Below are 55,216 nucleotides of genomic sequence, written 5' to 3'. Positions count from 1 at the left end.
GCCGGGATCCGCGGTGATCGCCGAGGTCGCGCTGTCCAGCAGCCCGAAAAGCCGCGCCGGGTGCGCGAGCGACCCGCCGCCCCTCGCCGCGCCCGACAGCGCCCGCAGCAGGTCCCCGCGCGGGTCGCCGGGCCCGTCCCCCGAGCCGCCGCCGACCGCGTCGGCGATCCGGCCGAAGCGCGGCACGTCCACCACCAGGTGGTGGTCCACCCGTACACCGGACAGCTGCTCGAAGGCCCGGATGGAGCAGGCCGCGCCGCCGGCGCGGAAGGCCGCGGCGAAGGGCTCGTAGGCGGCCGGGGCCGTACCGCCGCCCGGCCGGTGGCAGCCGGGGACGCCGACCCGCAGGCCGCGCGGCACGCCGACCGCGGTGGCCCGCGTGCGGTCGGCCGACAGGTGCAGCAGGACGGCGGCGTCCGCCTCCGCGCCCGGCTCCTCTCCCGCCGCGCCATCCGCGCCATCCGCACCCATCACCAGGATGTTCCACGCCTGCGGCACCAGGGCGGGCGGCCGCTGGGCCGCGTAGCCGGCGAGCACCTGCTCGGCGGCCTTGTCGGTCGTGATGTTCGCGCTGAATTTGCGGTAGGAGGCGAGGCACAGCCCGGCGGTGAGCACCAGGAGGAGGCCGGCGCCGACGGCCGTCCAGCGCAGCACCGCGCGCATGCCGGATCTCCTCCCGCTCCTCGTCCCGCCCGACGTCCCGCCATGTCCCTTGCGGCCGTGTCCCTTGCGGCCGTCGATGCCGTCCTCATCCATGTGTGTCACGGCCGCCCGGGTTTCAATCGGATCGGCGTGGCATACATGGCGCATGTGCGGCATACATGGCGCATGTGCGGCGCGCGACACAGATCACCAGCGGTGCGGCTTTATGGCCTCCCCGATCCCGGGTAATCTCGTCCAGGACCGAAATAAGTTACCGCTTAGTAGACCCAGTCCCCGTTCACCGTGCGCAGGCCCGAGGAGCCCACATGCAACTCGCCGCGATCATCGTGTCGCTGGTCCTCACCGCGGTCGGCGTCGCGCTCATCGGCCTCGCCATCGCGCAGATCTACCGGTTCGTCCGCCTGGGCCAGTCCGTACCGGCCGGCAGCCGTACGAACGACCCCGCGGCGCGTACGACGACCCTCCTGCGGGAGTTCGTCGGCCACACCCGGATGAACAAGTGGGGCGTGGTCGGCGTCGCCCACTGGTTCGTCGCGGTCGGCTTCCTGACCCTGGTGCTGACCGTCGTCAACGCCTACGGCCAGCTGTTCAAGGCCGACTGGCTCCTGCCGTGGATCGGCGACTGGCTGCCCTACGAGCTGTACACCGAGTTCATCGCCACCTTCACCACGCTCGGCATCATCACGCTGATCGTCATCCGGCTGCTGAACCTGCCCTCCCGGGCCGGCCGCAAGTCCCGCTTCGCCGGCTCGACCGCATGGCAGGCGTACTTCGTGGAGTACGTCGTCCTGGTCATCGGCCTGGCGATCATGACGCTGCGCGGTCTCGAAGGCGCCCTGCACGGCGCCGACCACTACCAGGCCGCCTACTTCGCCTCGTACCCGCTGGTCGCCGCCTTCCGCGGGCTGAGCACCGAGACGCTCCAGAACACCGTCTACGCCACGGCCATGTTCAAGCTGGCCGTCACCATGATCTGGGCCATCGTGCTCGGCCTGAACACCACCATGAGCGTGGCCTGGCACCGCTTCCTGGCCTTCCCGAACATCTGGTTCAAGCGCAACGCGCACGGCCCGGTCGCGCTCGGCGCCCTCCAGCCGATGACCAGCAACGGTGTGCCGATCGACTTCGAGGACCCCGGGGAGGACGACGTCTTCGGCGTCTCCCAGGTCGAGCAGTTCTCCTGGAAGGGCATCCTCGACTTCTCCACCTGCACCGAGTGCGGCCGCTGCCAGTCGCAGTGCCCCGCGTGGAACACCGGCAAGCCGCTGTCCCCCAAGCTGCTGATCATGTCGCTGCGCGACCACGTCCACGCCAAGGCGCCCTACCTGCTGGCCGGCGGCGGCAAGAACGCCGAGGGCGAGGAGCAGGGCACCCCCGAGCAGCTGGCCGGCGTCCCCGCCGCCGCGCTCGCCGAGGCCGAGCGCCCGCTGATCGGCACCGCCGAGGAGAACGGCGTCATCGACCCCGACGTCCTGTGGTCCTGCACGACCTGCGGCGCCTGCGTCGAGCAGTGCCCGGTCGACATCGAGCACATCGACCACATCGTCGACATGCGCCGCTACCAGGTGATGATCGAGTCGTCCTTCCCGTCCGAGGCGGGCACGATGCTCAAGAACCTGGAGAAGAAGGGCAACCCCTGGGGCCTGCCCAAGAAGCAGCGGCTGGCCTGGGTCAAGGAGGTCGACTTCGAGGTCCCGGTCGTCGGCGAGGACATCGAGGACCTGACCGGCGTCGAGTACCTGTACTGGGTCGGCTGCGCCGGCTCGCTCGAGGACCGGGCCAAGAAGACCACCAAGGCCTTCGCGGAACTGCTGCACATCGCAGGCGTCGACTTCGCCATCATGGGCGGCGAGGAGAACTGCACCGGCGACTCGCCCCGCCGCCTGGGCAACGAATTCCTCTTCCAGCAGCTCGGCATGGAGAACGTCGCCATGCTCAACATGGCCTTCGGCGAGGAGCTCGACGACGACGGCAAGGTCGACCCCGCCACCCGCAAGCCGCGGGCCTCGAAGAAGATCGTCGCGACCTGCCCGCACTGCTTCAACACCATCGCCAACGAATACCCCCAGCTCGGCGGGGAGTACGAGGTCATCCACCACACCCAGCTGCTTCAGACCCTGGTCGACGAGGGCCGCCTGGTCCCCGTCACCCCGGTCGAGGGCCTGATCACCTACCACGACCCCTGCTACCTGGGCCGGCACAACAAGGTCTACACACCGCCGCGCGAGATCATCGCCAAGGTGCCGGGCCTGCGCAGCGAGGAGATGCACCGCCACAAGGAGCGGGGCTTCTGCTGCGGCGCCGGCGGCGCCCGGATGTGGATGGAGGAGCGGATCGGCAAGCGCATCAACAACGAGCGGGTCGACGAAGCCCTCTCCCTCGACCCGGACATCGTCTCCACCGCCTGCCCGTTCTGCCTGGTCATGCTCACCGACTCCGTCAACGGCAAGAAGAACGAGGGCAAGGCCAAGGAGTCGCTCCAGGTCGTGGACGTCGCCCAGTTGCTGCTCGACTCGGTCCGCACGCCGTCCGTGGCGGTCGCCGCCGACTCGGCCTCGGGCGCGGGCGCCGCGACCGGCTGACACACCTCACCGCCGGGTACCCGGAGCGCTACCGCGCGTGTCACAGGTTGGCAGCAAAGCAGCGCTCCGGACCGGCCGCCCGGCCCCGCGACGCGCGGCAGCGGGTACGTTCGAAGCGTGGCTGGATTCGAGAACCGACGAGGACAGGACCCGAACGCACCGGGCGGCTATCCCCCTCCCCCCGGACCAGGGCCGTACGCACCCGCAGGCGAGCCCGAGTACTTCGCCCCGCCCGGCTACGACGACGCGCCCGGCCACACCCGGGCGTTCACCATGGGCGAGCCCGCGCACTTCGCCGACCCCTCGGACCCGTACGGGCAGGGCGGCGACAACGTGGCCACCTACCGCGCCGGCCAGACCACCGCCCCGCCGGCCGGTCCCCGGCTGCACTGGAAGCAGCTGCTCAGCGGGATCGCGCTGCGCCCCGGCCGCACCTTCTGGCAGATGCGCGACCACACGATGTGGCGCCCCGCGCTGATCGTGACCTTCCTCTACGGCCTGGTCGCCGTCTTCGGCTTCGACGCGGCCCGCAAGGACGTCCTCGACGCCACCCTGTCCGCCAGCGTCCCCTGGGTGATCACCACGGCCGTCGCCGTCACCCTGGGCGGCCTGACCCTCAGCGCGGTCACCAACACCCTCGCCCGCCAGCTCGGCGGCGACGGCGCCTGGGCGCCGACCATCGGCCTCGCCCTGCTGATCACGTCCCTCACCGACGCCCCCCGGCTCTTCTTCGCCCTCTTCCTGGGCGGCGCCAACAGCTTCGTCCAACTGCTGGGCTGGCTGACCTGGCTGGCGTGCGGGGTCCTGATGACGTCGATGGTCGGCAAGTCCCACGACCTGCCGTGGCACAAGGCGCTGGGCGCGTCGTCGATACAGCTGGTGGCGCTGCTGATGCTGTTCAAGCTGCCGCTGATCTGAGCCGGGGCCGCGCCGGTCCCGGCCTGGCCGTCGGGGCCGCCCGGAGGTCTCGCGCCCGGGGGTCTTGCGCCGGGGGGTCTTGCGCCCGGGGTCCCGCCCGGAGGCCTCGTGCCCGGAGGTCTTCCGCCTGAGGGGCAGGTCACCGGCGACCACGCAAGGAACGTACAAGACGCCGTCCCCGCGGGCCGCGCACGCTTGGCACATGACCACAGCTTTCGATACGAAGATCGCCGTGCTGCTGCGGGAGGACCTGGAGCCCTGGCAACGCCTGAACGTGACGGCCTTCCTGGTGAGCGGCCTGGGCACCCAGCTGCCCGAACTCATCGGCGAGCCCTACCAGGACGCCGACGGCACCCAGTACCTGCCGATGTTCCGCCAGCCCGTGCTGGTCTTCGAGGGCTCCAAGGACGTCCTGACCGCCGCCCACGCCCGGGCGCTGTCCCGCATGCTGCCCAGCGCCGTCTTCACCGCCGACCTGTTCGCCACCGGCAACGACACCGACAACCGGGCCGCCGTCCGCGCCGTCCCGACCGCAGGCCTCGACCTGGTGGGCCTGGCGGTCCACGGCCCGCGCAACGCCGTCGACAAGACACTCAAGGGCGCGCGTATGCACCCCTGAACGGCCCGCCCGGGTCCCCGGGTCAGACCTGGTGCCCGGCTCAGACCTGGGTGCGGTGGAAGTTCAGATACGACCTGGAAGCGGTCGGCCCGCGCTGCCCCTGGTAGCGCGAGCCGTACTGCTGCGAGCCGTAGGGGAACTCCGCGGGCGACGTCAGCCGGAAGAGGCACAGCTGCCCGATCTTCATCCCGGGCCACAGCTTGATGGGCAGCGTCGCCACGTTCGACAGCTCCAGCGTCACATGCCCGGAGAACCCCGGGTCGATGAACCCGGCCGTCGAATGCGTGAGCAGCCCGAGCCGCCCGAGGCTGGACTTCCCCTCGAGCCGCGAGGCCACATCGTCCGGCAGCGTGATGACCTCGTACGTCGAGGCCAGCACGAACTCACCCGGGTGCAGGATGAAGGCGTCGCCGCCCTCCGGCTCCACCAGGCGGGTCAGGTCAGGCTGCTCCACCGCCGGATCGATGTGCGGATACCGGTGGTTCTCGAACACCCGGAAGAACCGGTCCAAGCGCACGTCGATGCTCGACGGCTGCACCATCGACGGCTCGAACGGATCGACACGCACACGCCCGTTGTCGATTTCGGTCCGGATGTCCTTGTCTGAGAGAAGCACAGACCGACCCTAACGCCTAGGCGGTACCCGCCTGCGCCCGCCCGTACGGGACCCCGCTCACTTCTCCCCGCCGCCCGCGCCCTCACCCACGGGCACGGCATGCCGCAACCGCGCACACCTGGGACACCTCACCAGCCGTGCGGGCCCCAACCGCTGCGCCCCCAACTGCTGCAACGGAAAAGACCCGGTGGTGAAAACGTGACCCTCCGCGCAACGAACGACAGTGCGCTCCATGAAGCCCCTTTCCCCAACTCCGCGTGGCCGACAAACCCACACATTAGGGGATCCCTCGCCGCACCCCCACGCAGCCACACCGCCCCCAGAACCTACCCCTCACGACCGTCCCCCCGCACCCACCCGCCGCGTACGGTAGAGTGTCCCCGAAGCACTCCTCGGAGAGCTTTTTTCGCGGATGTAGTTTAATGGTAGAACATGAGCTTCCCAAGCTCAGAGCGCGGGTTCGATTCCCGTCATCCGCTCCATTGATAAGCCCCAGATCGAAGACCTGGGGCTGGTTTGTTGTCTGGACCAATTCGAGGGCCGCGTGCCATATCCGTGCCATTGGGCGGCGAATTGCGGGGCGCGAATGCACCCGGTGACCGCGGTTGACCGCTGGACGCCGAGGCCCTCTCGAATGGCGAGACGCATTTCCGGTGAGCCGCGTCACACAAGGTCGCGGAAAAGATCCCTTTCCATCCCTCTATGTCACCCCAAGGTGAAGCCGGAGTCCCGGCAATCACCGACCTGACCACGCGCCGGCCCGACGCCAGACGGGCCGTGGCACTGCCGTGCCATAAGAGCGCGTAACACGATCTTCAGTGGTGGGCGGGCGGTGCGAGTTTGCGTGTGGGCCTTGCCCTCGGAGGTCGGCGTGTCTGCTTTTATCGTGTCCGCGACGATCAACGGGCCGCTAGGCGCAACTCTCCGTTGGGCATGTAGTCGAGCACGACGGCGTCGAGGCTGCTTCCGATCGCCGGGAAGTCTTCCGGGCGCGGATGGTCCAGGCCGTCGGTGAGGTTCACGAAGTCGATGAAGGCCGGGATCTCAGGTGCGGGCGCAACCAACTCAACTTCTACGCCGAAGCGTCCTCGGTGTCCCGTCACTCGGCAGCGAACTGTCTGGGAGGGGCGGAGTTCGTTGTGGAGCCATCGCTGCGCGCTTTCAGTCACAGGTGGTCAGCGTAGGACCGATCAGCTGACTGCGCACGCTGTCGACTGAGCCTTCTCCAGCAGATGAGTCCGCACGCGAGGGAGACGAATGCGTCGTGGAGTTCAGTGCGGCGTTCCCTGCGGACCGCGAGGCGTTTGAACTGGTGCAGCAGGGCGAAGGTCTGCTCGACGACGTAGCGGAGTTTGCCCAGACCCTGGATGTTCGGGGCGCCTTTGCGGGAGATGACGGGCAGGATCCGCCGCTTGCGTAGCTCTCGACGGTTGGGGTTGGAGTCGTATCCTTTGTCGCCGAGCAGCGAGTCGGGGCGGCGGCGTGGACGCCCGGGTTGCCCGGTGATGGGTGGGATGCCGTCGACCAGGGCGAGGGTCTGGGTGACGTCGTTGACGTTGGCTGCGGTGGTGATGACCTTGAGCGGCGTGCCGCGTCCGTCGCAGATCAGGTGGTGTTTCCTGCCCGTCTTGCGCCGATCGACCGGCGACGGACCGGTATCGGCTCCCCCTTTTTCGCGCGGATGTGGGAGCCGTCCACGCAGGCCCGGGACCAGTCGCGTGCGCCGGCCGCGTTCAGCTCGGCGAGCAGGATGCGGTGCAGCTGGTCGAAAACTCCGGCCTGCTGCCAGCGGCCCAGGCGCCGCCAGCAGGTCTGTCCGGAGCCGAATCCCAGCTCCGGCGGTAGCCGTTGCGAGGCTATGTCGTTGTGGAGCACGTACAGGATGCCCTGCAGACACAACCCAGGTGCGCCGCGGACAGCCAGGGCCAGACCTGCGCACGCGGACGTGAGTCGCGGGAGAGCGAGCGAGCCCTCTGACCAGCAGGCACGCCAGCAGAGCCACCAGAGGCCTATGGAGGGACCAGATCACGGCGTTGGGGAGGAACGGCGGGGCGGCCTCTGAGGCGGCGGGCTGGAGGCCGAAGTCGAACTCCTGGTGTGCCAGGATCTGCTGGTGTGACAAGCGACCCTCTTGCCGGCCTGGACGATGTGCCCTGGGCTCAACTTCACCATTCCTACGGCAGAGCCGACGACGTCCCCGGACACCTTCGGGCGATGCAGGCGGGGGATTGGGAGGGCCAGTACCCGCCGAGTGCGCAGCTCGCGAACCACATCGTGCACCAAGGCACGCGATCGCAGGCTGCGCTGTACACCATTCCGTTTCTCGTGCGGATGGCGCTCGACCCCAGACTGGTCAACAGGCACCGATTCGTCGCACTGCTGGTCGCCATCGCGATCGGGCTGGACAACAACTACTTGCCCAACGGCTACGACCCTCGGGAAGACCGCGACTATCTGGAAAGCATGCGAGGTGAAGCCGACGATTGGGCTCGGTGGATCGCCGAAGCCACGGACGACGAGCAGCGCAAGCAGCGTGAGAAGAGCTGCGAGCAGGTGCTCATCGACGCCGAAGCGGTTGTGGCCTCCTACGACGCTGTTCGGGAAGCACTCCCCGCACTCGCCGTCCTACTGACCGCGGACAGCCCTGAGCTGCGCGCCAAAACGGCGAACCTGTTCGCGTGGTTCCCCGAGTCCGCGTCGACGTCGATTCCGCTGCTGAAGGGGTTCGTCGCCAATGAAGCCTCACCCGGCGCCGCGGCGACGGGCGTGGTCGCCCTCGGGCTACTCGGCGATCCTGCGGCCGTCCCGTTCGTCGAAAGCTACCTGGACGACCCCGTCGTCGAGCTTCGCTGGGCCTCCGCCTTCGCGCTGACGCGGCTCGGCATAGCCGATCCGGCCGTCGTCGACGTGCTGATCCAGGTTGTCGCCCGGCCGCCGGAGAAGACCGAGACGATGTCGTTCCTGAGCGGTTCCTACGGCAGCCTCGCGGTGATGGCCCTGGCTGAGACGTCCGAGGCCACGACGCTGCGAGCGGTGGAGGCCATGCTCGTCGGTCTGGCCGGCTGCACGGGCATCGAAAGGTATCACGACAGGTATTACACGGCTCACAGGCTGTTCACGCTGGTCTTTCCGGGCGAGCCCGCCGAAGCGCCGCAGGCCTTCGGAGACCTGAGCGACGTGCAGCAGCGGGTCGTGCGGTTCATCGCCGACCAGGACGCCGATGGCTGGCCCACCGGTGGAATGGACGCTCTACGCCGGTGGAAGGTGCCGACCGGGCGCTCCGACCTGCGTGTATACGTCGGGAATGTCTAGGCCGGCTGACAGGCCGACATCCGATGTCGGGCTCCGTGAGGCCGAACCGGCTGACGGGCGTTTGGGGTGGTGGCAGAGTCGCCGCCCAACGAGACCTCCCCGTGAGTGCGGGGAGCAGCCGTACGGCGTGACGATCAGGAACGCCAGGCCGGGTCCATCCCCGCGGGTGCGGGGAGCAGGTCACCGGCTGGCGGCCCGTCCCCCAGTGGGAGGGTCCATCCCTGCGGGTGCGGGGGCAGGTCGCCCCGGTCGCCACGGCCTGGCCCGGCCAGAGTCCATCCCCGCGGGTGCGGGGAGCAGTCTGGCTGACCTGCGCGTTTCTCACAGAGCCGACTCATTTTGAATCAGCTTCCAAGAAAGCCGCAAAACGGGCATGGAGCTCGTGAAGAAGCCTCGCCACGTTCCCAACGAACGGACTACGGCCGCCACACGGGACGGCGGGCCGGAGACTGAGACCGGGCGGACGCAGCGCCTTGACCGCTACTCCGCACCACTCCCGCACCAGGTCCAGCGGTACGCCACGGCCAGACGCGGGTACGCGGACGTGAGCCGCCGGATAGCGCACGAGCCGCCTGAACAGCAGGTACGCCCGCCGAGCACCAGTGATTCCCAAGCTCAGAGCGCGGGTTCGATTCCCGTCATCCGCTCCAAAAAGTAAATGCCCCAGGCCGATTGCCTGGGGCATTTCGTCATCCAGAATTAGGCTCACTGCTTAAATGCGATCGCGAGCGCTCTGCTACGGGTTGAAATCCCAGGGATTGGTCACCATAGCGCCGGTGCGCTCCAGATGCTTGATATTGCGACTGGCAACGGTCCAGCCGTTGGCCAGCGCAGTGGCGGCGATCAGGGCGTCCGGCGGGTCGATGCTGGTGCCGGCGGCCTTCAGCGCCTTGTGGACAGCAAGGTAGGCCGCGGCCTCCCGTTCGCCGATCGGCGCGATGCGGTCCCGGTACTCCAGCCGAGCTGTGGCGAGGACTTGGGCATACCTGGCTTGCCGAGCCGGGTCCGGGGTGGCCTCCACGCCAGCTTCGATCTCGGCCACGGTGATGACACTCAGATAGCGATTGGGCCGCGCGGTCGAACGGAGCCAGGCCACGACACGAGGGTCGGGCCGAAGACGCGTCGTGAGTTCCGCGACGACGTTAGTGTCGAGCAGGTAGATCACCGATCGCCCGCCTGGTCGTCGTCGTAGGACCGTTCGCCGAACTCCAGCCCTTCGAAGGGCTGGGACAGCAGGAACTCCTCGAAGCCGTCAGTGGCCAGCCGCACCCATCGGCTCAGCATCTCCGGCAGCGCCTCAAGCTCAGTGTCCGCAAGCTCCGCGTCGAAGTGCCGGGCCTGGTCATCCGGGAGGGACTCCCGGATGTCGCGGATGGTCCGCAACGGATGCGCCGTCGCCGCAGACCTGGACGAGCGCGGAACGCCGCCAGGTGCAGTGGTCATCTTCTTCCCCCTTCGCCCCACGTAGGCTGCCGTCTCATACCAGGTTAAGGGCACCGGTCACCTCCACGGGCAAGGAGTCGGCGCCGAAGCCTCCCGAGCCGCGAGTCGCCGCACCGCTACCGCACCAGTAGCAGCGGTACGCCAAGGCCAACCAGAGTCAGCGCGGACCTGCCCTGCCCTCCCCGCGGGAACGGCGGCAGCCACGTGAGCTGGACGGACGCGAACCAGGTACCCGTGATTCCCAAGCTCAGAGCGCGGGTTCGATTCCCGTCATCCGCTCCATCGATTCTTTGACCGTTGGCCTTGACATGCGAGCACGCCGTGAACGTACGGTCGGCGACGCGCGGCATGGTGTTCCCGCCGATCTTCATGAGTTGCACCGGTTGTGCGCCGGCGTCCGCCTCCACGTCGATGCGGACTATCCGTTCTGGCTGACAGGTCCCTCTGGCGTCGTGCCCGCAGGGCCGCTCTTGCTGACACCGGAGGTCGCGGAGCAGGTGGCCGTCGAGGATCCGGAAGACCTCACGAATTCCTGCTACGTGATCGCACAGGAATCGCCGGATGCCACAGGCGGCCAGCTGGTGGTTGTCGATCTGCACCCGCAACGCGTAGGGCGCTGCTATCTCACGGCATGGGACAGCTTCGGCCTGGTGGGCGAGATGCCCATCGTCGCCCTGTCGATGGGTGGGCTCCTGGGCTGGTTGCTGCGCCTCGGCGGAGGCAATCCGATGGACAACCTGCCGGACCTGGGCGATGCATACGACACCTTCCGGAGAAGGCCGGACTGATCACCGCCATCCCGGCCGGTCGAGGGAAGCCTCGGACAATGATCGAGCCCCGCCGGCCGCAGCCCAGTAGTGGTCACCCCGCGCCCCTCCCGTGCCAGGTCCAGCGCAAAGGGACCGCAGGACGGGGCTGAAGGGTTCGTCGAGGCGCCGACGCCGGGGTCCGCAGCCGGACCGGACAGTGGGCCACAGAGGCGCTACGGCCGGCCCACGGCCGCGACGTCGGCGTCGAGTTCCCCGGCCAGCACCTGGTCGTGGGTCTCGTCGGCGATCTGCCGGGCCTGCGCGTACCGGCGCAGCGCCGTGGCGGTGACGCCCTCGGCGGCGCCGACCCGGCCGAGTCCTTGCAGGGCCCTGGCCTCGCCCCGCCGGTCGCGCAGCTGCCGGGTCAGCTCCAGGCTCTTGTCGAACGACCGTGCCGCCGCGCTCAGTTCGCCGCCGTCGAGCTGGGCCTGTGCGAGGCCGCGCCAGGCGTAGGCCTCGGCCCGCCGATCCCCGAGCCGTCGGAACTCCTCCAGCGCCTCCTCGAACAGGGGCACCGCCTCGGCGACGCGCCGCTGGCCGCAACGGACGACCGCAAGGCTGCGCACGGCCTGGGCGGCGAGTCGGCCGTCACCTGCGGCCCGCAGCCGCTGGGCCGCGTCGCCCAGCCGCTGTGCGGCCACCTCCCACGCGCCCCGGTTCCGGTGGATGATGCCCTGGACCAGCATGACGGCGCCCACGCCGTGCTCGTCACCTGACGCCTCGTACCCGGCCAGCGCACCTTCGTAGGCGGCCAGCGCCTCGTCGGGCCGGCCCAGGTCGCGGTACAGCGCCCCGTTGTCGAACAGTGTGATCGACTCGGCCCATCGGTTGTGCGAGCGCCGGGCCGCGTCCAGGGCCAGGTCGACGGCCACCCCCCAGCCGTCCCAGAAGGCCAGCATTTCGAAGAAGGGCGCGGCGATGTGGGTCAGCTCCCATGTCGCGTCCCACAACTCCCGCTCGTGCGCGGCGCGTACGCACGCCACGACGTTCTGCCGCTCGGCGATGAACCAGGCGATCGGGTCGCGCAGCAGCTCGTCGCGGTGCTCGGCCTCGACTGCGTGGCGCGGGTGGGCGCTGGTCTTGCGCAGCTCGCCGGGCTGGAACCGGTCCTCCGCGAGGGCTGCGAGGGAGATGTACGCGCCCAGGAGCCGGCCGACCGCCGCCGCTGCGTCGGGTTCGGGCTGCTCACGGGCCAACGCACGCAGCAGATCGTGGAAGCGGTAGCGGGCGGAGCCCGTCTCGTCGGGGCCGATCGCGTCGAGCAGTTGCGCGGCCACCAGCGCGTCGAGGTGGCGCTCGGCCTCGCGCAGCGGAACGCCCATGAGCGCACCGAGCGGCCAGGCCGCGAAGTCGCTTCCGGGGAAGAGGCCGAGCAGCCGGAAGGCCCGCTGCTGCGCTTCCGGCAGGCCCCGGTGGCTGATCATGAAGGTGGAGCGGACATCGAGATCTCCGATCCCGAGCTGGTCGAGCCGGTCGCGCTCATCGGCGAGGCGGCCGGCGAACTCGGTCAGGCGCAGGTCGGGCCGCTCGGCCAGGCGCGCACCGGCGATGCGTACGGCCAGCGGCAGATACCCGCACAGCTCCGCCAGTCGCCGTGCGGTCGGCGGGTCGTCCGCCACCCGGTCCCTACCCGCGACCCGGCCCAGTAACTCGACCGCCTCGCCGGGCTCCAGCAGATCGAGCACGACGGTGTGAGCACCTTCGATGCTGCGCAGCTCGACGCGGCTGGTGACGATCACCCCGGCGCCCGGGCCGCCGGGCAGCAGTGGGCGCACCTGCCGGGGCCCGTTGGCGTTGTCGAGGACGATGAGCAGCCGGCGTCCGGCGGTGAGCGTACGGAAGAGCTGCTCGCGGTCGTACGGCGCGTCCGGGATGGCGCGCGGGTCCGTGCCCAGCGACCGCAGGAAGGTGCCGAGTATCTCGGCGGGTTCTGCGGGCAACGGGTCGTAGCCGCGCAGGTTCGCGAACAGCTGCCCGTCCGGGTAGTCGCCGACGAGGCGTTGCGCGGCCCGCACCGCGAGCGTCGTCTTGCCCAGGCCCCCCTTGCCCGCGACGGCGACGAGCGGCCCGGACGACTGCCCCGGTCCGCGCAGCACTCGGCGCAGCTCGGCGAGTTCGGTGACTCGGCCGGTGAAGTCGGCGATGTCCCTGGGCAGTTCGCGCGGTACTACGCCCCGTGGCGCGGCGGGCGTCACGGTGGCATCGGCCTGATACCAGGCGAACGCTCCGCCGCACAGCGCGGTCACTCCGGCGAACGCGTACTGCGCCGCGCCCACGTCGCCGACAACCTGCCAACCAGCGGCGACCGCGGCGAACGCCCCCACGGCGCCTGCCAGCCCCCAAAGCCCGCGCACCCCCCGAGAGTTCACGCCGCGCATGCTATCGAACCCGTATCCGGAACCACATGGGCAAGCACGGCACGAGCAGCTCGTGCTGCGCCCACCCATGATGTGCTGCTTGCCTTCGGTCGCCGATGAGTTCCGGTGTGCCGGACGGTCCAAGTCGGCACACCTGGCAAAGGGAGAACCCGATGGCCAAGACGCGCTTGTCCCCGACGACTCACCTCGCCCGTCGCATGTTCGGGCTCCTCGAGCCGATCTGCCTGGTCACCTTCTGCGCCGACGAGTCCAACGAGGAACTGACCGCGCTGGGCCACCGCAGCTACTGGGACGGATACTTCGCAAGCCGCGCCGCGCCACTGGGACGGGTGCCGGCCCGAGTCGTGCACGCGGCCTTCTACAACTTCGCCGAGGGGGAAGCCGCACGGCACATCCCCAGCGCCTGGGAAACGATCCCGCCCGAGGCCTCCGTCGCCGCCCGGGAGCGGGGCAGCGCGGCCTCCCTACGGCGCATCCTCGGCGAGGAACTGGCGGGCTCGCCCGGCCTGGTGCGCGCCGCGGACCTGACCACCAGGGCCGCGACGAGCGCCCCCACCGAAGGCCGGGTGATGTACGCCGGCATGCGCACCCTCGAGGTGCCCGGCGACCCCGTGGCCCGGCTGTGGCATTCCGCGACCATGCTGCGCGAGCACCGCGGCGACGGGCACATCGCCGCTCTCGTCGCCTCGCGCATCGGCGGCACCGAGGCCCACGTGCTGTCCGCCCTGGCGCAGGGCATCCACCCCCCGGAGTCCTTCGGACGCATCCATCACCTGCCGAAGGAGCGCCTGGCCGCGGTCATGGGCGGCCTGCGCGAACGCGGACTCATCGGCGCCGACGGTCACTTCACCGACGCCGGCCGCGCGACCACTCAGCGCATCGAGACCCTCACCGATGAACTCGCCGCCGCGCCCTACGACGCCCTGTCCCCCACGGAGCTCGACGAACTGATCGCCGTGCTCGAACCCATCAGCGCGACCCTGGTGGCCGCGGGCTCGCAATGACGCGCGGAAAGCATGGCAGCTCTCCGCGGATCGGAGAGGGCAAGGGCACCGACGGCCTTGCGGAGGCCGGGGACGCCACCGCCTCCCTGCCCACCCGGCCGACCCGATGGGCAGCGGACCACGCCGCGCAGCGTGTGACGACGACGCGGTCGGGCCGCGAACCCGCCTGCGGTAGCCCCCCGTTGAGGATTGGAGGTTGATTCCTGGGAAATGGCTGAAGTTTCCTTCGTCATCTCGCGTCCGCTCAGTGCAAACCCTCGCTGAGTAATCTCGATGGCGTGGTCGCCGCCTCGACATCGTGCAACCCCGGCGGCCACAAGGGCCTCGACGGTCTCCTCACCGTCGTGACCGTCACCCGGCCCACCGTCCTCCACGACCGTTGGGGTGCGCGAGGGGCCCGATGCCGGTGTCGCGTGCGAATCCGTCGCAGCCAGGCCTGATCGGCACCGGCGCGTCGGTGCACGCCGATAGAGAAACTGCCCGGGAACAGCGACCGGGGCCAGGCGGGGGCGCTATTCTGCGAGAAGCGTCCAAGACCCCGGCGTGAGCCGAGCTGTTGTCTTTCAGGTGCCGCCGGGACGGACGATCCGTCGAAAGGCCGTAGGCACGTTTTCATGGCGAGGCGGCTTCCCCGAGTGGCTCTGGACCACGCACGGTTACCGGGACGGAGCTTCGCCCGACCTGTCCAGGCGTCCGACCACGGGCGAGGCGTGCCGTAGGGGTCCGGGAAGCACCGGACCCGACAGGGCGCCGCGCTCGTGATCACAAGAGCCGAGGCGTTATGCCCGTTCTGACCAGTTTCCATCTCTCCAGGCGCGACTGTGGACACCGCACGACGATCACGCTGGCGGGTGAGATCGACCTGGCCGCCGCGCCCGCGCTGCGCGCGGCGGTCGAGGACTGCCTTCGTAAGGGAATCCGAACGATCACCATCGACCTGGCCGCGCTGGACTTCTGTGACGTCAGCGGCCTCAACGCCTTCCTGGCAGCCGCCGAACGCACCGCATCGGAAAACGGTTCGCTGCGCCTCCTCCATCCGCGCCCTCAGATGGCCCAGTTGCTCAGGCTGAGCGGCACGGGCTTCCTGCTCCGCGCCACGCACCTCACACTGGCCCGTCCCATCGCCTCTGACCCCGTGCCCGCCGCACACCCCGGTGTGCCGGCCCCATGACCAGGTCACGGACCGCGAAACAGCAGCCGACCGGTTTCGAGAGCGGGACCGGGTGATCAGCGATCGCATGGCCCAGGTCCTGCGGTTGCTGCGCATCGGTGCGGGCTCCGACGCCATCGCCCACGTCGTCTCCGCGGCCGGCGCCCGCGCCCTGGGCATGGACGGACTGGCTGTCTCCCTGGCCACCGGGGACGACCTCACCGAGCCCATGTGGTGCTCGGATGCCACGACACGGCACTTCGAGGACCTGCAGTTCACCCTCGGGGAAGGCCCAGGGCCCGACGCGGCCCGCACCGGGGCGATGGTGTGGGCACCGGATCTGGCCCGGATCCCCTTCGACCGCTGGCCCAACCTGACCATGGAGGCCCCTGACGTCGACATCCGCGCGGTGTTCTGCTTCCCGATGAGTGTCGGCGCCATCAGCGTCGGCGTCCTGACCGCCGTGCGTCGCACCCCCGGCCCGATGACCGCCCAGCAGGTCGACGATGCCACGATCCTGGCCGCCGCGCTCACCGCCCGCTGCCTGGGCGGCGGTCCACGGGGCACCCCCCTCCCGGAGGACTCCCCCCACTCACTGCTGCACGCGGTGGTCCACCAGGCGACCGGCATGCTCAGTGTCCAGCTCTCCCTGCCCCTGTCCCAAGCCCTGCTGCGGCTGCGCGCGCACGCCTACAGCAGCGGGCGTTCCCTCACCGATGTGGCCCAGGACGTCGTGGACCGGCGCCTTCGCATGGACCCGGGCGGCAACGGCACGCCCCCGACAGCCGTAGACAAGGACTGATCGACATGACCCGCGAACAGCGCATGACCGAGGTCTTCGTGGAGGTCGCCGACTCCCTGACCGACGAGTTCGACCTCATCGACTTCCTCCAGCAACTCTCGGCGCGCTGCGTGGAACTCCTCGACGTGGCCGCGGTCGGCATCCTGCTGGCCGACGCGCACGACACCCTGCAGACCATGGCAGCCTCCGACGAGCACACCCGGCTGCTGGAACTCTTCGCCCTGCAAGACCACCAGGGACCCTGCGTCGACTGCTACCGCACCGGTGAGGCCAGGACCGGCATCAACCTCACCGACCCCGAAACGGCCGCACACTGGCCGCAGTTCGCCGCTCGCGCCACGGACACCGGGTTCGTGACCGCCAACGTCCTCCCGCTGCGGTTGCGCGGCCGGGTCATCGGAACCCTGGCCCTGTTCCAGACCGACCCCGACCCCCTCAGCGGCCAGGACATCACCCTGGCCCAAGCCCTCGCCGACGTCGCCACCATCGCCATCCTCCAGCAGCGCACCCTCGACCACGGCCAAGTCGAGCGGGCCCAGCTCCAGTACGCCCTCACCAGCCGCATCGTCGTGGAACAGGCCAAGGGCATCCTCGCTGAACGCTGGCACGTCTCCCCGGACGCCGCCTTCGCCGCCTTCCGCGCCTACGCCCGCGCCCACAACCTCCAACTGGCCGAACTGGCCCGCGACGTCGCAGCGAGCACCCTGAACAGCACGGCGATCCCCCACCCGAACCGGTCCACCCCCCGCCACTGACCTCTGCGCACGCAACCGAGCCGCACACCACCCACCCGGCCCCACCGCAGGCACCCCCGCCCAGCGCATGGCCGAGCGGCCCGGTCAGGGCAGCCAGCGTGCCGATGTGCCGAGCGGGGAAGACACCAGGCATGGCAGATTTCTTCGTACGCCGGCTGACGCGGTGGCAGGCCGAGCAACAGCGGGGCCCGTTCGCCGACATGTACGTCGAGGCGTACGACGGTGCCGTCGGCGAGGAGTTCAGGGGCCGGCAGGACTTCCTGCGCCGGTTCGAGGACGACGTCCAGCAGCAGGGATTCGAGATGGTGGTCGCCGAGGGCGCCCAACCGGTGGGCTGCGCCTATGGGTTCCCCGTCCGCCGCTCGGGCAGCTGGTGGCAGGGCATCGGTGCAGGACTGCCTTCGGACCTGGAAGAACTGACCGCATCCGGGCAGGTGTTCGTGATCGCGGAGATGATGGTGCCGCCCCGGTACCGGCGGACGGGCGTGGCCACCCGCCTGCAGGAGCACCTGCTGGCCCGCAGCGAGGCGGCCCGGGTGATCGCGCTTGTCGCGCCGGACAACACGGCTGCCGAGGCCGCCTACCGGGCGTGGTCGTGGGAGGACCTCGGCGAGATCGGCCGCGGCTCGGTAACACCGGCACCCCGGATATGGAGCCGGGGCCTCCACGGCTGACGGCCGGCGGTGTCCGCCCGTGGTCGGCACGGCGAAAAGCCCCGGGCGGACTGCCCGGGGCCCGACGGCGTACAGGGAGCGCTCAACCGCGCGGCGTCCCGTAGTAAGTACCGACCTGCTCGTGGTAGCCGGCGTCCTCGGTGTGCTTGTCCTTGTCGAACTCCGGGGAGTTCTTGATGTCGTCCTTGGAGCGGGAGACCAGGATGCGCCGCTGCGCCGCGTCCACGGATGTGATCGTGCCTGCCGGGAGCAGGACGTGCTTCCCGAGGATCCAGACGCCGGTGTCGACGACGAGGTAGGAGGAGTCGACGGTGTCGGAGTACTTGGAGACTCTGCCGATTCCGCCATCGGTCGCCTCGACCTTGAAACCGCTCAGGTCCGTTCCCGTGCGGTGGCCGGACGTCGCCTGGTATGCCCACATGCTGTCAGTCACTGGGTGACCTCTCATTGCTTGGGTGCGTTGCTGGGAATCCCGTTCTCAGGGATCGGTGAACGCCCCTCGGCGAACGCCTGCCCCGCACACGGGGGCTCACACCGCCATCTCACTGCAGTCCGCCGCGCTTCGCCACCGGAGCGCGTTCGATGGTGTTATGTGGTGGTGTGAGCGAACAGCAGCGCCGGTTCCGCGACATTCCGGTCGACCGGTCCGAGGGTTTCGGGGAGCGCTTGCTGGGTGTGCTGCTGGACCGTGCCCACGAGATGCCGCCGCAACTCATCGCCCCGCTCATCGCGGAGGAGGTCGCCAGGGTCGGCGGGCGGGACGTGTCGGTGCTGCTCCAGGACTACGAGCAGCTGATGCTCATGCCGCTGCATGGCCGGGGCCTCCTGGAAGAAGCGCCGCATCCGATCGGTGATTCCCCCGCCGGCACCGCCTTTCTCGAAGCGCGGATCATCGAGGTGCCGCGGGACGGCGGGACGAGGCTGTTCCTGCCGTTGCTGGACGGCAGCGACCAGGTGGGTGTCATGGCTGTCACCCTGGACACGGTGGACGGCGACGGCCTGCGGCTGCTGCGACGCCTGGCCGGTCTGGTCGCCGACATGGTGGTCACCAAGGACAGCTACACCGACATCTTCGCCCTGGCCCGGCGGCGGGCTCCGATGAGTGTGGCCGCCGAGATCCAGTGGTCGCTGCTTCCGCCGCTGCGGATGTCGGTCCCCCAAGTGGAGATCGCCGGGATTCTGGAGCCTGCCTATGACGTGGCGGGTGACAGTTTCGACTACGCCCTGAACGACGACGTCCTGCACTTTGCCATGATCGACGCGATGGGACACGGTCTGAGCGCCGCCGTCATGGCCACGGCCGCCATCGGCGGCTACCGGCACTCAAGAAGAAGCGACGTCGGCCTGTCCGGGATCTACGCCTACATGGACGAGGTCATCGCGGAGCAGTTCGGGCCCGAGCAGTTCGTGACCGCCCAGATGATGGAGTTGAACGTGGTCACCGGCCACCTGCAGTGGGTCAACGCCGGCCATCCGTGGCCACTGCTCATCCGCGACCACGAGGTCGTCGGGCAACTGGAGGGCGACACGACGCTCCCCGTCGGATTCGGTGGCCAGGAACCCCTGGTCAGCCATCGGACTCTGCGCCCGGGTGACCGGGTGCTGTGCTTCACGGACGGACTCATCGAGGAGCACCTCAGCGGGGGCAGGCAGTTCGGGCTGGCGCAGCTCATCGACATCATCTCCGACGTCGGACGAGGCCGGCCCGGCGCCCGGGCCATGGTGCGGGACCTCTCGCACACGCTGAAGCAGGCACGCGGCGGCATCACCAGCGACGACGCGACGATCCTCCTCGTCGAGTGGCGCGGCGGCAGCGCCGACCACCTGGCGGTGATCGACTGACGGAAGACACCCGCCGGGCACCACCGAGGAGTAGCATCAAGTCACCGAGGGTATTCCGCACACCCGCATTCAGCCCGTGTCATTTTCGGCGATCGACGACCACCGAGTCGGCTCGCGTCGAATCGGGGCGAGGTTCGCGATGATTGCGCCCGGCACGTACACACCGAAGACGGGGACGCCGGAAGAGGCGCCCTCGATGCCGACGCCAGCGCCGTCGGCCCTGCGTCTTTCCCTCAGCCCGACGGGCTCCTCCCCCGCGAGGATCGACGGGGCCTGGTGGCCCCGCACTCGCGACCTGACCGCCGAACTCCCGTCTCTGACCGATGTCCTCGACATACGGTGGGACCGTATTACCCGGATCACCGTCAACCCGGACCGCTGGCCTGTCATCCCGCACAAGGTGCAGGTCAACGGGCACGTGGTGAAGGTCGGTTGGTTCAAGGCGGAGCAGGACCCCCATCAGCTGATGCTGCTCTCCTACAGGTCGGGCCGCTGGGATCTGCTGGTCGTACCGCCGGAGACGCGAGCGGATACTGCCGCCTGGCTGATGGCCGCGGCGGCCGACCCGCTGCGGAACTCGACAGGAAGCCAGTTGATGGAAGAGGCCGACCGCCGTGCGGCCGAGGTGTCCCACGAGGCGTGGGAGCCCGACACGGCCAGCGGGGCGCCTGAAGACGTCTGGGATTCCGAGGGCGGCCACCCCGCCGGCCCGGACGCACAGGGCGCGACGTCACCGGCGCGGGCGGCGGACTGAGGCTGCCCCCGGAGGCGCCGACATCGAAGGGCCCCGTGCGGTCGAGCAGGGGCCGGGCGAACGGCGGCGAACCTGGCCCGGGAGGGTGTCCACGGACGGTCTAGCCTGATGGCGGTGAGGCAGGCCGGCGCGGGAAAGGTGATCGTCGATGACGCCCCTGGGCACCGAGGACCCGAGGTCCATAGGTGGCTACACCCTTCTCGGTCGGCTCGGAGCGGGCGGCATGGGAGTCGTCTATCTGGGTGTCTCCGCCTCCGGACGGCAGGTCGCGGTCAAGTTCATGCACGGGCCGTATGCCCAGGAGGAGGAGTTCAGGGCGCGCTTCCGGCAGGAGGTCGCGGCGGCGCGCAGAGTGAGCGGGGCCTTCACCGCGCCGGTCGTGGACGCCGACCCGGACGCCGACCGGCCGTGGATGGCGACGCTCTACGTACCGGGACCCACTCTTGCCGAAGTCGTCAAGAAGGACGGCCCGTTGAGCCCGCGGGAGCTGCGTGGCCTGGGACTGGGGCTCACCGAGGCGCTGAGCGACATCCACCGGGCGGGCCTGGTCCACCGGGACCTCAAGCCGGCCAACGTCCTGATGTGCGAGGACGGGCCGCGCGTCATCGACTTCGGCATCTCGCGTGCCGCCGACAGCCAGAAGCTCACCATGACCGGGCAGATGATGGGCACCCCGCCCTTCATGTCACCGGAGCAGCTGTCCTCTCCCCGCGAGGTCACCCCGGCCTCCGACGTGTTCGCGCTGGGGTCGCTGCTGGTGTTCGCGACCGTCGGCACAGGGCCGTTCGACGCCGACAGCCCGTACATGACGGGCTACCAGGTGATGTACGAGACCCCGGACCTCGAAGGGGTGCCGGAAGCGCTCGTGGACATCGTCGAGCGCTGCCTCGACAAGGACCCTGCCGCGCGGCTCGAACTGGCGGATCTGCACCGGATGCTCCAGGCGCTGCCCGAATCCGACGCCCCCGCACCCTCGCAGGCCAGCGGCTCCGTGAACTCCCGCCCCCGCCCCACTCCTCGCGGCGCGGGCAGCACCTCCGCGACGGTCGCGCCGGTCACCCGCAAGCGGCGCCGGGCACGGACGCTGCTCACCGTCGTCGCGGCGGCCGTGGCCGTGGCGGGGCTGATCGTCGGGGCAGGCGTCCACGTGCTGGGCCGGCACACCACCACCGCCTCCCACACCGCCCTCCCGCCCGCCGCCTCCCACGTCACGGCCGCCGCCCGTGCCGCGTCGCTGCCCGGCGCATGGCGGCCCTGGAAGACGAACCTGCGGTACGAGGTGAAGGGCGTCGGCCTCGACTACGACAGCACCGGATGCGTCGCGGCGGGAACCGCCCTGTTCTGCGGTGGTACGGGCTTCACCGTCGCCAGGGTCGACGCAGCCTCCGGCCGTGTCCTGTGGCGGAGCGGCACCCGCCCCCAGAACGCCCGGCCGATCGGGGTTCGCGACGGGCTCGTCTACGCGTACGAGGTGCCGGACGACGAGACCAGGCGCGTGGTGGCCCTCGACGCCGGTACCGGACGCCGGCGGTGGCAACGCGACATCAGCGCCACCCAGGAAGCCGTCCTGTACGACGGCGGACTGCTGACCGTGTCCGCCGACTCGGGGTTCGTCGCCTACGGGCCTTCCGGCAAGGAGCTGTGGGAGGCCCCCTCACTGGACGAGTACTGCACTGCGTCGGCGCTGGGCGGCGCCCCCTACGCCCTGTGCTCGGCCGGCACCGAGCCCGGCCAGGGCCCGGTCGACCTGGAGAAGCTCGGACCCGGCAGCCTCACGGAGATCGCCACGCTGCCCACGGGGGCAGAAGCACTCGGCGTCTTCGGCGGACAGCCCGTCTTCCTGGCCCCCCAGACCACGAAGGAGGTGTACGAAGCCGGATACGAGCGGCCGTACGACGCGGTACTGCGAGTGGACCCGGAAACCGGGCAGGTCAAACGGATGGCACTGGCGCATCCGCTGACCGGCACAGCCACCCTCGTGGACGGCGTCGTCTACTTCGCCCGGTCCAACGGGTCGGTCGCCGCGGTGTCCGCGGACAGCGGCGAACTCCTCTGGCAGAAGGCCACGGACATGGAATACCTGTCCGTGCCCGCCTTGTCAGCGTCATACAAGCGGGTCTACTTCTCCAACCGCTTCGGCCGCCTGCTGGCACTGGACAGCCGCACCGGAGCGGAGGTGTGGCGCACTTCCGCCCTGGACGACACCGGGGACAAGGCCGTGAGCATCCCGCCGAGCGTGCTGCTCGTCAAGGACGCGATCGTGGCGACAGCGGGCGACACCGCCTTCTCCCGCAGCCCGGACGGCCCTGCTTCCTGACCTGCCGATCCGACGCCGGGCCCCTTGCCCCGCACCACTTCCGTGCCGCTTCCAGCGGTACGGCGCGACCAGTCACAGCCTGACGTGGGTGCGAGAACGTCAACTTGGGGCGGCGGACGCGTTCGCGTGGCGGTCCTGCGACCGGGCGTGGGCCGGGGCCGAGCGGAACGCCCCGGCTCTCAGCGCTTCGACATCGGCGCGGCGCGCTCGCGCTGCCTGCGCCACAGCCATTTCTGGACGAGCATCGTGAGAAGCCCCGCGACGATGATGCCGGCCAGGTTGAGCACCAACTGCCAGGTCGACCCGAGCAATTCGTGCCACGACGCGTAGGACAGGGCCAGCGCGGCGTTCGCGGCGGCGGGGACCGTCGTCACCGAGATCGCCACCCCGACCAGCGCGCCGGACTTCGCCGAGGTGAGGGACAGCACTCCCGCGATGCCTGCCAGCAGGGCCACCACGAAGGAGTCCGCGGTCGGCTGCCAGATGAACTGAGTCGCCGGGTGTGGGCTGTCGAACTGCGAACGGCTGAAGAGCCCGAGCAGATCCAGCAGGGCGCCGAACGCCCCGGTGAGCAGCGTCGCCACCAGGAACCCGACCACCAGCGCCTTCACCGACTGCGACACGAGCTGCTTCCTGCGCAGGACCAGCCCGGTGCAGATCCCGGCCAGCGGCCCGAATTCCGGGCCCACCACCATCGCGCCCACGATCAGGATGGAGCTGTCCAGCATGACCCCGTAAGCGGCGAGCATCGTCGCGACGGACAGGAACGCGAGATAGGTGACCGTGAGGGTGGACTCCTCTTGGGTCAGTTCCGCCATCGAGTCCCACAGCACGGCGTCCGCGGCCTCGCCGGGGGCGTCCCGCTCGGCCTCGTCCGATCTGCGGGACAGCGAGACGTCGACGGAGTCCACCGCTATCAGCCCGCGCTCCTCCACACCGAGCCGGCGCAGTGCCGCTATCAGCGGATCCGCGGCCTCACGCGCCACGTCACAGGTCACCAGGTCGCCCGGCGGATCCAGGGCGGCACCTTTGAGCAGGGTCAGATGGGCCGCCCCGACCGTCGCCGTGATCAAGTCCGTGACCTCGTCCGTGCGGTCCGCGGGGACGATCAGCCGAAGCTGGAGCACCTGCCTGCCTCCTGCGGAGCGCCCGGCGAAGGCGCAGCGGTCTCCGCCCCGGTACGCCGGTGGCGAAGTCTAAAGGGTGTTGCAGATCTCTGCTGGTGGGCGTGGTGACCCGGGACACCTGCCCTGAACTTACAGCCGCCCATCATGACGAAATCACGCATTCAAGGTCAGTAAGTCGAGTTTGAACTGAAACTACCCTCCACTTCAGGCAGCTGCCTCAAATCTTGCTCATATGACTAGAGTTGGCTCGATCGAGATGCTTGACTATCCACGGTCAAAGAAAAACCGTGGGATCGACAAAGGAGTGGCAATGAGGAAGAGCTGGATAGTGGGCATTACGGCCGGCTTCACCCTGGTAGGCTTTTCGGTGCCCGCTTTCGCCCAGGAGGAATCGACACTCACCAACTGTGCGAGCTGGCAATCGAACTCCGTGGCCCTGCCCGGCAAGCCCGATGTGACCCTTTCCGCGAGACCCTGCATACTGGTGAATGCCGGTCACCAAAAGGCAGAGATCCAGTGGAAGCAGCACTCGGACTCGGTGGGCCCTGGGACTCGTTGGGACGAGATGTACGTACATGTCAACCTGGAGCACAACGACGACGCTTACTCCCCCACGAATTGCTACATCACAAGCGATGTCAATGCCGCCGGCAATGACGTCAGCGGGACCTGCGCGATGGCGTGGAAGTCCTACAACAGTTCGTGGTACTACACATCGGACGGCTTGATCGAGTACGACATCAACAATGACGGCAAGGCTGAATACTACTGGAGTCTCCACGGCTCCCCCAGCCTCAAGAGCTGACCTCGATCGGGGCCCCTGTTGCAGCTTCCGGATGTTGAAGCCGGAGAAGCACCAGGAGGCCCTGTTGTCGCCTGTGTACGCCATCGCACTGGAACATTCCAACTCGACTCGGCCGCCGTGTGATTGCCTCGCGCACGAGTACGGGAACACGGGCGACTGTTCCGGATCGCGTCTGGTGCTACGACTCCGACATGACGACGCGGAGTGCTCACCTGCGATGTTCCAGCGTCAGCACTCGCGAAGAGACCGGCTTCGGGATCAGGGCCGACTTCGGCACCGGCTCCATCCGGTTGCACCCCGTCGCGGGGGAACCCCTCGCTCGATCGGGATCCACAGCTGGGAGCCGGACTCCTCGCCGAGCGGCACCGGCTGCGCCCGCAGGAGCTCAGGGCCGGGTCGGGTCGTGTACGGGTTCGAGGGGAACCACCGCGTGAACACGTCCCGCCACAGCTCCTGGAGCGCGGTCGGGTAGGGGCCGTGGCTGTCGAAGACCGCCCAGGTCCCGGCTGCTACGTCGAGGGCGTCGAGCTCGTCGGGGGCCGCCTCGGGGCTGGTGGCCACGCCGATCCAGTAGTCCGCCTCGGCGCCCTCCTCCCGGCTGTCGGTCAGGTACACCGCCGCTGACAGGATCCCCTCCGGCTCCCGGCCGGCCAGCTGCTTCATCCGTACGACCGCCTGCTCGTCCAGGCTCTCCAGGTGGGACACGGCGGCCGCGTTGACGCCCTCGTGCACGAGCGGGACCCGGGCCCGCCTGCCGACGAACCGGAACGCCTCCTTCTCCACGATCCGGTACCGCATGGCCGTACTCCCCTCGACCACGACGCGGAAGGACATGCGCGGCTGCGCCGTGAGCACCGCGCCCGTGCGCCGGGCCTCGCCGGGGCCGATGCCGTGCACCGAACGGAAGGCGCGGGCGAACGCCTCGCCCGAGCCGTATCCGTACCGCACCGCGATGTCGAGCAGCGTCACCTCCCCGGCCATCACCTCGGCCGCGGCGAGCGTCATCCGCCGGCGCCGCACGTAGACCGGGAGCGGCATCCCGGCGAGGGCGGAGAACAGCCGCCGGAAGTGGTATTCCGACACCGCGGCGATCCGGGCCGCCTCGGCCACGTCGACCTCCCGGTCGAGGCCGGCCTCCAGATGGTCCAGCGCCTGGTTCAGCCGCTCCAGCACGCGCGCGTCCGCCCTTCCTGCCCGACAGAACCTGTGCGGGAATTGTCGGGCAGCAAGCCCCTGCCCCGCATGAGGCTTGCGTCCATGACTGATGTCGAAGGGCTGTGCGACCCACGATTCGCCGCTGTCCGTGCGGCCCTCGCAGCCTCGCTCGGCAAGGACGACGTGGGCGCCTCGGTCGCCGTCCGCCTCGACGGCGAGCCGGTGGTCGACCTCTGGGGCGGGTACACCGACGCGGACCGCTCCGTCGGCTGGGGGCGCGACACCCTCGCGGGCGTGAATTCGACGACCAAGAACATGACCGCCTTGTGCGCGCTTGTCCTGGCCGACCGCGGCCGGCTCGACCTGTCCGCGCCGGTCGCCGCCTACTGGCCGGAGTTCGCCGCGGCGGGCAAGGAGCGCCTGCTCGTACGGCATGTGCTGTCCCATACGGCGGGGCTGCCTGACCTGTCAGGGATGACAGCGGTCGAGGACCTCTACGACTGGCGGGGCGTGACGGCGGGGCTGGCCGCGCAGGCCCCCGAGTGGGAGCCGGGAACGGCCGCCGGCTATCACGCGCTCACCTTCGGCTTCCTCGTCGGTGAGATCGTCCGCCGTATCACCGGCCGCAGCCTCGGGGAGTTCTTCGCCGAGGAAGTCGCGGGGCCGCTGGGCGCGGACTTCCACATCGGCCTCTCCGCCGCCGACGACGGCCGCGTCGCACCGCTCATCCCGCCGCCGTCGCTCACCGACGCATACGCCTCCACCGCGCCGGCGGGACCGGACGGCACCCGCCGGGAGTACACGGGTGCCGCGATCCGGGTCAGGGATGCCAACTCCGCGGCCTGGCGCCGTGCGCAGATCCCCGCGGTGAACGGCTTCGGCAACGCCCGGTCCGTGGCCCTGGTCCAGTCGGTGCTGGCGAACCGGGGGAGCGCCGGCGGCGTGCGGCTGCTGTCCCCCCGGGGCTGCGAGCCCGCGTGGCAGGAGGTGTTCCGCGGCGAGGACCGCGTCCTGCGGACGCCGATGTCCTGGAGCGCGGGCTTCGGCAGGTTCGGCAACACCTTCGGTTGGGGCGGGTGGGGCGGCTCGCTGGTCGTCAGCGACCCCGACGCGCGTATGACGGTGGCCTACGTCATGAACCGGATGATCGACCGGGAGCGGCAGGAGGACAGCCGCGGTATGGAGATGGTCATGGCCGCCTACAGCGGACTGCGATGACGACCCGCAGGCGGTGGGACCCGGCAGCCCGCCACCGACACCTGGGGCGGGGAGGCCGAGGCGTCCTGGAGGCCGTGCCAGGGGCGGCGGCGTGTGGCAGGGTGGCGGGATGGGTGGGGATCTCGTGGACTGGGCCGCCGTCACCGGCGGGGACTTCGTCTTTCCGGCCAGGGTGGGGGCGCCCCGAATCGCCGACGAGTTGGGGGCGATGCTCGTCTCCCCCGATCCGCAGGTGCGCGACGATCGCGCCTACACGGCCGCCGCGGGCTGGATCCGCGCCGGGCATCTCGATGAGGTGCTGGCCGCCATGGGCGACACCGCCGCCGAGCGCTTCACCCACCCCGAGGTCCAGGCCCGAACGTTCGCGCCGCTGGTGCTCAAGTGCGTGCTGGCCCGCGCCCGGGAGGTGCCGGTCGCCGTGCCGGAGGCGGCCGTGCTCCGCTGGTACACCGGCTTCGCCGCCTGGTACCCGCAGGAGCGCGACACCCGCGGCTGGGACGACACTTTGGGCTGGCTGCACGCCGTCGCCCACGGCGCCGACGCGGCCGCGGCATTCGCCGCGGCGCTGCCCGGCCACCGCACCGACCTGCTGGAGCTGTGCGCGCTCCGGATGACCGCCCAGGCCACCGACTACCGCTACGCCCAGCTCGAGGACGCGCGGCTGGCCGCCGCGATCACCCGCATCCTGCTCGCCCCCGGACTCAGCGCCGGCCAGGCGACGGGCTGGCTCGACCTGGTGGCGGCGGCGTTCGAGCGCGGTGGCCCCGGCGCAGTCCCCGCGTGGGCCTTCAACACCTTCGCCACCTTGCAGTCCCTGCACCTCCATCTGAGGCAGGGCCTGGCCGAGGGCGGTGTCCCGCCGCATGCCGACGAGGTGGCAGCACGCGTCGTCGGCATCCTCCGGCTGCCCTACCACTGGCTCGGCTGAGGCGGCTCTTCAGCGGCTTGGCACTCCTGCCCGCGGCACCTCCGGCCGGCCTTCGTACGCCCCGGTCGCGCGGCCCTCACCGGGCAGTGGCCCTTCGGCGGGATCGGAGGGCTGCCCGGCGGGCCGGTGCGGCCGTGGCCGGGATCCGCTGCGGCCCACCGCCGTGGCGGCCAGCAGTGTCGCGACGGCGAGGGATCCCCAGAGGGTGGCGGGCCCGTGAGTGGCGAGGGCGGTCATGACGGCGGGGGAGATCGCGAGGCCGAGGCCGGTGGAGAGCTGGAGCCGGGCCAGCGCCCGGCCCAGCGCGTGCGGTGGTGCGGTGGCGGCGACGAGTGCGGTGGCGCTGCCCGCGTAGAGGATCTCGCCGAGGGTGCACACGACGGACACCGCGGTGATCACGGGTGCGGCCAGGCCGTGGCCCAGCGGAGTCGCCAGGAGAAAGCCGAGGTAGGACAGGGTGAGGATCATCCCGGCCGCCATCAGGGTGATGTGGCGGGGGAAGCGGGACATCCTGACGGTCACGGCGACCTGCAGGCCGACCACCACCACCGTGTTGATGACGAAGACTCCCGCCGACCAGGCGGGGGCGGCGTGCACCTGTGTCGCCAGGACCAGGGGGAGGGCGACTTCGGGGACGTTGAGGCAGAAGACCAGGACGACGTTGGCCAGGAGCAGGGGGTTCATGGACGGCGCGGGCGCTTGCGGCGCGGCGGGGGCCTGGCCGGCGGGCGCAGCCGCGGTGACGTGGGTCGACCACGCCAGGACCGCCGCGGTCGCGTAGGCGGCGGCGGTGACGGCGGCCAGCGCCTTCAGGGCCGGGGTGCCGCCGGCCAGGCAGGCGGTGGCGACCAGCGCGCCGACGCCCATCCCCGCGTTGCGCACCGACCGCGCGGCGGCCAGTGCGGCGTCGCGGGTACGGCCGCTGGACACGGTGGTCACGAGTGCGGCGTGCGCCGCGGGCCACGCCTGGTTGCCGATGCCGAGGAAGAGCGCGGCGGCCGCGAACATCCCCGGGCTGCCCCCGGGGGCGGCCAGCAGCAGCGCCACGCCGAGGACCCGCACCAGCATGGCCGCGGCCACGGCGTCGCTGCGCGCGCCCCGGTCCAGCCAGCGGCCGAGTGCGGGCGTGCACCCCAGACCGGTGACGATGCCCGCGGTCATGGCGATGCCGGTGGTCGTGGCGGACAGACCCAGCACGTTGATCCCGTAGAGCAGCAGGAACGGCCGCAGCATGCCGGTGCCGAGCGCGTCCACCGCGAGGGCGACGGCGTAGCGGGGGCCCCCGGACGCCTGGACGAGCCGGCGGGGCACGGTGATTGTCATGGCGCCACCGTGCGCGGCCGCGCGTCGACCGGTCACGTGGGTTGACGATTCGCGTCAACCGGAGCGATTCCGACCCCGCCGACCAGCAATGATGGACGGGTGACTCTGCACATCGACATCGCCGGGGTGCCGCCTGAGCGGCTGCGCTTCGCCGCCTCTCCGCTCGCCGAGCTGACGGCGATGCTGCATGTGCTCGCCGCTCCCGCGCACCACCCGCAGCTGGCCGCGTGGTCGGCGGGGGTCAGGGCCGCGCTGCGTCCGGAGCTGGCGGAGCGGCTGTGGGAGGCCGAATTCCTGTGGCGTTCCTCGCGTGCGGACTTCCTGATGCCGGCCAGGCCGCGGCCGACCCTCGCCGAGGAGCTCGACGACGTCGACCGGCTCGACGACGACGCCTATGTGACCTCCGCGCTGATCACGACCTGCGGCAGCAACCGCGTCTTCTTCGCGGGGCCGTCCCCGCTCGCCGACTCCGGGGCGCGTGAGCGTGCCCTGGACCGGGCGCAGGCGCGGGGCACGCTCCAGGAGGCGTTCGCCGAACGTCTGCTGGAAGACCCGTCCGGGGTGCGGGCCCGGGTGCGCGAGACGCTTCGGCAATGCGGCGAGGCGTTCTTCGATGCCGCCTGGCCGGGCATCGCCGCACAGCTGGCGGCGGACATCCGGCTCAAGGCCGACCTGAGGGCCAGGCAGGGGCTCGGTCCTGCCCTGGCCTCGGTCTCGGCGGCCGTCACCCTTGACCGCGACGGCGAGCGCATCCTCGTGGACAAGTTGCAGGACAGCGCGACCAGCGCGCGGGAATCGGGCGTCACCTTCATCCCCAGCGTGTTCGGGCATCCGCACCTTGTCTCGGTGCACGCCCCCGGCCGCCGGCCGACCTTGCAGTATCCGGTCGCGGAATCGGGTGCGTCCGGGCCGGTGCCGCTGGAAACGGTCCAGCTGCGGCTCGAGGCGCTGGCCCACCCGGTCCGGCTGCGGCTGGTACGCACCCTTGCCCGCGGCCCCCACACCACAGGGGAGCTGGCGGACGCCTGGGGCCTGACCCCGCCCGAGGTCTCCCGCCATCTGGCCTTGCTGCGCCGGGCGGGCCTGCTCACCTCGCGACGTCGCGGCCGCTACGTCCACTACGCGCTCGACCTCACCGCCGCCACGACGCTGGGCTCCGACCTCCTGGCGGCGCTCCTGCGCTGACGCCGGGTCCCCGGCGGTGAGGGGTGGTGCCCGCACCGCCGCCCGGCCGCGCGGCCGCAACCGCGAAGGCGGTCGTCACCGCGAAGGCGGCCGCAGCGGCGAAGGCGCCCGCACCGCAAGGGTGTGGACGCCTTCGCTCCCGACTGGACGCCGGGCCCGGTCGGCCCGGCCCGGCCGCGGAGGCCCCGGGACCTGCCGGAGGCCCCGGAGCCTGCCGGAGGCCCCAGGACCTGCCCGAGACCCCGGGGCCAGGTGGCTCAGTAGAGCTTCTTGTACGTGCTCCAGCCCGTACCGATCTTCACCCGGGTCTTGAACGTCCCCGTGCCGGTGGAGCTGTAGCGGTAGGCGACGCCCGAGGCGTCCACGGCGATCAGGTCCGCGCGGCCGTCGCCGTCCATGTCACCGGGCGAGGCGAGCTGGGTGTAACCGCCCCAGCCCGTTCCGACCTTGATCCTGGTGGCGAAGGGCTTCGCCGCGTTGCCGGTGCCCTTGTAGAGCCACATCGCACCGCTGCCGTCGCGGGCCACGATGTCCGCGCGGCCGTCGCCGCTGAAGTCGCCGGACCCGACGATGGCGGTGTAGGTGTTCCAGCCGCCGCCGACCAGCTGGGGGGCGGACAGGTTCTGGCCGTCGCCCTTGCCGAGGTAGAGGTAGAGGTTGCCGGCGGTGTTCCGGGCCAGCAGGTCGCTCGCGCCGTCACCGCTGAGGTCGCCAGGGCCGAGGGCGATGTCGTAGCCGCCCCACCCGGTGGAGATCGGCGGGTTGGGGTCCCGGTCCAGGTCCAGGTTGTACAGGCCGCCCTGGAAGCGGTCCAGGATGGTCGGCACACCGTCGGCTGACAGCGCGTTCGCGAAGATCAGCGAGAAGTCGCCGGCGAATCCGCCGGGCTCGCCGACCGGCTGGCGCGGTGCGAACTGCCCTGCGTCGTCGACCCCGTACCAGTAGAGGGAGCCGTCCGACGTCTCGCCGAACATCTCCTTCTTGCCCCAGAAGGGGATGCCGCCAGAACCGGCGATCAGGTCGACGTTGAAGCCGTCGCCGATCGACTGGCGGGCGGTGAAGCCGCCACTGCCGTTGGACATGTAGTAGTAGACGGTGCCGTCGGCGGTCCTGCCCCACAGGTGGGCCCGGCCGTTCTCGTTGCCGAAGCCGATGATCTCGTTGTAGGCGCCCCAGCCGCTGCCGACCTTCGTCCGGGCGGCGTACGGCGCCGTGGCCTTGCCGGTGCCCTTGTACAGCCACAGGACACCGGAAGCGTCGCGCGCGACCAGGTCGCTGATGCCGTCACCGCTGACGTCGCCGGGGCTGGTCAGCTGGTCGTAGATGCCCCAGCCGGACCCGATGGACACCCTGGCGGCGAACGGCGCGGCACCGTTGCCCGTGCCCTTGTAGAGGTAGAGCCCACCGTTGTAGTCACGCGCCACGATGTCGGCCCTGCCGTCACCGCTGATGTCGTCGACGGCGACGAGCTTGTTGTAGATGTTCCAGCCCTTGCCGCTCCAGGACGGGGTGACAGGGAAGTTGTCGTCCGTGAACATCTCCAGCTGGCCGGTGGAGGTGGTGGCGAGGATCTCGGGCTCGCCCGTGGCGTTGAGGTTGCCGGGCGTCAGGAGGTCGACGAACCGCTCGGAGGCGGGCCTGAGCTCGACCTCCTCCGTGGAGGTCGAGTTGTAGAGAGTGCCGTCGTCCTGCCGGTAGAGCTGGTCGGAGACGCCGTCGCCGTCGATGTCGTACCGCTGCGGCGCCTTGGCCTGCGCGGTGGACAGCTTGGACGGGGCCGGCGCCTCCTTGGGCAGGTTCAGGTGCGGCACCCGGCTGCTGGTGGCGGTCGGCCGCTTGACGGTCTGGTGCGGGCCGGGCTCTGCGGCCTGGGCGCCCGTTCCCAGCGCGAAGGCGCCGAGGGAAAGGATGCCGGCGGTGCAGGCTGCGGCAAGGCGGCGGTGACGTCTGTTCACTGCCGACTGTGTGTCTGACACAAATCCCCCCATGGGATCTCTGACGGTGAATCCCCGATCCGGTGCATGGGATTGCTCATGCGTCCGGATCAGGTGATCGGGGTTCAGCTCCGGAAGACGGCTCCTGACACGGCACCCCCATACGACGGGCGGATCCCCACCGCTCCGCCTTTCCAGACCGCTGACCATGCGTCCATCCAGGTGGTTTTCCCGGATGGGAGCCATACACGAGGCGTGCGCTGGCGAATTCTTCATGGTCGGGTCGGTGTCGGGATTTCCGCCCTGGAACCGTCGTACTTCTCTCAAAGCAATGGAGCTGTCATGAAATCGCTGTGCAAGGCTGCGGTGCTGGCCGGGCTCGTCGGCGGAATCATCGCCTCGGGCGGCGTCGCGTCCGCCTACTCCGGTACGACCGGCGCCGCGTTCGGGTCGCCGGGTGTCCTGTCGGGAAATCTCGTCCAGATTCCCATCAGCATCCCGGTCAACGCCTGCGGCAATTCCATCAACCTGATCGGCTTCCTGAACCCCTCGTTCGGCAACACCTGCGTGAACATCCACCAGGGCAAAGGTGAACGGAAGCACGGAAAGGTGAAGAAGGGCAGCAGCCGTCACCACTCCGAGAGCCGGCGCGGCGAAGGCCGCGCGAAGAGCGGTTCCCGCAAGTAGCCGGCGGCCGCTCCCGCGCCGCCCGCCGGCACCTCACCCGACGGGCGGTGGCGCGTCGCCCCTCCGCGTGGCGCGCAAGCCTGTGCCCGAGGGCCGCTGCGGCCACGACGGCCGACGCGGGCGGACCCCGCGCCCCCGAGCGGCTCAGGGGCGGCGGCCTGTCACCTCGGCGCCGGACTCACCACTCCCAGAGCTGCCAGAGCCACCAGCCCCGCATGGCACCGTTCCTGGCGTCGGCGCCCACCGTGAATCCCAGGATCTGGCCGTAGGCCGCTGTCTCCCACGGGTCGAACGTCAGATCCGGCCCGAGGCCCACCTTGGTCACGGACATGATCCCTATCTCCGCGGCCTCGGCGTCGACGCGGGCGAGCCCGACGTGGATGGTCACCGACCAGCCATCGGGAGGAGGGGGGATGGCGATCTTGTCGATCCGGATGTTCACCGTCTCGCTGGGATAGACCCCGTACGGCCCGCCGAAACCCGCGCCGGAGTGGCTGGCGTTGACCACTCCTCCTTGTTCCCAGGAGAGTGTGGACACGGTGGACCTCCCGAGGTCTCGACGGTGCGTCGAAGGGGATCGATCGCTCGAACGGTCCCATCCCCGCCACACAACCGAGGATGACGCGGCCGAGCCGTTCGTGCCACCCGGGCTCCGCGGGCCTGGTGCCGCGTGCGGCCGCCTCGCCGCGGAAGTGCCGTGACGGTCGGGCTCAGGCGCCGGCCTGCAGGCGGAGGCCGGCCAGGGTGAGGTCAAGTGCGGAGCGGAACTGTTCGACGTCGTCATGGCCGTCGAACTCGTCGACGATCTCGTGCACGAAGGGGAATTCCGCGGGGTCGAGCTCGCGCCAGGTCTGGGCGTAGCGGCCGAGGAACTCCTCGCGGGTCACGGTGCCGCCGAGGATCTCCTCGGGCGGCTCCTGCCCCAGGTCGACGGCTGAGCCGATGACGACCCCCACGATCGCGGACACGGCGTGGAAGCGCTGCTGTGCGGTGAGGTCGAGGCGGAGGGTCTGCCGGCCGAGCTTGTCGTAGAGGCGCAGGGCGTTGTCCTGGACGTCGGTGTTGCGCATGAAGTAGGCGCCCAGCCAGGGCCGGTCCACGATCGAGTCGAACAGTGTCACGGCCATCGCGCGGAGGTCGTCGATCGGGTCGTCGCTGCCCTGAAGGGCCTCGATGTCGGCCAGTACCGCGCCGATCACGTGGTCGGTGGCGCGATCGAGGAGTTCCTCCTTGTTCGCGACGTACCAGTAGATGCTGGCGACGCCGCCGCCGAGGCGTTGCGCGAGCGCCCGGAAGGTCAGCGCCGGGGCCCCGGCCTCGTCGAGCAGGGCCACCGCCTCGGTGAGCACGGACTCCATCGAGTGCGAGGCCCGGCGACGTCCCTGGCCCGAGCGGTTCTGCAGGTGTGCCATGGCTCATATCCCCACGCGTCTTGCACAGTATCGAACGTTGTTCTATCGTACCGTATCGTACGTTGTTCGATAGTCGAGCGGCGTTCGATAGGAGGCTGCCGATGACCACCGCCACGCTTGAGACCCCGTCCCGTGCCTACCCGTCCCTGCGCGCGGCGTGGATTCCCCTGGCCGCGCTCTGCCTGGCCTTCTTCGTCGAGATGGTCGACAACACGCTGCTGTCGATCGCGCTGCCCACGATCGGCCGCGACCTCGGCAGCGGGACGACCGCGTTGCAATGGGTCACCGGCGCGTATTCGCTGACCTTCGGCGGCCTTCTGCTCACCGCCGGGTCGATGGCCGACCGGCTCGGCCGCCGCAGGGTGCTGCTGGTCGGGCTCGCGGTCTTCGGCGCGCTGAGCCTGTGCGTCGTCCTCGTCTCCACGACAGGCGAGCTCATCGCCCTGCGCGCCGCGCTCGGTGTCGCCGCCGCGGCGATGGCCCCGATCACGAACTCCCTGGTCTTCCGGCTCTTCGACGACAAGGCGCTGCGGATGCGCGCCATGACGGTGATGATCATCGTCGGCATGTCCGGCTTCGTCCTGGGCCCGCTGCTCGGCGGCACCGCGCTGGCCCATGTGCGCTGGGAGTGGCTGCTGGTCGTCAACGCCCCGATCGCGGTGATCGCCTGCCTCGGCGTCCGGCTCGGCGTCCCGGCCGACCGGCCCGAGGACCTGACCAAGGACGCGCTCGACCTGCCAGGCGCCGTCCTGAGCGTCACCGCCATCGGGCTCGCCTGCTACTCGCTGACCAGCGGTGTCGATCGCGGCTGGCTCTCCGCGATCACCGTCGCCTCGATCGTGGGCGCCGTCGCGGCCGCCCTCGCGTTCGTACGGCACGAGCGGCGCAGCGCGGCACCGATGCTGGACCTGGGCCTCTTCTCCAACGGCACGGTCCGCGGCGCCGCCATCGCGCAGATCGGGACGTCCATCGCGATGGCCAGCGTGATGTTCGGGCTGATCCTGCACTTCCAGTACGCCTACGGGTGGAGCCCGGTACGGGCCGGCCTGGCCAACCTGCCGATCATCGTGACGATGCTCGCCGCCACCCCCCTGTCCGAGTGGCTCGCCCGCCGCTTCGGCCACCGCGTCGCCTGCCTGGTCGGCGCGGTCTGCCTGGCCGGCTCGCTGGCGGGCCTGTCGTGGGGCGTCGACCACGGCTACGCCGCCATCGCCGTCTGCATGGTGCTCATGACCGTGGGCCTGCGCACCGTCATGACGATCTGCGCGGTCGCCCTCATCGACGCCATGCCGGGCAACCGCACCTCCATCGGCGCGGCGCTGAACGACACCGCGCAGGAAGTCGGCTCCAGCGTCGGCACCGCCGTGGTCGGCACCCTGATCGCCGCGCTGGTCACCACCCGGCTCCCGGCCGGCACCTGGAGCAGCGGCCTCGTCGCGTCCTTCTTCCACGGCGAACGGATCACCTACGCCGTACTCGCCGTCGTCGTCGGACTGATCGCGGTGGGCGGTGCGCTGAGCCTCACCGACTCGCACAGCGTCGAGGAGGCGGCGGGCGAGGAGGCCGTGGAACAGGTCGGCGAGCATGTCGCCTGACGGCAGCGCGGCGACAAAGCCCTGGACCTCATGAGCCGCGGCCGGGGAGAATGACGCGAGTGATGATCGTCCTGCCCGTGCGGCTCGCCGAGCTGCTCGACCAGGTGGACGGCACGCGGGCGGCGACACTCGCGCTGGACTTCGCCGAACACGCCGTCGACCTCGAGTCGGAGCCGCTGGCGGAGCGCATGCGGGCCGCGACCGTCGAGTACGTCGCCGCCGCCCGTGCGGCGATCGCGCTGGGCCGGGCGGACGACCGGCTTGTCCGGGCCCACGCCTCGCATGCCGCCGCTGCCCGGCAGACGCCGGGGCACTCGGAGATCACCCTTCTCCACGACTCCGCGGTGCGGTTGGCGTGCCAGGACATGCTCATCGAGGCCGGGGCGATGAACAGGGCCGGGCGGACGATGCTGACCTGCCGGTACGTGGCGCGCACCGCTCAGTCCGAGGTGGGCGGCAGGAGCGCCCGGCGGGCCGCGGCGGGAACGGACCCCCGGAAGGCGGATCGCGCTGCCCGTTGGGAGGAGGCCAGGTGGCAACTGCACCACGTCATCGCCACCGAGCCCAACCCGCACGACTAGTCAGGAAGGCCCCGCCCGTGCCGAAGCTGCGGCTCGCCGCCGAGATCGAGTGCCACCCCATCTGGCTGGAGACCGGAGAGGGCATCGAGAACGTGGCTCCCGGCGAGTTGCCGATCTCCTCGGGCCTGGCCGCCGCGCTCGACGAGTGGAGCGAGCGCTGGGACGCCCTCTACGACATGGACGATCCCGCAGGAGCCGGATTCCCCTCCGCGGCCGAGGAGCGAAGGTTCGAGCAGGACGGCAGGGAACTGGCCGCACGGCTCCGCTCCGAACTCGGCCCTGCCTGGACGGTGGACCAGGCCCCGTAGCGGGACCGCGCCCGCGGAACGGGCTGGACACCGCGCCGGGCCGGGTGGCCGCGCCTACGCGTGCGCGTCCAGGTCGAGGACGGCGATGACGACCTTCGCGCGGGCGTGCTCCCCTTCGAGGTGGCCGATGGCCTCGGGCACCTCGCTCAGGGGGTAGGTCCTGTCGATCGACGGGGTGAGCCGTCCCGACTCCGCGAGGTCGCTCAGGGCCGCCAGGTTCCGGCTGCTCGGGACCGCGGTCAGTACGGCCTGCCGCCTGCGGACGAAGGGGGAGGTCAGCCGCGCCCTGAGAAGGAGGCCCACCGGGCCGATGAGACTGCCGCCCTCGTACACGCCTCCGCCGGACAGGACGAGGGTGCCCTCCAGCGTCAGTGCGCGGCGGCACTCGGCCAGGGAGCGGTTCCCCACCAGGTCGAGGAGCACGTCGTACCGCTGCCCGTTCCGGGTGAAGTCCTCCCGGGTGTAGTCGATGACGTGGTCCGCGCCCAGCGACAGGACCGGTCCGGTGTTCCTCGTGCTGCACACGCCGGTGACTTCGGCGCCGATCGACTTGGCGATCTGTACGGCGAAGGTGCCCACGCCGCCTGACGCGCCGTTGACCAGGACGTGCTGTCCCGGTCGGAGCCTCCCGGCGTCGCGCAGGCCCATGAGGGCGGTGTTCCCGGCCAGCGGGGCCGCGGCGGCCTGTGCGAACGTCCAGCAGGACGGTTTCGGCGCCACCGCGTCCTGCGAGGCGCACACGTACTCGGCGAACGCCCCGTCGGCCTCGCCGAAGACGTCGTCGCCGGGACGGAGCCGCTTGACGCCCCTTCCCACCGCTTCCACCCGGCCCGCGAAGTCCGTGCCCCGGATCCGCGCCTTCGGGCCGCCGAGCCCGAACGACAGGCGTGCCAGGTAGGGATCGCCCCGCATGACATGCCAGTCGCGTGCGTTGACCGACGCCGCATGGACCCGCACCAGCACCTCGTCGTCGGCGGCGACCGGCTTGCAGACCTCCGTGAGTCCCAGGACCTCGGGCGGTCCGTACCTGTCCTGGGTCACCGCTTTCATCAGGCCTCCCCGGCCTAGGAGTTCGGTGTGCGGGAGGGATCAGCCGGCGGGAAGTCCGGCACTGCCCACGACGGTAGGCGAGCAGCCCCGGTGCGCGCATCGGGGCGGATCCCTAGTGGCTGTCCCTGGCGACCCGAGCCCGCCCCGCGCAGACCCTGGGACAGGGTGCGCTCGACCAGGGTGCCGTCGGGCCCCCTCGAGGAGAAGCGCGGCGGGCCCATGGCCTCCATGGCCGCCTTCAGCGCCGCCTCCTTCTCGGCCGGGCTCGGCCCGTTCGGGTCGTGCACGGTGAAGCCGTGGAGCTCGATGGCGTCCGCGTCGACGTCGCATGTCCGGCACATCCCCGTCCGCGTACACGAGCAGTCCTGTCCTGGCTCCCACGGTCCCTCCTCCAGGGGCAGAGCTCTTCGTCTCGGCACCGCGGCCCGCCCCGGGTGCCCGGCCCTCCGGATGCCAGGGGCAGGCACCGACAACGGCGGCCCTTGCCGTCCGTACGGCCGGCACATCGCAGGTGGCGGTGTCGAGGGGATGCCGGTGGCCGCTGTTAGCCTCACGCCATGCCCTCCGCCATCAGCCAGCTGGTCGACGATCTCGTCGCGCAGATGCGATCCGGTTCAGGGCCCGGCTTCATGCGGGCGCTCTCCGACCTCGCGAAGGCCGCCCGCGCGGGTGGCACCGAGACGCTGGACGCCACGATCGAGTCCCTGGCGCCGTGGCTGCCCAGCCTGGGGGGCGACTTCGCCAAGACCGCGGTGCTGGCCGGGGCGTGCGTGGAATGGGGCGGCTCCCCGCTGCCGCTGGCCGACGGGCTGCCGCAGCGGGCCGCGCAGGCGATGATGCTCAACGCCGCGGTGCCGGGCTTCTGGGAGCGCGCGGCTCCGGGACGCCCGTTGCCGGAACCCGTGGGGGAGAGCACCGAGGAGCTGAAGGCGGTGCTCGCGACCCTGTCCTGGCCGCCGGATCCGCCGGACGCGATGGAGCAGATCGCCCTGTCCTGGCACGACATGGAGGACTGGCTCAAGCCGATGATCACGCTGCTGGCCGACCCCGCCTACCGTGCCGCGGTGCCGTCGCAGGTGCGGGCGGACCTGCGCGGCCACGCGGAAGAGGTGGCCGACCGCTCACAGCTGGCGGCATGGGTGGGGCAGCTCGCGGCGGTCCTCGACGACGAGCGGCTGATCGTGCTCGACCCCCGTACGAGGCGGGGCTACGTCCTCACCATGGGCGGCGTCGGGGACAACCACCAGCTCCACATCCTGCTGGCCGACCGGCTCGTCGGGGACCCGGCCGAGGGGCTCGTCGCGGGAGAGCGCCCGGCCCCCGACTGGGTCGAGGCGGCGACAGCCGGCGATCCGCTCCTCGACCCCACTCGTGCGGCGGTGCGCGCCTTCCGGCTGTTCGACGGCCACGGCGCCTACGTCGCGCCGGAGGGCAAGCCCTCCGACGTGCGGCCGCTCGACGGCACCAGGGTGCTCGTGCTGCACCCGCCGAACGGCAGGCTCAGCATGGGCAACGGCCGGGTCTTCAAGCACATGCGGCCCAGCCTCTCCCTCGACGGCTTCCTCACCCGGGACGAAGCCGCATTCTGGCTCGGCCGCGTCGCACCGGCGGTCGAGAACGACCTCATGGCCCGCTGACACGCCGTAGGATCCGGACCGGGCGAAGCCGTAGCGCAGAGGTCGACGCGCGCGGTCTCCAAAACCGCGAGGACGCCGGTTCGAATCCGGTCGGCTTCGTCCACCCCGCGCTGCCGGCGTCCGGTTCCTCCACGGTCATGACGAAGGACAGGGGTCTCTCGTACGCTCGTTCATAACCGCTGGCTATCACAAAGGTTCTTGGACAGCGGGCAGTTCATGCCCTGACGATCGGACTCGCAACGTATCCGGCGTCAGTTCGGCGAAAGGCACTCCATGGCCACCCTCACCCCGCACCTGGTCGTACGCGACGTCGTCCGTGCGGCGGAATGGTATGTGCAGGCACTCGGCGCGCAGGAGCGCGACCGCATCCCCCTGCCGGGCGGCAAGGTGCTCACGATCGAGCTCGCCTTCGGGGACTCGACCGTGAAGATCGCCGACGAGTTCCCCGACCACGGCATCGTCTCGCCGCTGACCCTCGGCGGCACCTACGGGGCGCTGCAGATCGCGACCGACGATGTGGACACCCTGTGGAAGCGCGCCCTGGACGCGGGCGCCACCGTCTTCCACCCCTTGCAGGACACCTTCTGGGGCGAGCGGCACGGTCAGGTCATCGACCCGTTCGGGCACCGCTGGGGCATGGCGCAGCACCTGCGCGATGTCTCCCCGGAGGAGGTCGCCCGGGAGGCGGCGAAGCTGTTCGGCGCCTGACCGCGCGCTCCTTTCACCTGACGACGAGAACGACAGAGGCGGAGATCAACGGTGCGTTACCGACTGCTGGGCCAGACCGGGCTGCGCGTCTCGGAGCTGTTCCTCGGCGCGATGACCTTCGGCGAGCAGGGAGGCGTGGGGGCCGCACCGCAGGAGTGCCGCGGCATGCTCGACGCGTACGCGGACGCCGGCGGCAATGTGGTCGACACGGCGATCAACTACCGGGGCGGCGAGAGCGAGACCATCCTGGGGGAGCTGCTCGAGGACCGCAGGGACCGCTTCGTCCTGGCCACGAAGTACACCGTCACCCGTGACGGCAGCGACCCGAACGCCGCGGGCAACCACCGCAAGAACCTCACGCTGTCCCTGGAGACGAGCCTGCGGCGGCTTCGCACGGACTACATCGACCTGTACTGGGTGCACTTGTGGGACCGGCACACCCCGGTGGAGGAGACGATGCGGGCGCTGGACGACGCCGTGCGGGCGGGGAAGATCCTGTACGTGGGTGTCTCCGACACCCCGGCGTGGGTCGTCTCGCGCGCCAACACCCTGGCCGAGTGGCGCGACTGGACGCCCTTCGCGGGCCTCCAGGTCCCCTACAACCTCCTCAACCGCGACATCGAGCGCGAACTGCTGCCCATGGCCGAGACGTTCGGGATGAGCGTGGCCACCTGGGGGCCGCTGGCCGGCGGCGTCCTCTCGGGCAAGTTCACCCGTCCCGGTGGCCCCGAGGGCCCGACCAGGCTCGCCCCTGACTCGCTCGGCGAACGCGACCTGGCCGCGGCACGGGCCGTCCAGGAGGTGGCCGACGAGCTGGCCGTCACCGCGTCCCAGGTGGCCATCGCCTGGACCCGGGCGCGCTCCCGGGCGGTGCACCCGATCATCGGCGCCCGCAGCGTGAAGCAACTCCAGGACAATCTCGGCGCCCTCGACCTCACCCTGCCCGCGGAGGCGGTGGAGCGCCTCGACAAGGCGGTGCCCTTCACCGCGGGCTTTCCCGGCGACTTCATCGCCGAGACCAGCCCCTGGGTCTTCGGCGAGGCGTCCGCGCGGCTCGACGGGAGGCGGTAGGACCGCGGCCGCCACCTCGCGGCCCGCCGCCCGCCGCCCGCCGCCCCGCGGGCCGGGTCCGGCCCCCTGGACGAGGCCGGGAAACATATGCGACTAAGGGGCGAACTGTCGGGCTCCGCTGTTACGGTGCCGGGGTGACCGACCATATGTATGTCCATGTGCCCGCGGATCTGTGGGAGTTACTGGAAGCGGAGGACTTCGACGAGGTCGAGACGGCCGCACGGAGCGCCGGCGAGCTGCTGTCGGTGACCGAGGCCGTCCTGTCCGCCGGCGAGCACGGCGCGGGACTCACCACGGGCCTGGTCGGCGTCTACCTGGCCCGCGAGCAGATCGGTGACTTCGTCAACCGGGTCGCCGCCTGGTTCGGCCTCCGCGCCCGCACGGCGGGTGGGCCGCGGCAGGTGGCGTTCACGGTGACCGCGGGGCCCGAAGCCGCCAGGACCCGCGTCGAGATCAGCTGCCCCGCCGGCCCGGACGGCCTGCCCTTGCTGGATCCCGCGGCACTGACCGGCGCCATCGTCGCCGCCCTCGACAGCCACACGCCGGCCGCCGGCTGATGGGCCTGTTCGGGGGCGGCGGCGGGCGGATGCAGCCGGCCGCCTTCCAGGAGCAGGTCCTCCAACTGCGGGCCCGCTGCGAGCAGTCAGGACCGACCGCGGCCGTGGTGGACGAGTCCTGGCGGCAGATGCGCTACTGCTTCGACGAGCTGGCCCGCGGCAATGACGCCTTCGCCGGTCTGCTCTTCGACACCGCCCGCACCTCCTTCACGCTGCACGCGCGGACCGGGCAGTGGTTCTTCGCCGTGGCCTCGGGGATCGCCTTCGGTACTGCGGTCGCCGCCATCGACGCCGGCTGGGCCGCGCGCGGCCGCCCTTTCCCCGACGAACTGCGGCCGGGGGTGCAGTCCATGGTCGACATGTGCGTCGCCATGGCCCACCGTGCGGGGGTGCCGCTGGCCGGCTGCGTCCTCGCCGAGTCGCTGACCACTCTGCGCCTGGGCGACCGTACGCACGCGCGGGAGATGTCGGATCTGCTCGCCGGCGCCGGCGCCCGGCGCAAGCTGCGTACCGTCCGCGATCTCCAGCGGCGCCAGATCGCCCGCGCCCGGCAGGTCACCCCAGGCGCCGCGGACACGGTCGCCGCGTTGCAGGCCCAGGTCGACGGCATGCTGCTGGCGGATCTCGAAGCGGCCCTGGCTGACGGATCCGGACGCTACGTCCTGGCCGGGAGCACGGTCGCGCCCGCCGCGCTGGCGGCGGCGACGACCGGCCGCTGCGTGCTGGTCGTGGCCCCGGGGGTGGAGGAGGGCGCGGCATTCCGGCTCGACCCCGCGACCGGGAACGTCCCTGACCACGGCCTGTGCCGGAGCGTCGCCCTTCCGCGGCTGACCCTTGCCGCGGTGAAGGAGCAGGCGGGCAGGGTCCGCGAGGTGCTCGGCCCCGGTGAGCGCCGCAAGCGGGTGCGTGACGCAGCGGTGCGCGACGCGCTCACCGAGTTGTCCGCGGCCGTCTGGGAGCCGGTCCTCACCGCCTGGCCGGAGCTGCGCGGTGGCCGTGTCGCGGTGGTCCCGCTCGGCGAAGCCGCCCTGCTCCCGCTGTTCACCGCCCCCGTGGACGGGATTCCGGCCGGTGCCGCCATGGACCTGACGATCGTCCCGTCCGGCCGGGCGCTGCTGTTCGCGAGCGCCTGGCCGCGGCCGTCGCACCGGGAGGTGCTGGTCGCCGCCGACCCGTGGTTCGCCGACGACGCCGGTGGGACTGCCATCCCCTTCACCGTCGACGAGGCGCGGTCCGTGGCCGCGGTCCACGGTGTCGAGCCGCTGATCCTGCGCGAGGCCGTCGGCGGCGGGAACGGCGGATCCGCCGGCGCCGGGGGTACGGGCGCTGGGCGCGGCACCGCGGAGGGACCGGCCGGCGCCGACGACCGGCTGCGTACCTTCGACGTCCCGGCACGGACCGGGCCGCAACCGGCACGGACCGGGCCGCAGCCGGCGCCTGACTCGCTGACCGGCCGGATCTCGGTGGCGAGCCTCCTGCACCTTGCCGGGCACGGGCAGCTCGACCCGCGGGACCCGCTGCGGTCCGAGATGCTGCTCGGACAGGCGCTGCCGCTGTCGTCGCTTCTCGAACGGGACCTGCGGCGCGGAGCGACCGTCGTGCTGTCGGCCTGCCATCTGGGCGGTATCGGCACCGAGCAGTCCAGCGAGCAGCTCGGCTTCCCCGCGGCGATGCTGGCGATGGGCGCGGGCTCGGTCGCCGCGGCCCTGTGGCCGGTGCCGGACTCGCAGGAGACGGTGCGCCTGATGACGCGTTTCCACCAGGAGCTGCGCGCCCCGGGCGTCCCGCCCTCCGTCGCCCTCGGCCGCGCGGTCTCCTGGGCCGCCGCCGAGGGCCTGCGTCCCACCACCTGGGCCCCGTTCACCCACTTCGGCGCCTGAAACGGCCCCAGCGGCCGTCAGCCCTTGCAGGCGGGGTCGGCGAGTATGACGGGCGCGGCCTCGCGCGTGGTGACGAACGCGCGATAACCCGGCGCCCCCGCAACGCACTTGGTGGCGATGTTCGCGAACCCGTCGGGGAAGTTGGTGATGTTGGCGGGGCTGTCGTCGCCCCGGTGGTTCGCGACCGGTGAATCCCCCGTCCCCCGCTTGTCACTCGAGCATCCGGACACGGCCGACACGGCGATGCCGGCGGACAGAACTGCGGTCAGGCACATCGTCATACGTCGCTTCATCTCATCCTCACCTCGACCCGCGCGGTTCCTCTGGGGCAGACGTCATGGAGGACACGCGTTCGAGCCGCGCGGTTCCCCTGACCCCCGCCCGGGGGCGCCGGCCGGTCCCGCGGGGACGGCTCAGGGGGCCGCGTCGCCGCGCTCCCGGACACCCGCGAGGGTTTCCTCCAGGTCGCTCAGCCGGTCGAGGCCGCGTACCGGACGCGCCATGCGGGGGTTGTGCTCGAGCCGGGCGCGGTGGCGGTGCAGGAAGGCCCAGTAGCCCGCGGTGTAGGGGCAGGCCCGGTCGCCGGTGCGCTCGCCCGGCCGGTAGGCGCAGCCGCCGCACAGGTCGCTCATCCGGTCGATGTAGGCGCCGCCGGACGTGTAGGGCTTCGTCGTCATCCGGCCGCCGTCGGCGTACTGGGACATGCCGATCACGTTGGGCAGCATCACCCAGTCGTAGCCGTCCACGAAGCAGCGGTGGAACCAGTCGTTCAGGGCCTGCGGGTCCCAGCCGTCCTGGAGTGCCCTGCTCCCCAGCACCATCAGCCGCGGGATGTGGTGGGTCCAGCCGGTGTCGCGGACCTGGGCCAGCACCGTGGACAGGCAGCGGGCGGTCACCGCCTCCGCGTCCAGTTCCGCGAACCAGCCGGGCAGCGGCGCCCGGTGCCCGAGTGCGTTGCTGCCGCGGTAGTCCTCGCCGAAGTACCAGTAGACGTGCCGGACGTACTCCCGCCAGCCCGCGATCTGGCGGACGAAGCCCTCGACGCTGTTCGGCGGCGCGTCACCGGACCTCAGCGCCTTCTCCGCCCGGGTCAGGCACTCCTGCGGGTGCACGAGTCCGAGGTTCAGTGCGGGGGACAGCCGGCTGTGGCTCATGACCGGATCGGCCGCCAGCATCGCGTCCTCGTACGGTCCGAAGTCCGCGAGCCGGTGGCGCAGGAAGTGGCGCAGCGCCGCCAGCGCCTCCCGCCTGGTGGCCGGGAAACCACGCGGGCCGTCCCTGCCGACGAAGGCGACGCGGCCGTCCCGCTCCCAGCGGTCCAGGTCGTGCCTGACCTCGTCGTCCACCTCGTCCTCCGCCGGGCGCCACGGCTCGGGAAGGTCCAGGGTGCGGCGGTCGGACGGCGGCGGCTCCCGGTTCTCGTGGTCGAGATTCCACCGGCCGCCGCTGGGCTCGCCGCCGTCCATCAGCAGCCCGAGGTCGCGGCGCACCCGGTGGTAGAAGTCCTCCATCCGCAGTCCGCCGTCGTGGGCGTCGGCCCAGGCGGTGAAGTCCGCGCGGCTGACCAGGTGGCCGCGTTCGGGGAGGACGTCCGCCCGGTCGAGGCCGTCGACCAGCCCGGCGGCCCGCCGCGAGGTCGGCGGGAACACGCTGATCCGGCCCCGCGGTACCGCCCGCTCCAGGCCCTCACGGTACGTCTCCGCGCGGACGTACGTCACCCGGTCGCCCAGCTCCGCCGCCCGGTGCCGCATCGCCGACAGCACCAGGTGCGCCTTCGCCCGGTGGAAGCGGCGCCTGGCCAGCACGGAGCGGGCCTCGATCATCACCAGCGGGGCGTCCCGATCGGGCCCGCCGTGCCGGGGGTCGATGAAGTGCGGGCCCAGCTGGTCGCCGAAGAGCCAGTGCGGTCGCGCAGCCAAGGCCGTCTCCTCACCACCGGTCGTCCGGTGCGTCCAGGCCACCGGGTCCCCGATCCTGGCACGCCGCGCCTTCCGCTCGGCGCCGCCATGCCGAGTCCCCGCCCAGGCCGCCGGGTGGACCGGTGCGGGTGCCGTGCGTACACCGGCGGCCGGCGGGCACGCGGCCCGGGGACCGCCGTCACGGCAGGAACTCTCGTTCGTTGTAGCGGTGGGGGCGGTCTCCGCCTCACCAGGGCAGGAGACGAGGCGGGCGATGAAGCACAGGGCTGGCAACGGCTTGGTCGGCGCGGACGGCGCGAGTGGCGCCGGCGGCGCCGGGGAGAGCGCGGCCGGAGAGGCGGCCGCCCCGTCCCGGCGCGGACCCGCCAGGCAGCGCGCCATGTGGAAGGAGATTCCCCTCCTGGTGGGCATCGCACTCGTGCTCGCCCTCGTCATCAAGACCTTCTTCGTGCAGGCATTCTCCATTCCCTCGGAGTCGATGCAGAACACCCTGCAGCCCGGCGACCGGGTCCTGGTCGACAAGCTCACCCCCTGGTTCGGCTCGACACCGGAGCGCGGGGACGTCATCGTCTTCCACGATCCGAACCACTGGCTGGGCGACGAGCCGGCACCGCACCCGAATCCCGTGCAGAAGGCCCTCAGCTTCGTCGGCCTCATGCCCTCCGCCAACGAGCAGGACCTGATCAAGCGCGTCATCGGGGTCGGCGGCGACACGGTGGAATGCCAGGGCACGGGACCGCTGAAGGTCAACGGCAAGGCGCTCGACGAACCGTACGTGTACGCGGGGAACACCCCGTGCAGCAACGATGACGTCGGCCGGTTCAAGGTCACCGTGCCGCCGGGCAAGCTGTGGGTGATGGGCGACCACCGCCAGAATTCCGCCGACTCGCGTTATCACCAGGCCGACAAGACCCACGGATTCGTGCCGGTCGGCAATGTCGTCGGCCGCGCCTTCGTCGTCGCATGGCCGGTCACCCGCTGGGCGACCCTGCCGGTCCCCGGCACCTTCGGACAGTCGGGCATCGACTCCGCGTCCGCCGCCGCCCCGGGCGCCGTGGGGCTGGCCGCCGCGGCTCCCCTCGTCCTGTGGCGCAGGCGCCGGCTGACGGCCGCCCTGGCGGCGGCCGCCGAGTCCCGTGGCGGCGGGCCGACCGGCTGAACGCGGGCGATCCCTTTTCCTGCACCCCGGAACAGGGCTGGATGCTCTAACCGAATGCCACGCCTTTTTCACTCGATCGCCACGTCCTGCTCGGACCCCGCGCCTCGTTGATGGAGGTGTGAACACGCCTTTTGGCCCACCCACCCCCGAGGACGCGGACCGCCGGACTTTCGGCTCCGCCCCGTTTCCGCAGGCGTTCACTCCCGAGGACGACCTGGAGGCGGCGCGCAGTGCCGCATTCGACTACGGACCAGCCGTTCGCACACCCTCGTGCAGCAGCCTGCTGGGCGAATTCCTCGCCTTGATGGAACGCATCGAAGCGGACTTCACGCGGCGTTGGGATCTCGTACAAACCGAAGACCCGACGAGCACCCGCCAGCAGGACTCGCCATACGGATGGCCGCAAAGTGTATGAATACGATATCTACCAGATGATGGGCCCCGAAGGGTTCGCCCCTCGGCTCGGACGGCTGCCTGACTCCTTTCCCGAGGCGGAGGCGGAGCCGGAGCCGGAAGACACCCGGACACAGTGGGATTTCGACGCCGAGTTCGAGCATCTCTTCAAGCCGATCATCCCGGGGCAGGCCGCACCCGTGGAATCGCCGCCCGCGGCACCCCGGGTCCACCGCCGCCGCAGACGCCCGCTGCTCGTACGGCTGCGGCGGCCGGCCACCCTCGGCGTCTGCATCGCGACGATCACCGCAGGAGTCGCCGCCGGCATCGGCGTGCTCGGCGCGATGGTCTCCTACGGCCCGCTGCGCCAGCTGGCGTCCCCGACCGCCCACGGCCTCGCGGGCTCGTGGCCGTTACTCGTCTTCGGCCCGTGGCTGGCCGGCTGCCTGTCCATCCTGCACGCCGCCGCGCACCGGCGTTCCGGGCGGACCGGGTGGATCGCGGTGGTCCTCTTCTCCGTGATCGCCATGGCCCTGTGCATCGCACACGCCCCGAGAACGATCATCGCGTGCGCCACCGCAGGCCTGCCGCCGTTCTCCGCGCTGGCCACCTTCCTCCTCCTCTCCCGCCAGATCGCCCTTCTCCGCCCCGGCCGGGCGAAGCCCAGGCGCCGGCGCAAACACTGACCCCAGCGAAAAGGAGCACGGGACCCGTCGACGACGGTCCTCGCCATGACCAGGGCGGCGGCCGAGCGGCCCGCGACGTCGCACGGGGGTGTGCTCCGCACCGAGGACGACCGGATGATGATCGAAAACTCGTACACAGAGGACTGGGTCGTCTGGGGAATGCACTCCACCGACTCCACCGAGGCTCAGGGGGACACCCCGCTCCTGATGGTCGAGCTCCGCGCGGTCAAGGAGATGATCAACATGTTCGCGCAGGGGTGCATCACCGGGCAGGAACTCCACGAGGCGCTGGACGCCTTCGCGCAGTGGGTCAGCCCGCCGGACCCGCCGAACGGCCACGCCGAGCGGCCGGCCGGCGGCTACGACTGCCCGCACGGCTGCGCCGTGTGCGCGGGCGCCCGGGCGGAGTTCGAGGCCATCGCCACCGAATCCTTCATGTACAAGGTGCGCCTCGCGGACCCTGACCGCCATCCGTACGCGGCGGGGAAGACCACGCTGCACCGGAGCAACTGCCCCCGCGTGGCCCGCTATGTCGGCCAGGCGGAACCGATGGGCTCGCCGTGGTCGCTCGCCGGGCTGCCCGCCTTCGCCCACCACGGGGTCTTCAGCACCACGTGGGCGGCCGGCATGCAGGTGCTGACCGCGGAAGAGGCCGCCGAATGGGTCAGGTGGCAGACCGACCCGCACCAGGGGATCGGCTACAAGCTCTGCTGCCACTGCCTGTCCCCCGTCCCCGCGGCCGTGACGGACGGCGACAGCGCGTTCGACGTCGGCTACCAGACCGCGGAGGACGTCGTCACCTGGGGCTGAGGGCCGGCCCGCGAGCCCCGGCGGCGGACAGCGGCGGACAATCGGCTTTCGCGAGGGGCGGCCAGGCCCTAGGGTTCGGCGGGTCGAGTGATCCGTGAGGAGCAGGAACATGCCCGGTTCTCCGAGCGCGCGTTGACGTCGTAGGCCCTGACGGGCCCGTCTTCGCGTGCTGCCTTTGACGTTGCGGCACAGCGAGCCTTTCCCCGCCCTGAACCGCCGGTGCACCTGTCAGTGCCCGGTGGCGGGCTCTCGTTGCCTGCACCTCGAAGGATCCCCCGTGGCCTCCGCTCCCTCCGTCTCCTCCGCTGTTCCCGATTCCGGCCCGCCCGCTGTCCCGGGGCTGTGGCGCGACGCCGACTTCCGCAGGCTGTGGACGGGCCAGACGGCCTCCCAGCTCGGCGAGCAGGCGAGCATGGTGCTCCTGCCGCTCGTCGCCGTCCTGACCCTCCACGCCGGTGCGGGCCGGCTCGGTGTGCTGCGCGCGGTGGGGCAGGCGCCGATCCTGCTGCTCTCGCTCTTCGTCGGCGCGTGGGTGGACCGGTGGCGGACCCGCACCACGATGGCGCTCGCGGACGCCGGCAGGACGCTGGCCCTGGGCGCCGCCGCCGTGGCCGGCCTGTGCGGCCTGCTGGGCCTGCCCGCGCTGTACGTGCTCGCCTTCGCCGTCGGTGCCATGTCCGTGTTCTTCGACGTGGCCTACCAGGCGGCCCCGGTACGGCTGGTGGGGCGGGACCGGCTGCTGCGGTCCAACAGCGCGCTCGAAGGCAGCAGGTCCGCGGCGCAGATCGGCGGGCCCGCCCTCGGCGGTGCGCTGGCGTCCCTGCTGTCGGCGCCCGTCGCGGCGGCCTGCTGCGCCGTGTTCTTCGCGCTGTCCTTCCTGTCGATCCGGCGGATCCGCCGGGTCGAGCCGGTCCCCGGGCGCTCGGAAGCCCCGCCTCGGGTCTGGCGGCGCATCCACGAGGGCCTGCGCTTCGTCGTCGCCGACACCTCGCTGCGGACCGTGTGCGCGGCCTCGGCGGCCTTCCAGTTCTGCTTCGCGGCCATGATGACGGTCTACCTGCTCTTCCTGCCGCGCGAGCTGCACCTGTCGGGCACCGCCGTCGGGCTGGTGCTCGCGGCGACGGGACCGGGCGCGCTGCTGGGCTCACTGCTGGCGGGGCGGCTGCCGGGCCGGTTCGGGCACGGCACGGTGCTGGTGGCAGCGGCGGCGATCGGTGACGGCGTGTTCCTGTGCACGCCGGTGCTGCACGGCTCCTCGGCGGTGACGGTCTGCGCGCTCCTGGCGGTCGACTTCGTCTTCGGCGCCGCGGGCCAGCTGGTGAACGTCACGGTCATGGCGGTGCGGCAGGCGGTCACCCCGGAGCGGATGCAGGGCCGCGTGGCCGCGACGATCAGCTTCGTCGGCATGGGGATGTCCCCGCTCGGCTCGCTGCTCGGCGGGTTCCTCGCGATGCGGTGCGGGCTGCGCACGGGCCTGCTGCTGACGGCAGCGGGCATGGTGGCCTCCCCCGTGCTGATGGCCCTGTCCCCGCTGGCCCGGCTGGGGCGGGCGCTGCCGGACGCGCGCGAGGCCCTGCCGGACGCGCCTTAGCGCGCGGCGAGCCTTTCCATCAGGGCGGCGCTGCGCGCCAGCACCTCCCGCTCCTCGGCGGTGAGTTCGGTCTCGATGGCCTGGGCGAGCCAGCCGGCCCGCCGGCCGCGCTCCGCCTCGAGCGCGTCCCGTCCCGCGGCGGACAGCTCGACCAGGGACTTGCGGCCGTCCGTGGGGTGCGCGCGGCGGGCGACCAGGCCCTGCTCCATGAGCAGTCCGACCGCGCGGGCCATGGACTGCGGGCGTACGCGCTGATCGGCGGCGAGGTCGCTGGTGGTCATGGCCCCGTCGCGGTCGAGCGTGCCGAGCACGGCGACCTGGCCGAGCGGGATTCGGTCCTCGTGCTTCACGCGCCGAGTGAGCTTCCCCATCGCGGTACGCAGTTCGGTGGCGACGATGGCGGGTTCCGGGGTGGGCATAGGGCACTTTAACCGCCGCCCACCAGCGGGACTGCGCGCCGGATCGGCCCGCCGGGATCCGCGGCCTCCGCAGCCGATCTCCACAGTGCGGCTGCACAGATCTGCTGTACAGCCAAACTGAGCAGCATTGCTGTAGAGTCTGCCTTGCCGCGGCACGCGCCAGCGTTGTCGCAGCAGGGGCCGCGGCGCGCCACGACGGTAAGGAAGTCCCCTGATGTACAAGGCAGTCGGGCCCACCACCATCCAGTCCGTGACCGCCCGCGCGGTCCTCGACAGCCGCGGCAACCCCACGGTCGAGGCTGATGTCGTCCTCGCCGACGGCTCCCTCGGGCGCGCCGCGGTCCCCTCCGGCGCCTCCACCGGCGCGCGGGAAGCCGTGGAACTGCGCGACGGGGATCCCGGGCGCTGGCACGGCAAGGGCGTCGACCGCGCTGTCGCCCACGTCAACGGCGAGATCGCGAAGGCGGTCGCGGGGCGCGACGCCGACGACCAGGCGGGCCTGGACGCCGCGCTCGTCGCGCTCGACGGCACGGACGGCAAGTCCCGGCTCGGGGCCAACGCGCTGCTCGGCGTCTCCCTCGCCGCCGCGAAGGCCGCCGCGGCCGCCCACCGGCTGCCGCTCTACCGCCACCTCGGCGGCGCCGGCGCGCGCCTGCTCCCGCTGCCGATGATGAACATCGTCAACGGCGGCGCCCACGCGGACAATCCGCTGGACTTCCAGGAGTTCATGATCGCCCCGGTGGGCGCGGAGACCTTCGCGGAAGCCGTCCGCATGGGTTCTGAGGTCTTCCACACGCTGCGCCGCGACCTGCTGTCCGCCGGGCACTCCACGGGCGTCGGCGACGAGGGCGGCTTCGCGCCCGCGCTGCGCACCGCGGAGGAGGCGCTCGACTTCGTCATGGCTGCCGTCGAACGCACCGGATACCGCCCGGGCACGGACATCGGCCTGGTGATGGACCCGGCGTCGTCGGAATTCTTCCGGGACGGTGCGTACGTGTACGCGGGCGAGGGTGTGCGGCGTACCCCCGCCGAGCAGGCGGACTACCTGGCCGGCTTGATCGACTCGTATCCGGTCGTCTCCATCGAGGACCCGATGGCCGAGGACGACCTGGAGGGCTGGCGGGAGCTGACCGCCCGCGTCGGCGACCGCTGCCAGCTCACCGGCGACGACGTCTTCTGCACCGACGAGAAGCTGCTGCGCGAGGGGATCCGCACGGGCGTCGCCAACTCGGTCCTGGTGAAGGTGAACCAGATCGGCACCCTGACCGAGGCCCTGGCCGCGGTCACGACCGCGCACCGCGCGGGCTGGACCGCCGTGATGTCCCACCGCTCGGGCGAGACGGAGGACACCACGATCGCCGACCTGGCGGTGGCCACCGGCTGCGGCCAGATCAAGACCGGCTCGCTGTCCCGCTCGGACCGCACGGCGAAGTACAACCAGCTCATCAGGATCGAGGAGGAGCTGGGCGCCTCGGCCCGGTACGCGGGCGGATCGGTGCTGCGCCGCGCCTGACCGCGGCGGCCGCCCTCAGCCGTCCTCCTGGGAGAGGGAGCCGATCAGCCGGCCGTGGACGTCCCACACCCTGAAGCTCGCGGACCTGAGGAAGGGGTCGTCCTGCACGGCGGACAGCGGGACGTCGACGTATCCCGCCGCCCACCCCGGGCGCCCTGCCAGCGTCACCACCGGTGCGAGCCAGGTGCGTCCGCCGATGACGACGGCCACCCGCGCGGCCGCCGCCGCGCCCCGGTAGACCACCACGAACCCCATGCCGCCCGGGTGGCCGCCCGACTGGACGTTCACCGATCCCGACGGCTGGTTCCCGTCCTTGTTCGACTCGTCCTTGCAGACCCAGCCGGCGCCGTCCCTCCGGTCGGCGCAGAGCTCGGCGGGGGTGAGCCGCAGCCGCCTGCCGCCGCCGACGTCGACGGGCTCGCCCGGCGCGACCACCCGCGCGGGCGGCAGGCCGTCGGGGAGCGACGCGGTCGCGGTCGGGCCGGCCGCAGCCACGGGGGGCGCCGCCCCCGTGGTCCCGCCGGGGCCCGGGGCCACCTGGCCGCGAACGGTGCCGGCCACGGCGGCGACGGCGAGCACGGCGCCCACCACCGGCAGGCAGAGCGCGATCCGCAGGTTCCGCCGGCGGCGCGCGGCGCGTCCCATCACCGCCCCTTCTGCCCAGGCACGGGGTTCGATCCTCAGCGCGGCGTCGTGCAGGGCGCTCCGCACCCGCTCCTCGTGATCCCCGGGGGGCGTGCCGCCGGGTCCTCCGGTCCTGTCCCGCGGCCGGCTGTGCATACCGCTCACCTCTCCCCGCTCTCCCCCGCGGCGAGCGCCGGATGATCGCGCAGCTTGCGCAGGCCGCGACTGGCCTGACTCTTGACGTTGCCGGTGGAGCAGCCCAGCACATCGGCGACCTGCTGCTCGCTGAGGTCCTCCCAGTAGCGCAGCACGACGACCGCCCGCATCCGCGGCGGGAGCGTGGCGAGGGCGGCGGCCAGCGAGGCGCGGGCCTCGACGCGGGCGGTGGTCTCAGGGCGGCTGCGCTCGGGCAGCCGGGGGGTGAGCAACTGGACGACGCGGCGCCTGCGGAAACGGCTGATGTTGTTGTTCGCCAGCGCGCGGTGGACGTAGGCGTCGGGCTCGTCGAGCCGGCTGATCCGGGGCCAGGCGAGGTAGACCTTGGCGAGTGTCGTCTGGACCAGGTCCTCCGCCTCGTGGTGGTCCCCGGTCAGCAGGTAGGCGGTCCTGACCAGCCGTGACCAGCGCACCGCCGCCCAGGACCCGAAGTCCGGGCGGCCCTCGGGGGCGCCGCCCCGGGACCGGTCGGGTCCCGGGGCGGCGCCGCCGCGCGCCGGCGCGTCGAGCGGTGGACTGTCAGAGCTGGGCAAGGACCGTGCCTGCGGCGTCGTACACGGTGATCTCGGGCGTGCCACCGGGGAAGCCGGCCACGGGAGCCCCCCAGACGTACCCGGTCGCGTAGCCGGGGTGGCCGGCGAGGGTCACCACCTGGACCTGCCGGGTGACGCCCTGGACCGTCAGCGTCATACGCGCGACCCGGCCGTCGCCGATGTAGAGCGGCGAGTAGAGGGTCCCGGAGGCGTCGCCGGAGGACTGCACGCCCACCGTGCCCGCCGGCTGGTTGCCGTCGACCACGCTCTTGCAGGTGAACCAGTCCTCAGGCGGGGTGCCGACGCAGCGCTCGGTACGGGTGAGCTTCAGGTACTGGCCGTGGCCGGCGTCGACCAGCTGCCCCGGCCGCACCACCCGCACACCCGCGGCCGCGGGGGCCTTGGCCGCGTGGGCGGTCGTGGCGGAGGCGACGGCCGGCGCAACCGCGGCCCGGGGGGCGGGCGCGGCAGCCGGCGGAGCGGCGTCCGCGTGCGCGGTGACGGCACCGGCCGTGGCTGCCGCGGCGAGAGCCACCGCGGATGCGACGATGCGCAGTTTCATGTTGCTCCTTCGATCGGTGGGCCCGGTCCCGCGCGGGGGCCGGGCACGTGGTTCCTCCGCCCTCTTCACTTCCGGGGCGCCGACGAGGTTGCACGGCTGCCGGAATTCGCCGCCGCGACCGGCGTGATCCGGCCATGCCCACGACCGCGGTGCCGTGAATCGCCGCGTGCTCGGTCCGGCCCGCGCACGGCATTCGCACCGAGACTGGTCTCATGGCTGAGATCAAGCGCAGCGCGGGCCTGCTCCTCTTCCGTCGCACCGCCGCGGGGACGGAGGTGCTGCTCGGCCACATGGGCGGCCCCTTCTGGGCCCGCAGGGACGCCGGGGCGTGGTCGGTGCCGAAGGGCGAGTACGAGGGCGGCGAGGAGCCCTGGGACGCGGCGCGCCGCGAATTCCGCGAGGAGGTGGGGCTGCCCGCACCCGGGGGAGTACCGCTGCCGCTCGGCGAGGTGGTGCAGTCGGGGGGCAAGCACGTGACGGTGTGGGCGGTGGAGGGCGACCTCGACCCGGCGGACATGGTGCCGGGCACCTTCACCATGGAGTGGCCGCGCGGCTCCGGCCGCACCGCCGAATTCCCCGAGCTGGACCGGGTGGCGTGGTTCGGGCTCGACGCGGCGCGCGACGTCGTCGTCGCTGCCCAGGCGGCCTTCATCGACCGCCTCGCGGAGCGGACCTGACGTCGTGGCGGCGCGGCGTCGGCTCCCGCGGCCGTATGGCGCGGGCTGCGACGGCCGACGGCCCTCGCCGGGACCGGGGAAGTCCGCAACGAGGGCCGCCGGTGCCGTGCCGGGTGCCGGGCGGATCCGCTTCCCGGCGCCGCGGCAGCCCGCGTGTCGCGGGCTACGGCAGCTGCCGGGCCGCGGCTACGACGCGCTCGCCGGCATCAGCTGGGCCATGTCGAAGCCCGCGACGTCCTTGCTCGACCCGATGCCGTCGCCCCACTGCGTGTAGCCCTTGCGCACCCCGTTGTCCTTGTCGTTGACGTCCAGCGC

At 71.5% G+C, this 55,216-nt stretch carries 57 protein-coding genes and 2 tRNA genes (2 of these 59 cut by a window edge); 35 read left to right on the top strand and 24 right to left on the bottom strand.

Going from position 1 to position 55,216, the window contains the following annotated elements; all coding sequences use genetic code 11:
• A protein-coding gene (locus ACGFMP_RS04380; RefSeq protein WP_393670162.1) for an LCP family protein crosses the window boundary here: on the bottom strand, window positions 1–663 show its 5' portion. Its footprint begins 186 nt before the window's first position; only the first 663 of its 849 coding nucleotides appear in the window; its start codon is at window positions 661–663; its stop codon lies beyond the left edge, outside the window.
• Window positions 664–968: 305 nt separating this feature from the next.
• Here ACGFMP_RS04380 and ACGFMP_RS04375 point away from each other — a divergent pair, with 305 nt between their 5' ends.
• The 3 genes from ACGFMP_RS04375 (at window position 969) to ACGFMP_RS04365 (ending at window position 4,782) form a co-directional block, all read left to right on the top strand.
• Complete coding sequence (locus tag ACGFMP_RS04375) at window positions 969–3,245, top strand: (Fe-S)-binding protein (RefSeq protein ID WP_393670161.1); 2,277 nt, start codon at window positions 969–971, stop codon at window positions 3,243–3,245.
• Window positions 3,246–3,362: 117 nt separating this feature from the next.
• Entirely contained in the window at window positions 3,363–4,163 is an 801-nt protein-coding gene (locus ACGFMP_RS04370) for a Yip1 family protein (RefSeq protein WP_393670160.1), read from the top strand.
• Between the two features lie 202 nt (window positions 4,164–4,365).
• A complete protein-coding gene (locus ACGFMP_RS04365) occupies window positions 4,366–4,782 on the top strand; it encodes a DUF2000 family protein (protein ID WP_393670159.1) in 417 nt (138 codons plus the stop codon).
• Window positions 4,783–4,822: 40 nt separating this feature from the next.
• Here ACGFMP_RS04365 and dcd read toward each other — a convergent pair whose 3' ends face one another.
• Entirely contained in the window at window positions 4,823–5,398 is a 576-nt protein-coding gene (gene dcd, locus ACGFMP_RS04360) for a dCTP deaminase (protein WP_393670157.1), read from the bottom strand.
• Window positions 5,399–5,806: 408 nt separating this feature from the next.
• On the opposite strand from dcd, the gene ACGFMP_RS04355 reads away from it, so the two are divergent.
• Window positions 5,807–5,880: transfer RNA gene (locus ACGFMP_RS04355), tRNA-Gly, on the top strand.
• A 417-nt stretch (window positions 5,881–6,297) separates the two neighbouring features.
• Here the strand turns inward: ACGFMP_RS04355 and ACGFMP_RS04350 are convergent.
• Genes ACGFMP_RS04350 through ACGFMP_RS04340 form a run of 3 tightly spaced genes read right to left on the bottom strand, consistent with a single transcriptional unit; the run spans window position 6,298 to window position 7,297 of the window.
• Complete coding sequence (locus ACGFMP_RS04350; protein ID WP_393670156.1) at window positions 6,298–6,567, bottom strand: hypothetical protein; 270 nt, start codon at window positions 6,565–6,567, stop codon at window positions 6,298–6,300.
• Window positions 6,564–7,100, bottom strand: a complete 537-nt coding sequence (locus tag ACGFMP_RS04345) for an IS5 family transposase (protein ID WP_393670332.1) — start codon at window positions 7,098–7,100, stop codon at window positions 6,564–6,566. The genes ACGFMP_RS04350 and ACGFMP_RS04345 overlap by 4 nt, the downstream gene beginning before the upstream one ends.
• Window positions 7,004–7,297 carry a transposase gene (locus ACGFMP_RS04340; protein ID WP_393670155.1) on the bottom strand — a complete coding sequence of 98 codons (294 nt, stop codon included), beginning with the start codon at window positions 7,295–7,297 and terminating at the stop codon, window positions 7,004–7,006. Before ACGFMP_RS04340 ends, ACGFMP_RS04345 begins: the two co-directional genes overlap by 97 nt.
• Window positions 7,298–7,513: 216 nt before the next feature.
• Between ACGFMP_RS04340 and ACGFMP_RS04335 the strand changes: the two genes are divergently transcribed.
• A complete protein-coding gene (locus ACGFMP_RS04335; RefSeq protein WP_393670154.1) occupies window positions 7,514–8,710 on the top strand; it encodes a HEAT repeat domain-containing protein in 1,197 nt (398 codons plus the stop codon).
• Between the two features lie 736 nt (window positions 8,711–9,446).
• Here the strand turns inward: ACGFMP_RS04335 and ACGFMP_RS04330 are convergent.
• Together ACGFMP_RS04330 and ACGFMP_RS04325 are read right to left on the bottom strand one after the other, a co-directional pair.
• Window positions 9,447–9,875, bottom strand: coding sequence for a type II toxin-antitoxin system VapC family toxin (locus ACGFMP_RS04330; protein WP_393670153.1), 429 nt, complete (start codon window positions 9,873–9,875; stop codon window positions 9,447–9,449).
• Window positions 9,872–10,153, bottom strand: a complete 282-nt coding sequence (locus ACGFMP_RS04325; RefSeq protein WP_393670152.1) for a hypothetical protein — start codon at window positions 10,151–10,153, stop codon at window positions 9,872–9,874. The genes ACGFMP_RS04330 and ACGFMP_RS04325 overlap by 4 nt, the downstream gene beginning before the upstream one ends.
• Window positions 10,154–10,461: 308 nt before the next feature.
• Here ACGFMP_RS04325 and ACGFMP_RS04320 point away from each other — a divergent pair, with 308 nt between their 5' ends.
• A complete protein-coding gene (locus ACGFMP_RS04320) occupies window positions 10,462–10,941 on the top strand; it encodes a hypothetical protein (protein WP_393670151.1) in 480 nt (159 codons plus the stop codon).
• Window positions 10,942–11,135: 194 nt separating this feature from the next.
• Here ACGFMP_RS04320 and ACGFMP_RS04315 read toward each other — a convergent pair whose 3' ends face one another.
• Entirely contained in the window at window positions 11,136–13,331 is a 2,196-nt protein-coding gene (locus ACGFMP_RS04315) for an ATP-binding protein (protein ID WP_393670150.1), read from the bottom strand.
• A 161-nt stretch (window positions 13,332–13,492) separates the two neighbouring features.
• On the opposite strand from ACGFMP_RS04315, the gene ACGFMP_RS04310 reads away from it, so the two are divergent.
• The 5 genes from ACGFMP_RS04310 (at window position 13,493) to ACGFMP_RS04290 (ending at window position 17,725) form a co-directional block, all read left to right on the top strand.
• A complete protein-coding gene (locus ACGFMP_RS04310) occupies window positions 13,493–14,344 on the top strand; it encodes a MarR family transcriptional regulator (RefSeq protein WP_393670149.1) in 852 nt (283 codons plus the stop codon).
• Window positions 14,345–15,125: 781 nt separating this feature from the next.
• Window positions 15,126–15,515, top strand: coding sequence for an STAS domain-containing protein (locus tag ACGFMP_RS04305; protein ID WP_393670148.1), 390 nt, complete (start codon window positions 15,126–15,128; stop codon window positions 15,513–15,515).
• A gap of 67 nt (window positions 15,516–15,582) precedes the next feature.
• Complete coding sequence (locus tag ACGFMP_RS04300) at window positions 15,583–16,296, top strand: ANTAR domain-containing protein (protein WP_393670147.1); 714 nt, start codon at window positions 15,583–15,585, stop codon at window positions 16,294–16,296.
• 5 nt (window positions 16,297–16,301) lie between these two features.
• Window positions 16,302–17,051 carry a GAF and ANTAR domain-containing protein gene (locus ACGFMP_RS04295; protein WP_393670146.1) on the top strand — a complete coding sequence of 250 codons (750 nt, stop codon included), beginning with the start codon at window positions 16,302–16,304 and terminating at the stop codon, window positions 17,049–17,051.
• Window positions 17,052–17,182: 131 nt separating this feature from the next.
• Window positions 17,183–17,725: a GNAT family N-acetyltransferase gene (locus ACGFMP_RS04290; RefSeq protein ID WP_393670144.1), complete on the top strand. Its 543-nt coding sequence runs from the start codon at window positions 17,183–17,185 to the stop codon at window positions 17,723–17,725.
• 82 nt (window positions 17,726–17,807) lie between these two features.
• Here the strand turns inward: ACGFMP_RS04290 and ACGFMP_RS04285 are convergent, their stop codons facing one another.
• Entirely contained in the window at window positions 17,808–18,158 is a 351-nt protein-coding gene (locus ACGFMP_RS04285) for a PRC-barrel domain containing protein (RefSeq protein WP_393670143.1), read from the bottom strand.
• Between the two features lie 149 nt (window positions 18,159–18,307).
• Here ACGFMP_RS04285 and ACGFMP_RS04280 point away from each other — a divergent pair, with 149 nt between their 5' ends.
• The 3 genes from ACGFMP_RS04280 to ACGFMP_RS04270 all read left to right on the top strand — a co-directional run bounded on the left by ACGFMP_RS04280 (window position 18,308) and on the right by ACGFMP_RS04270 (window position 22,638).
• On the top strand, window positions 18,308–19,567 hold the full coding sequence (locus ACGFMP_RS04280) for a PP2C family protein-serine/threonine phosphatase (RefSeq protein ID WP_393670142.1): 1,260 nt from the start codon (window positions 18,308–18,310) through the stop codon (window positions 19,565–19,567).
• Between the two features lie 196 nt (window positions 19,568–19,763).
• Entirely contained in the window at window positions 19,764–20,321 is a 558-nt protein-coding gene (locus ACGFMP_RS04275) for a DUF5994 family protein (RefSeq protein ID WP_393670141.1), read from the top strand.
• A gap of 148 nt (window positions 20,322–20,469) precedes the next feature.
• A complete protein-coding gene (locus ACGFMP_RS04270; protein ID WP_393670139.1) occupies window positions 20,470–22,638 on the top strand; it encodes a PQQ-binding-like beta-propeller repeat protein in 2,169 nt (722 codons plus the stop codon).
• 179 nt (window positions 22,639–22,817) lie between these two features.
• Here the strand turns inward: ACGFMP_RS04270 and ACGFMP_RS04265 are convergent, their stop codons facing one another.
• Window positions 22,818–23,765, bottom strand: a complete 948-nt coding sequence (locus ACGFMP_RS04265) for a DUF389 domain-containing protein (RefSeq protein WP_393670138.1) — start codon at window positions 23,763–23,765, stop codon at window positions 22,818–22,820.
• 310 nt (window positions 23,766–24,075) lie between these two features.
• On the opposite strand from ACGFMP_RS04265, the gene ACGFMP_RS04260 reads away from it, so the two are divergent.
• Window positions 24,076–24,570 (top strand): hypothetical protein, encoded by a 495-nt coding sequence (locus ACGFMP_RS04260; RefSeq protein WP_393670137.1) that lies wholly within the window; start codon window positions 24,076–24,078, stop codon window positions 24,568–24,570.
• Window positions 24,571–24,828: 258 nt separating this feature from the next.
• Here the strand turns inward: ACGFMP_RS04260 and ACGFMP_RS04255 are convergent, their stop codons facing one another.
• Window positions 24,829–25,743, bottom strand: coding sequence for a GyrI-like domain-containing protein (locus tag ACGFMP_RS04255; protein WP_393670136.1), 915 nt, complete (start codon window positions 25,741–25,743; stop codon window positions 24,829–24,831).
• 84 nt (window positions 25,744–25,827) lie between these two features.
• Here ACGFMP_RS04255 and ACGFMP_RS04250 point away from each other — a divergent pair, with 84 nt between their 5' ends.
• Both ACGFMP_RS04250 and ACGFMP_RS04245 read left to right on the top strand, forming a co-directional pair.
• Window positions 25,828–26,943 carry a serine hydrolase domain-containing protein gene (locus tag ACGFMP_RS04250; protein ID WP_393670135.1) on the top strand — a complete coding sequence of 372 codons (1,116 nt, stop codon included), beginning with the start codon at window positions 25,828–25,830 and terminating at the stop codon, window positions 26,941–26,943.
• A gap of 109 nt (window positions 26,944–27,052) precedes the next feature.
• Window positions 27,053–27,871: a DUF2785 domain-containing protein gene (locus ACGFMP_RS04245; RefSeq protein WP_393670134.1), complete on the top strand. Its 819-nt coding sequence runs from the start codon at window positions 27,053–27,055 to the stop codon at window positions 27,869–27,871.
• A 9-nt stretch (window positions 27,872–27,880) separates the two neighbouring features.
• Here the strand turns inward: ACGFMP_RS04245 and ACGFMP_RS04240 are convergent, their stop codons facing one another.
• Window positions 27,881–29,194, bottom strand: coding sequence for an MFS transporter (locus ACGFMP_RS04240; RefSeq protein ID WP_393670133.1), 1,314 nt, complete (start codon window positions 29,192–29,194; stop codon window positions 27,881–27,883).
• A gap of 99 nt (window positions 29,195–29,293) precedes the next feature.
• Between ACGFMP_RS04240 and ACGFMP_RS04235 the strand changes: the two genes are divergently transcribed.
• The gene (locus ACGFMP_RS04235; protein ID WP_393670131.1) at window positions 29,294–30,379 is read left to right on the top strand and encodes a DUF5937 family protein; all 1,086 of its coding nucleotides are present in this window, start codon (window positions 29,294–29,296) and stop codon (window positions 30,377–30,379) included.
• Between the two features lie 257 nt (window positions 30,380–30,636).
• On the opposite strand, the gene ACGFMP_RS04230 is transcribed toward ACGFMP_RS04235, so the two are convergent.
• Window positions 30,637–32,334, bottom strand: a complete 1,698-nt coding sequence (locus ACGFMP_RS04230; protein WP_393670130.1) for an FG-GAP repeat domain-containing protein — start codon at window positions 32,332–32,334, stop codon at window positions 30,637–30,639.
• Window positions 32,335–32,568: 234 nt separating this feature from the next.
• Between ACGFMP_RS04230 and ACGFMP_RS04225 the strand changes: the two genes are divergently transcribed.
• On the top strand, window positions 32,569–33,000 hold the full coding sequence (locus tag ACGFMP_RS04225) for a chaplin (RefSeq protein WP_393670129.1): 432 nt from the start codon (window positions 32,569–32,571) through the stop codon (window positions 32,998–33,000).
• A gap of 178 nt (window positions 33,001–33,178) precedes the next feature.
• Here the strand turns inward: ACGFMP_RS04225 and ACGFMP_RS04220 are convergent, their stop codons facing one another.
• On the bottom strand, window positions 33,179–33,538 hold the full coding sequence (locus ACGFMP_RS04220) for a hypothetical protein (RefSeq protein WP_393670127.1): 360 nt from the start codon (window positions 33,536–33,538) through the stop codon (window positions 33,179–33,181).
• Between the two features lie 172 nt (window positions 33,539–33,710).
• Window positions 33,711–34,358: a TetR/AcrR family transcriptional regulator gene (locus ACGFMP_RS04215; protein WP_393670331.1), complete on the bottom strand. Its 648-nt coding sequence runs from the start codon at window positions 34,356–34,358 to the stop codon at window positions 33,711–33,713.
• 155 nt (window positions 34,359–34,513) lie between these two features.
• Between ACGFMP_RS04215 and ACGFMP_RS04210 the strand changes: the two genes are divergently transcribed.
• The 3 genes from ACGFMP_RS04210 to ACGFMP_RS04200 all read left to right on the top strand — a co-directional run bounded on the left by ACGFMP_RS04210 (window position 34,514) and on the right by ACGFMP_RS04200 (window position 36,896).
• Complete coding sequence (locus ACGFMP_RS04210; RefSeq protein ID WP_393670126.1) at window positions 34,514–36,007, top strand: MFS transporter; 1,494 nt, start codon at window positions 34,514–34,516, stop codon at window positions 36,005–36,007.
• A 62-nt stretch (window positions 36,008–36,069) separates the two neighbouring features.
• A complete protein-coding gene (locus tag ACGFMP_RS04205; RefSeq protein WP_393670124.1) occupies window positions 36,070–36,588 on the top strand; it encodes a hypothetical protein in 519 nt (172 codons plus the stop codon).
• Between the two features lie 17 nt (window positions 36,589–36,605).
• Window positions 36,606–36,896: a hypothetical protein gene (locus ACGFMP_RS04200; protein ID WP_393670123.1), complete on the top strand. Its 291-nt coding sequence runs from the start codon at window positions 36,606–36,608 to the stop codon at window positions 36,894–36,896.
• Window positions 36,897–36,950: 54 nt separating this feature from the next.
• Here ACGFMP_RS04200 and ACGFMP_RS04195 read toward each other — a convergent pair whose 3' ends face one another.
• Window positions 36,951–37,946, bottom strand: coding sequence for an NAD(P)-dependent alcohol dehydrogenase (locus tag ACGFMP_RS04195; protein ID WP_393670122.1), 996 nt, complete (start codon window positions 37,944–37,946; stop codon window positions 36,951–36,953).
• A gap of 14 nt (window positions 37,947–37,960) precedes the next feature.
• Window positions 37,961–38,287 carry a hypothetical protein gene (locus tag ACGFMP_RS04190; protein ID WP_393670120.1) on the bottom strand — a complete coding sequence of 109 codons (327 nt, stop codon included), beginning with the start codon at window positions 38,285–38,287 and terminating at the stop codon, window positions 37,961–37,963.
• Between the two features lie 216 nt (window positions 38,288–38,503).
• On the opposite strand from ACGFMP_RS04190, the gene ACGFMP_RS04185 reads away from it, so the two are divergent.
• The 6 genes from ACGFMP_RS04185 to ACGFMP_RS04160 all read left to right on the top strand — a co-directional run bounded on the left by ACGFMP_RS04185 (window position 38,504) and on the right by ACGFMP_RS04160 (window position 43,799).
• On the top strand, window positions 38,504–39,583 hold the full coding sequence (locus ACGFMP_RS04185) for a hypothetical protein (RefSeq protein WP_393670119.1): 1,080 nt from the start codon (window positions 38,504–38,506) through the stop codon (window positions 39,581–39,583).
• A 24-nt stretch (window positions 39,584–39,607) separates the two neighbouring features.
• Window positions 39,608–39,682 (top strand) — tRNA-Trp (locus ACGFMP_RS04180).
• A 174-nt stretch (window positions 39,683–39,856) separates the two neighbouring features.
• Window positions 39,857–40,291, top strand: coding sequence for a VOC family protein (locus ACGFMP_RS04175; protein ID WP_393670118.1), 435 nt, complete (start codon window positions 39,857–39,859; stop codon window positions 40,289–40,291).
• A gap of 51 nt (window positions 40,292–40,342) precedes the next feature.
• Window positions 40,343–41,362 (top strand): aldo/keto reductase, encoded by a 1,020-nt coding sequence (locus ACGFMP_RS04170; protein ID WP_393670117.1) that lies wholly within the window; start codon window positions 40,343–40,345, stop codon window positions 41,360–41,362.
• 134 nt (window positions 41,363–41,496) lie between these two features.
• Complete coding sequence (locus ACGFMP_RS04165) at window positions 41,497–41,919, top strand: hypothetical protein (protein ID WP_393670116.1); 423 nt, start codon at window positions 41,497–41,499, stop codon at window positions 41,917–41,919.
• Window positions 41,919–43,799, top strand: a complete 1,881-nt coding sequence (locus ACGFMP_RS04160) for a CHAT domain-containing protein (RefSeq protein ID WP_393670115.1) — start codon at window positions 41,919–41,921, stop codon at window positions 43,797–43,799. Before ACGFMP_RS04165 ends, ACGFMP_RS04160 begins: the two co-directional genes overlap by 1 nt.
• Window positions 43,800–43,816: 17 nt before the next feature.
• On the opposite strand, the gene ACGFMP_RS04155 is transcribed toward ACGFMP_RS04160, so the two are convergent.
• Entirely contained in the window at window positions 43,817–44,092 is a 276-nt protein-coding gene (locus ACGFMP_RS04155; RefSeq protein ID WP_393670114.1) for a hypothetical protein, read from the bottom strand.
• Window positions 44,093–44,212: 120 nt separating this feature from the next.
• Complete coding sequence (locus ACGFMP_RS04150) at window positions 44,213–45,718, bottom strand: cryptochrome/photolyase family protein (RefSeq protein ID WP_393670113.1); 1,506 nt, start codon at window positions 45,716–45,718, stop codon at window positions 44,213–44,215.
• Window positions 45,719–45,971: 253 nt separating this feature from the next.
• Between ACGFMP_RS04150 and lepB the strand changes: the two genes are divergently transcribed.
• From lepB to ACGFMP_RS04125, 5 genes are all read left to right on the top strand, one after another.
• Window positions 45,972–46,877 (top strand): signal peptidase I, encoded by a 906-nt coding sequence (gene lepB, locus ACGFMP_RS04145; protein ID WP_393670112.1) that lies wholly within the window; start codon window positions 45,972–45,974, stop codon window positions 46,875–46,877.
• Between the two features lie 118 nt (window positions 46,878–46,995).
• Complete coding sequence (locus ACGFMP_RS04140) at window positions 46,996–47,292, top strand: hypothetical protein (RefSeq protein ID WP_393670111.1); 297 nt, start codon at window positions 46,996–46,998, stop codon at window positions 47,290–47,292.
• Entirely contained in the window at window positions 47,285–47,956 is a 672-nt protein-coding gene (locus tag ACGFMP_RS04135) for a hypothetical protein (RefSeq protein WP_393670110.1), read from the top strand. Before ACGFMP_RS04140 ends, ACGFMP_RS04135 begins: the two co-directional genes overlap by 8 nt.
• A 45-nt stretch (window positions 47,957–48,001) precedes the next feature.
• Window positions 48,002–48,766, top strand: coding sequence for a hypothetical protein (locus tag ACGFMP_RS04130; protein WP_393670109.1), 765 nt, complete (start codon window positions 48,002–48,004; stop codon window positions 48,764–48,766).
• 340 nt (window positions 48,767–49,106) lie between these two features.
• A complete protein-coding gene (locus ACGFMP_RS04125; protein WP_393670330.1) occupies window positions 49,107–50,357 on the top strand; it encodes an MFS transporter in 1,251 nt (416 codons plus the stop codon).
• On the opposite strand, the gene ACGFMP_RS04120 is transcribed toward ACGFMP_RS04125, so the two are convergent.
• The gene (locus tag ACGFMP_RS04120; protein WP_393670107.1) at window positions 50,354–50,776 is read right to left on the bottom strand and encodes a MarR family winged helix-turn-helix transcriptional regulator; all 423 of its coding nucleotides are present in this window, start codon (window positions 50,774–50,776) and stop codon (window positions 50,354–50,356) included. The genes ACGFMP_RS04125 and ACGFMP_RS04120 overlap by 4 nt on opposite strands.
• A gap of 214 nt (window positions 50,777–50,990) precedes the next feature.
• Between ACGFMP_RS04120 and eno the strand changes: the two genes are divergently transcribed.
• Window positions 50,991–52,289: a phosphopyruvate hydratase gene (eno, locus tag ACGFMP_RS04115; protein ID WP_393670106.1), complete on the top strand. Its 1,299-nt coding sequence runs from the start codon at window positions 50,991–50,993 to the stop codon at window positions 52,287–52,289.
• Between the two features lie 15 nt (window positions 52,290–52,304).
• Here eno and ACGFMP_RS04110 read toward each other — a convergent pair whose 3' ends face one another.
• From ACGFMP_RS04110 to ACGFMP_RS04100, 3 genes are all read right to left on the bottom strand, one after another.
• Entirely contained in the window at window positions 52,305–52,934 is a 630-nt protein-coding gene (locus ACGFMP_RS04110; protein WP_393670105.1) for a hypothetical protein, read from the bottom strand.
• A gap of 140 nt (window positions 52,935–53,074) precedes the next feature.
• Window positions 53,075–53,542 (bottom strand): SigE family RNA polymerase sigma factor, encoded by a 468-nt coding sequence (locus ACGFMP_RS04105; RefSeq protein ID WP_393670329.1) that lies wholly within the window; start codon window positions 53,540–53,542, stop codon window positions 53,075–53,077.
• A 106-nt stretch (window positions 53,543–53,648) separates the two neighbouring features.
• Window positions 53,649–54,224, bottom strand: a complete 576-nt coding sequence (locus tag ACGFMP_RS04100; protein ID WP_393670104.1) for a hypothetical protein — start codon at window positions 54,222–54,224, stop codon at window positions 53,649–53,651.
• Between the two features lie 212 nt (window positions 54,225–54,436).
• On the opposite strand from ACGFMP_RS04100, the gene ACGFMP_RS04095 reads away from it, so the two are divergent.
• A complete protein-coding gene (locus ACGFMP_RS04095; protein WP_393670103.1) occupies window positions 54,437–54,901 on the top strand; it encodes an NUDIX domain-containing protein in 465 nt (154 codons plus the stop codon).
• Between the two features lie 186 nt (window positions 54,902–55,087).
• Here ACGFMP_RS04095 and ACGFMP_RS04090 read toward each other — a convergent pair whose 3' ends face one another.
• A protein-coding gene (locus ACGFMP_RS04090; RefSeq protein WP_393670102.1) for a glycoside hydrolase family 3 C-terminal domain-containing protein crosses the window boundary here: on the bottom strand, window positions 55,088–55,216 show its 3' end. Its footprint extends 3,909 nt past the window's final position; the window shows 129 of its 4,038 coding nt (coding positions 3,910–4,038); its start codon lies beyond the right edge, outside the window; it ends in the stop codon at window positions 55,088–55,090.

This window comes from Streptomyces sp. NPDC049040, assembly GCF_043197715.1.
Classification (GTDB): Bacteria; Actinomycetota; Actinomycetes; order Streptomycetales; family Streptomycetaceae; genus Actinacidiphila.
Note: the sequence above shows the minus strand (reverse complement) of the source record. Positions and strands in the feature narration are given on the sequence as shown.

Excerpts from the sequence above, each read along its gene's own strand:
- ACGFMP_RS04375 (WP_393670161.1), top strand. The coding sequence starts at position 969 with ATGCAACTCGCCGCGATCATCGTGTCGCTGGTCCTCACCGCGGTCGGC.
- ACGFMP_RS04365 (WP_393670159.1), top strand. The coding sequence starts at position 4,366 with ATGACCACAGCTTTCGATACGAAGATCGCCGTGCTGCTGCGGGAGGAC.
- ACGFMP_RS04325 (WP_393670152.1), bottom strand. The coding sequence starts at position 10,153 with ATGACCACTGCACCTGGCGGCGTTCCGCGCTCGTCCAGGTCTGCGGCG.
- ACGFMP_RS04320 (WP_393670151.1), top strand. The coding sequence starts at position 10,462 with ATGCGAGCACGCCGTGAACGTACGGTCGGCGACGCGCGGCATGGTGTT.
- ACGFMP_RS04310 (WP_393670149.1), top strand. The coding sequence starts at position 13,493 with ATGGCCAAGACGCGCTTGTCCCCGACGACTCACCTCGCCCGTCGCATG.
- ACGFMP_RS04305 (WP_393670148.1), top strand. The coding sequence starts at position 15,126 with ATGCCCGTTCTGACCAGTTTCCATCTCTCCAGGCGCGACTGTGGACAC.
- ACGFMP_RS04300 (WP_393670147.1), top strand. The coding sequence starts at position 15,583 with ATGGCCCAGGTCCTGCGGTTGCTGCGCATCGGTGCGGGCTCCGACGCC.
- ACGFMP_RS04295 (WP_393670146.1), top strand. The coding sequence starts at position 16,302 with ATGACCCGCGAACAGCGCATGACCGAGGTCTTCGTGGAGGTCGCCGAC.
- ACGFMP_RS04290 (WP_393670144.1), top strand. The coding sequence starts at position 17,183 with ATGGCAGATTTCTTCGTACGCCGGCTGACGCGGTGGCAGGCCGAGCAA.
- ACGFMP_RS04280 (WP_393670142.1), top strand. The coding sequence starts at position 18,308 with ATGGTGTTATGTGGTGGTGTGAGCGAACAGCAGCGCCGGTTCCGCGAC.
- ACGFMP_RS04275 (WP_393670141.1), top strand. The coding sequence starts at position 19,764 with ATGCCGACGCCAGCGCCGTCGGCCCTGCGTCTTTCCCTCAGCCCGACG.
- ACGFMP_RS04270 (WP_393670139.1), top strand. The coding sequence starts at position 20,470 with ATGACGCCCCTGGGCACCGAGGACCCGAGGTCCATAGGTGGCTACACC.
- ACGFMP_RS04260 (WP_393670137.1), top strand. The coding sequence starts at position 24,076 with ATGAGGAAGAGCTGGATAGTGGGCATTACGGCCGGCTTCACCCTGGTA.
- ACGFMP_RS04250 (WP_393670135.1), top strand. The coding sequence starts at position 25,828 with ATGACTGATGTCGAAGGGCTGTGCGACCCACGATTCGCCGCTGTCCGT.
- ACGFMP_RS04245 (WP_393670134.1), top strand. The coding sequence starts at position 27,053 with ATGGGTGGGGATCTCGTGGACTGGGCCGCCGTCACCGGCGGGGACTTC.
- ACGFMP_RS04240 (WP_393670133.1), bottom strand. The coding sequence starts at position 29,194 with ATGACAATCACCGTGCCCCGCCGGCTCGTCCAGGCGTCCGGGGGCCCC.
- ACGFMP_RS04215 (WP_393670331.1), bottom strand. The coding sequence starts at position 34,358 with ATGGAGTCCGTGCTCACCGAGGCGGTGGCCCTGCTCGACGAGGCCGGG.
- ACGFMP_RS04210 (WP_393670126.1), top strand. The coding sequence starts at position 34,514 with ATGACCACCGCCACGCTTGAGACCCCGTCCCGTGCCTACCCGTCCCTG.
- ACGFMP_RS04205 (WP_393670124.1), top strand. The coding sequence starts at position 36,070 with ATGATCGTCCTGCCCGTGCGGCTCGCCGAGCTGCTCGACCAGGTGGAC.
- ACGFMP_RS04195 (WP_393670122.1), bottom strand. The coding sequence starts at position 37,946 with ATGAAAGCGGTGACCCAGGACAGGTACGGACCGCCCGAGGTCCTGGGA.
- ACGFMP_RS04190 (WP_393670120.1), bottom strand. The coding sequence starts at position 38,287 with ATGTGCCGGACATGCGACGTCGACGCGGACGCCATCGAGCTCCACGGC.
- ACGFMP_RS04185 (WP_393670119.1), top strand. The coding sequence starts at position 38,504 with ATGCCCTCCGCCATCAGCCAGCTGGTCGACGATCTCGTCGCGCAGATG.
- ACGFMP_RS04175 (WP_393670118.1), top strand. The coding sequence starts at position 39,857 with ATGGCCACCCTCACCCCGCACCTGGTCGTACGCGACGTCGTCCGTGCG.
- ACGFMP_RS04160 (WP_393670115.1), top strand. The coding sequence starts at position 41,919 with ATGGGCCTGTTCGGGGGCGGCGGCGGGCGGATGCAGCCGGCCGCCTTC.
- ACGFMP_RS04155 (WP_393670114.1), bottom strand. The coding sequence starts at position 44,092 with ATGAAGCGACGTATGACGATGTGCCTGACCGCAGTTCTGTCCGCCGGC.
- lepB (WP_393670112.1), top strand. The coding sequence starts at position 45,972 with ATGAAGCACAGGGCTGGCAACGGCTTGGTCGGCGCGGACGGCGCGAGT.
- ACGFMP_RS04130 (WP_393670109.1), top strand. The coding sequence starts at position 48,002 with ATGACCAGGGCGGCGGCCGAGCGGCCCGCGACGTCGCACGGGGGTGTG.
- ACGFMP_RS04120 (WP_393670107.1), bottom strand. The coding sequence starts at position 50,776 with ATGCCCACCCCGGAACCCGCCATCGTCGCCACCGAACTGCGTACCGCG.
- eno (WP_393670106.1), top strand. The coding sequence starts at position 50,991 with ATGTACAAGGCAGTCGGGCCCACCACCATCCAGTCCGTGACCGCCCGC.
- ACGFMP_RS04110 (WP_393670105.1), bottom strand. The coding sequence starts at position 52,934 with ATGGGACGCGCCGCGCGCCGCCGGCGGAACCTGCGGATCGCGCTCTGC.
- ACGFMP_RS04100 (WP_393670104.1), bottom strand. The coding sequence starts at position 54,224 with ATGAAACTGCGCATCGTCGCATCCGCGGTGGCTCTCGCCGCGGCAGCC.
- ACGFMP_RS04095 (WP_393670103.1), top strand. The coding sequence starts at position 54,437 with ATGGCTGAGATCAAGCGCAGCGCGGGCCTGCTCCTCTTCCGTCGCACC.